At 37.0% G+C, this 57,671-nt stretch carries 60 protein-coding genes and 5 pseudogenes (1 of these 65 running past the window's edge); 52 read left to right on the forward strand and 13 right to left on the reverse strand.

Annotation, left to right across the window (positions count from 1 at the left end; translation table 11 throughout):
* A partial coding sequence (locus tag HMPREF3106_RS07715; protein WP_070445855.1) for a sigma-70 family RNA polymerase sigma factor occupies positions 1-395 on the forward strand: 395 nt, incomplete at its 5' end.
* Complete coding sequence (locus tag HMPREF3106_RS07720) at positions 392-622, forward strand: helix-turn-helix domain-containing protein (protein ID WP_070445639.1); 231 nt, start codon at positions 392-394, stop codon at positions 620-622. The genes HMPREF3106_RS07715 and HMPREF3106_RS07720, both read left to right, overlap by 4 nt.
* 224 nt (positions 623-846) lie before the next feature.
* Here the strand turns inward: HMPREF3106_RS07720 and HMPREF3106_RS09765 are convergent, their stop codons facing one another.
* The gene (locus tag HMPREF3106_RS09765) at positions 847-1,035 is read right to left on the reverse strand and encodes a hypothetical protein (protein ID WP_371327442.1); all 189 of its coding nucleotides are present in this window, start codon (positions 1,033-1,035) and stop codon (positions 847-849) included.
* A 32-nt stretch (positions 1,036-1,067) separates the two neighbouring features.
* On the opposite strand from HMPREF3106_RS09765, the gene HMPREF3106_RS07725 reads away from it, so the two are divergent.
* The 6 genes and pseudogenes from HMPREF3106_RS07725 (at position 1,068) to HMPREF3106_RS07750 (ending at position 7,066) form a co-directional block, all read left to right on the forward strand.
* Complete coding sequence (locus tag HMPREF3106_RS07725) at positions 1,068-1,214, forward strand: conjugal transfer protein (protein WP_148129428.1); 147 nt, start codon at positions 1,068-1,070, stop codon at positions 1,212-1,214.
* A gap of 62 nt (positions 1,215-1,276) precedes the next feature.
* A pseudogene (locus tag HMPREF3106_RS07730) lies at positions 1,277-3,030 on the forward strand (recombinase family protein).
* A 428-nt stretch (positions 3,031-3,458) separates the two neighbouring features.
* On the forward strand, positions 3,459-4,334 hold the full coding sequence (locus tag HMPREF3106_RS07735) for an aminoglycoside phosphotransferase family protein (protein WP_070445861.1): 876 nt from the start codon (positions 3,459-3,461) through the stop codon (positions 4,332-4,334).
* A gap of 130 nt (positions 4,335-4,464) precedes the next feature.
* Complete coding sequence (locus HMPREF3106_RS07740; protein ID WP_070445641.1) at positions 4,465-5,082, forward strand: DNA alkylation repair protein; 618 nt, start codon at positions 4,465-4,467, stop codon at positions 5,080-5,082.
* Between the two features lie 477 nt (positions 5,083-5,559).
* Positions 5,560-6,618, forward strand: a complete 1,059-nt coding sequence (locus tag HMPREF3106_RS07745; RefSeq protein WP_070445644.1) for an alpha/beta fold hydrolase — start codon at positions 5,560-5,562, stop codon at positions 6,616-6,618.
* Between the two features lie 10 nt (positions 6,619-6,628).
* Positions 6,629-7,066 (forward strand): helix-turn-helix domain-containing protein, encoded by a 438-nt coding sequence (locus tag HMPREF3106_RS07750; protein ID WP_246827570.1) that lies wholly within the window; start codon positions 6,629-6,631, stop codon positions 7,064-7,066.
* A gap of 67 nt (positions 7,067-7,133) precedes the next feature.
* Here HMPREF3106_RS07750 and HMPREF3106_RS07755 read toward each other — a convergent pair whose 3' ends face one another.
* Positions 7,134-7,298, reverse strand: coding sequence for a hypothetical protein (locus HMPREF3106_RS07755; RefSeq protein WP_049555063.1), 165 nt, complete (start codon positions 7,296-7,298; stop codon positions 7,134-7,136).
* Positions 7,299-8,132: 834 nt separating this feature from the next.
* On the opposite strand from HMPREF3106_RS07755, the gene HMPREF3106_RS07760 reads away from it, so the two are divergent.
* The 7 genes and pseudogenes from HMPREF3106_RS07760 to HMPREF3106_RS07790 all read left to right on the forward strand — a co-directional run bounded on the left by HMPREF3106_RS07760 (position 8,133) and on the right by HMPREF3106_RS07790 (position 12,020).
* Positions 8,133-8,522, forward strand: coding sequence for a bleomycin resistance protein (locus tag HMPREF3106_RS07760; RefSeq protein ID WP_070445647.1), 390 nt, complete (start codon positions 8,133-8,135; stop codon positions 8,520-8,522).
* A gap of 37 nt (positions 8,523-8,559) precedes the next feature.
* Positions 8,560-8,824: pseudogene (locus tag HMPREF3106_RS09375) on the forward strand (recombinase family protein); the annotation flags it as partial.
* A 45-nt stretch (positions 8,825-8,869) separates the two neighbouring features.
* Positions 8,870-9,268 carry a VOC family protein gene (locus HMPREF3106_RS07770; protein WP_039849244.1) on the forward strand — a complete coding sequence of 133 codons (399 nt, stop codon included), beginning with the start codon at positions 8,870-8,872 and terminating at the stop codon, positions 9,266-9,268.
* Between the two features lie 139 nt (positions 9,269-9,407).
* The gene (locus HMPREF3106_RS07775) at positions 9,408-9,950 is read left to right on the forward strand and encodes a GNAT family N-acetyltransferase (protein ID WP_070445650.1); all 543 of its coding nucleotides are present in this window, start codon (positions 9,408-9,410) and stop codon (positions 9,948-9,950) included.
* A gap of 219 nt (positions 9,951-10,169) precedes the next feature.
* Positions 10,170-10,550 (forward strand): GntR family transcriptional regulator, encoded by a 381-nt coding sequence (locus HMPREF3106_RS07780; protein ID WP_070445654.1) that lies wholly within the window; start codon positions 10,170-10,172, stop codon positions 10,548-10,550.
* Positions 10,543-11,391 carry an ABC transporter ATP-binding protein gene (locus HMPREF3106_RS07785; RefSeq protein WP_070445657.1) on the forward strand — a complete coding sequence of 283 codons (849 nt, stop codon included), beginning with the start codon at positions 10,543-10,545 and terminating at the stop codon, positions 11,389-11,391. The genes HMPREF3106_RS07780 and HMPREF3106_RS07785 overlap by 8 nt, the downstream gene beginning before the upstream one ends.
* Positions 11,391-12,020 carry an ABC-2 transporter permease gene (locus tag HMPREF3106_RS07790; RefSeq protein WP_070445660.1) on the forward strand — a complete coding sequence of 210 codons (630 nt, stop codon included), beginning with the start codon at positions 11,391-11,393 and terminating at the stop codon, positions 12,018-12,020. Before HMPREF3106_RS07785 ends, HMPREF3106_RS07790 begins: the two co-directional genes overlap by 1 nt.
* Positions 12,021-12,147: 127 nt before the next feature.
* Here HMPREF3106_RS07790 and HMPREF3106_RS07795 read toward each other — a convergent pair whose 3' ends face one another.
* Positions 12,148-12,666, reverse strand: coding sequence for a DUF4865 family protein (locus tag HMPREF3106_RS07795; protein ID WP_070445666.1), 519 nt, complete (start codon positions 12,664-12,666; stop codon positions 12,148-12,150).
* A gap of 108 nt (positions 12,667-12,774) precedes the next feature.
* Here HMPREF3106_RS07795 and HMPREF3106_RS07800 point away from each other — a divergent pair, with 108 nt between their 5' ends.
* The 6 genes from HMPREF3106_RS07800 (at position 12,775) to HMPREF3106_RS07825 (ending at position 18,791) form a co-directional block, all read left to right on the forward strand.
* Positions 12,775-13,512 carry a LysR family transcriptional regulator gene (locus HMPREF3106_RS07800; RefSeq protein ID WP_070445669.1) on the forward strand — a complete coding sequence of 246 codons (738 nt, stop codon included), beginning with the start codon at positions 12,775-12,777 and terminating at the stop codon, positions 13,510-13,512.
* Positions 13,513-13,787: 275 nt separating this feature from the next.
* Positions 13,788-14,612, forward strand: a complete 825-nt coding sequence (locus HMPREF3106_RS07805; RefSeq protein WP_070445672.1) for an ADP-ribosylglycohydrolase family protein — start codon at positions 13,788-13,790, stop codon at positions 14,610-14,612.
* 88 nt (positions 14,613-14,700) lie between these two features.
* Complete coding sequence (locus tag HMPREF3106_RS07810; RefSeq protein ID WP_070445676.1) at positions 14,701-15,318, forward strand: SAP domain-containing protein; 618 nt, start codon at positions 14,701-14,703, stop codon at positions 15,316-15,318.
* 179 nt (positions 15,319-15,497) lie between these two features.
* A complete protein-coding gene (locus tag HMPREF3106_RS07815) occupies positions 15,498-16,064 on the forward strand; it encodes a hypothetical protein (RefSeq protein ID WP_070445679.1) in 567 nt (188 codons plus the stop codon).
* Between the two features lie 56 nt (positions 16,065-16,120).
* Positions 16,121-16,645, forward strand: a complete 525-nt coding sequence (locus HMPREF3106_RS07820; protein ID WP_070445681.1) for a cysteine hydrolase family protein — start codon at positions 16,121-16,123, stop codon at positions 16,643-16,645.
* 829 nt (positions 16,646-17,474) lie between these two features.
* Positions 17,475-18,791: a DNA cytosine methyltransferase gene (locus HMPREF3106_RS07825; protein WP_070445686.1), complete on the forward strand. Its 1,317-nt coding sequence runs from the start codon at positions 17,475-17,477 to the stop codon at positions 18,789-18,791.
* A gap of 283 nt (positions 18,792-19,074) precedes the next feature.
* Here HMPREF3106_RS07825 and HMPREF3106_RS07830 read toward each other — a convergent pair whose 3' ends face one another.
* Positions 19,075-20,325 carry an MvaI/BcnI family restriction endonuclease gene (locus tag HMPREF3106_RS07830; RefSeq protein ID WP_070445689.1) on the reverse strand — a complete coding sequence of 417 codons (1,251 nt, stop codon included), beginning with the start codon at positions 20,323-20,325 and terminating at the stop codon, positions 19,075-19,077.
* A complete protein-coding gene (locus HMPREF3106_RS07835) occupies positions 20,322-20,837 on the reverse strand; it encodes an XRE family transcriptional regulator (protein ID WP_070445692.1) in 516 nt (171 codons plus the stop codon). Before HMPREF3106_RS07835 ends, HMPREF3106_RS07830 begins: the two co-directional genes overlap by 4 nt.
* 376 nt (positions 20,838-21,213) lie before the next feature.
* On the opposite strand from HMPREF3106_RS07835, the gene HMPREF3106_RS07840 reads away from it, so the two are divergent.
* From HMPREF3106_RS07840 to HMPREF3106_RS07885, 10 genes are all read left to right on the forward strand, one after another.
* Positions 21,214-21,417: a helix-turn-helix transcriptional regulator gene (locus HMPREF3106_RS07840; RefSeq protein WP_070445697.1), complete on the forward strand. Its 204-nt coding sequence runs from the start codon at positions 21,214-21,216 to the stop codon at positions 21,415-21,417.
* Complete coding sequence (locus HMPREF3106_RS07845) at positions 21,414-21,806, forward strand: phosphate acetyl/acyltransferase (protein WP_070445700.1); 393 nt, start codon at positions 21,414-21,416, stop codon at positions 21,804-21,806. Before HMPREF3106_RS07840 ends, HMPREF3106_RS07845 begins: the two co-directional genes overlap by 4 nt.
* 151 nt (positions 21,807-21,957) lie before the next feature.
* Positions 21,958-22,740, forward strand: a complete 783-nt coding sequence (locus tag HMPREF3106_RS07850) for a hypothetical protein (protein WP_070445703.1) — start codon at positions 21,958-21,960, stop codon at positions 22,738-22,740.
* A gap of 45 nt (positions 22,741-22,785) precedes the next feature.
* On the forward strand, positions 22,786-23,349 hold the full coding sequence (locus HMPREF3106_RS07855) for a hypothetical protein (RefSeq protein WP_070445710.1): 564 nt from the start codon (positions 22,786-22,788) through the stop codon (positions 23,347-23,349).
* Positions 23,350-23,498: 149 nt separating this feature from the next.
* Entirely contained in the window at positions 23,499-23,942 is a 444-nt protein-coding gene (locus HMPREF3106_RS07860) for an NUDIX hydrolase (RefSeq protein ID WP_070445713.1), read from the forward strand.
* Positions 23,943-23,955: 13 nt separating this feature from the next.
* Entirely contained in the window at positions 23,956-24,771 is an 816-nt protein-coding gene (locus tag HMPREF3106_RS07865; RefSeq protein WP_070445716.1) for an AAC(3) family N-acetyltransferase, read from the forward strand.
* Between the two features lie 236 nt (positions 24,772-25,007).
* Entirely contained in the window at positions 25,008-25,784 is a 777-nt protein-coding gene (locus tag HMPREF3106_RS07870) for a hypothetical protein (protein ID WP_246827571.1), read from the forward strand.
* 21 nt (positions 25,785-25,805) lie between these two features.
* A complete protein-coding gene (locus HMPREF3106_RS07875; protein WP_070445722.1) occupies positions 25,806-26,816 on the forward strand; it encodes a DUF6994 family protein in 1,011 nt (336 codons plus the stop codon).
* A gap of 11 nt (positions 26,817-26,827) precedes the next feature.
* Positions 26,828-27,475: a hypothetical protein gene (locus HMPREF3106_RS07880; RefSeq protein ID WP_070445727.1), complete on the forward strand. Its 648-nt coding sequence runs from the start codon at positions 26,828-26,830 to the stop codon at positions 27,473-27,475.
* Between the two features lie 3 nt (positions 27,476-27,478).
* Positions 27,479-28,987 (forward strand): hypothetical protein, encoded by a 1,509-nt coding sequence (locus tag HMPREF3106_RS07885; RefSeq protein WP_070445730.1) that lies wholly within the window; start codon positions 27,479-27,481, stop codon positions 28,985-28,987.
* Positions 28,988-29,027: 40 nt separating this feature from the next.
* Here HMPREF3106_RS07885 and HMPREF3106_RS07890 read toward each other — a convergent pair whose 3' ends face one another.
* The 3 genes from HMPREF3106_RS07890 to HMPREF3106_RS07900 are packed head-to-tail and all read right to left on the reverse strand — an operon-like array spanning position 29,028 to position 31,393.
* The gene (locus tag HMPREF3106_RS07890) at positions 29,028-29,420 is read right to left on the reverse strand and encodes a hypothetical protein (protein WP_070445733.1); all 393 of its coding nucleotides are present in this window, start codon (positions 29,418-29,420) and stop codon (positions 29,028-29,030) included.
* Positions 29,401-30,363, reverse strand: coding sequence for a phosphodiester glycosidase family protein (locus HMPREF3106_RS07895; protein WP_070445736.1), 963 nt, complete (start codon positions 30,361-30,363; stop codon positions 29,401-29,403). The genes HMPREF3106_RS07890 and HMPREF3106_RS07895 overlap by 20 nt, the downstream gene beginning before the upstream one ends.
* Positions 30,353-31,393 carry a bifunctional glycosyltransferase family 2/GtrA family protein gene (locus tag HMPREF3106_RS07900; RefSeq protein WP_070445740.1) on the reverse strand — a complete coding sequence of 347 codons (1,041 nt, stop codon included), beginning with the start codon at positions 31,391-31,393 and terminating at the stop codon, positions 30,353-30,355. The genes HMPREF3106_RS07895 and HMPREF3106_RS07900 overlap by 11 nt, the downstream gene beginning before the upstream one ends.
* Before the next feature lie 338 nt (positions 31,394-31,731).
* Between HMPREF3106_RS07900 and HMPREF3106_RS07905 the strand changes: the two genes are divergently transcribed.
* The 13 genes and pseudogenes from HMPREF3106_RS07905 to HMPREF3106_RS07965 all read left to right on the forward strand — a co-directional run bounded on the left by HMPREF3106_RS07905 (position 31,732) and on the right by HMPREF3106_RS07965 (position 43,281).
* The gene (locus HMPREF3106_RS07905; protein WP_070445743.1) at positions 31,732-35,421 is read left to right on the forward strand and encodes a hypothetical protein; all 3,690 of its coding nucleotides are present in this window, start codon (positions 31,732-31,734) and stop codon (positions 35,419-35,421) included.
* Positions 35,422-35,443: 22 nt separating this feature from the next.
* On the forward strand, positions 35,444-35,854 hold the full coding sequence (locus tag HMPREF3106_RS07910) for a GIY-YIG nuclease family protein (RefSeq protein ID WP_070445748.1): 411 nt from the start codon (positions 35,444-35,446) through the stop codon (positions 35,852-35,854).
* Positions 35,855-35,994: 140 nt separating this feature from the next.
* Entirely contained in the window at positions 35,995-36,402 is a 408-nt protein-coding gene (locus HMPREF3106_RS07915; RefSeq protein WP_070445751.1) for a hypothetical protein, read from the forward strand.
* Positions 36,403-36,671: 269 nt separating this feature from the next.
* Positions 36,672-36,893, forward strand: a pseudogene (locus tag HMPREF3106_RS07920) (divalent metal cation transporter); the annotation flags it as partial.
* Between the two features lie 287 nt (positions 36,894-37,180).
* The gene (locus HMPREF3106_RS07925; RefSeq protein ID WP_070445756.1) at positions 37,181-37,996 is read left to right on the forward strand and encodes a C39 family peptidase; all 816 of its coding nucleotides are present in this window, start codon (positions 37,181-37,183) and stop codon (positions 37,994-37,996) included.
* Between the two features lie 51 nt (positions 37,997-38,047).
* Positions 38,048-38,953 (forward strand): DUF4300 family protein, encoded by a 906-nt coding sequence (locus tag HMPREF3106_RS07930; RefSeq protein WP_070445759.1) that lies wholly within the window; start codon positions 38,048-38,050, stop codon positions 38,951-38,953.
* A gap of 56 nt (positions 38,954-39,009) precedes the next feature.
* Positions 39,010-39,330, forward strand: coding sequence for a TfoX/Sxy family protein (locus tag HMPREF3106_RS07935; RefSeq protein WP_070445761.1), 321 nt, complete (start codon positions 39,010-39,012; stop codon positions 39,328-39,330).
* A gap of 198 nt (positions 39,331-39,528) precedes the next feature.
* Positions 39,529-40,086, forward strand: coding sequence for a putative immunity protein (locus tag HMPREF3106_RS07940; protein ID WP_070445765.1), 558 nt, complete (start codon positions 39,529-39,531; stop codon positions 40,084-40,086).
* On the forward strand, positions 40,070-40,540 hold the full coding sequence (locus HMPREF3106_RS07945) for a GNAT family N-acetyltransferase (protein ID WP_005607575.1): 471 nt from the start codon (positions 40,070-40,072) through the stop codon (positions 40,538-40,540). Before HMPREF3106_RS07940 ends, HMPREF3106_RS07945 begins: the two co-directional genes overlap by 17 nt.
* A gap of 43 nt (positions 40,541-40,583) precedes the next feature.
* Entirely contained in the window at positions 40,584-41,618 is a 1,035-nt protein-coding gene (locus HMPREF3106_RS07950; protein WP_070445767.1) for a S66 family peptidase, read from the forward strand.
* Positions 41,619-41,845: 227 nt separating this feature from the next.
* Positions 41,846-42,415 (forward strand): DNA-3-methyladenine glycosylase I, encoded by a 570-nt coding sequence (locus HMPREF3106_RS07955; protein ID WP_070445770.1) that lies wholly within the window; start codon positions 41,846-41,848, stop codon positions 42,413-42,415.
* 36 nt (positions 42,416-42,451) lie between these two features.
* On the forward strand, positions 42,452-42,736 hold the full coding sequence (locus HMPREF3106_RS07960) for a rhodanese-like domain-containing protein (protein WP_070439275.1): 285 nt from the start codon (positions 42,452-42,454) through the stop codon (positions 42,734-42,736).
* A complete protein-coding gene (locus HMPREF3106_RS07965) occupies positions 42,724-43,281 on the forward strand; it encodes a GNAT family N-acetyltransferase (protein ID WP_070445777.1) in 558 nt (185 codons plus the stop codon). The genes HMPREF3106_RS07960 and HMPREF3106_RS07965 overlap by 13 nt, the downstream gene beginning before the upstream one ends.
* Before the next feature lie 56 nt (positions 43,282-43,337).
* On the opposite strand, the gene HMPREF3106_RS07970 is transcribed toward HMPREF3106_RS07965, so the two are convergent.
* The 3 genes from HMPREF3106_RS07970 to HMPREF3106_RS07980 form a co-directional block, all read right to left on the reverse strand.
* Positions 43,338-43,994: a hypothetical protein gene (locus HMPREF3106_RS07970; protein WP_070445780.1), complete on the reverse strand. Its 657-nt coding sequence runs from the start codon at positions 43,992-43,994 to the stop codon at positions 43,338-43,340.
* 36 nt (positions 43,995-44,030) lie between these two features.
* Complete coding sequence (locus HMPREF3106_RS07975) at positions 44,031-44,660, reverse strand: hypothetical protein (protein ID WP_070445783.1); 630 nt, start codon at positions 44,658-44,660, stop codon at positions 44,031-44,033.
* A gap of 153 nt (positions 44,661-44,813) precedes the next feature.
* Complete coding sequence (locus HMPREF3106_RS07980) at positions 44,814-45,467, reverse strand: hypothetical protein (RefSeq protein ID WP_005607561.1); 654 nt, start codon at positions 45,465-45,467, stop codon at positions 44,814-44,816.
* Between the two features lie 434 nt (positions 45,468-45,901).
* Between HMPREF3106_RS07980 and HMPREF3106_RS07990 the strand changes: the two genes are divergently transcribed.
* The 5 genes and pseudogenes from HMPREF3106_RS07990 to HMPREF3106_RS08000 all read left to right on the forward strand — a co-directional run bounded on the left by HMPREF3106_RS07990 (position 45,902) and on the right by HMPREF3106_RS08000 (position 53,013).
* Complete coding sequence (locus HMPREF3106_RS07990; protein ID WP_070445864.1) at positions 45,902-46,426, forward strand: NUDIX domain-containing protein; 525 nt, start codon at positions 45,902-45,904, stop codon at positions 46,424-46,426.
* Positions 46,427-46,647: 221 nt separating this feature from the next.
* Positions 46,648-46,755: pseudogene (locus tag HMPREF3106_RS09710) on the forward strand (YSIRK-type signal peptide-containing protein); the annotation flags it as partial.
* Between the two features lie 261 nt (positions 46,756-47,016).
* Positions 47,017-51,141: pseudogene (locus tag HMPREF3106_RS07995) on the forward strand (beta-N-acetylglucosaminidase domain-containing protein); the annotation flags it as partial.
* 57 nt (positions 51,142-51,198) lie between these two features.
* The gene (locus tag HMPREF3106_RS09690) at positions 51,199-51,810 is read left to right on the forward strand and encodes an LPXTG cell wall anchor domain-containing protein (protein ID WP_246827580.1); all 612 of its coding nucleotides are present in this window, start codon (positions 51,199-51,201) and stop codon (positions 51,808-51,810) included.
* Positions 51,811-52,014: 204 nt separating this feature from the next.
* Positions 52,015-53,013: a DNA/RNA non-specific endonuclease gene (locus HMPREF3106_RS08000; RefSeq protein WP_070445793.1), complete on the forward strand. Its 999-nt coding sequence runs from the start codon at positions 52,015-52,017 to the stop codon at positions 53,011-53,013.
* A gap of 38 nt (positions 53,014-53,051) precedes the next feature.
* Here HMPREF3106_RS08000 and HMPREF3106_RS08005 read toward each other — a convergent pair whose 3' ends face one another.
* Both HMPREF3106_RS08005 and HMPREF3106_RS08010 read right to left on the reverse strand, forming a co-directional pair.
* Positions 53,052-53,570: a transcription repressor NadR gene (locus HMPREF3106_RS08005; RefSeq protein ID WP_070445796.1), complete on the reverse strand. Its 519-nt coding sequence runs from the start codon at positions 53,568-53,570 to the stop codon at positions 53,052-53,054.
* 12 nt (positions 53,571-53,582) lie between these two features.
* Positions 53,583-54,104 carry a hypothetical protein gene (locus tag HMPREF3106_RS08010; protein ID WP_005607549.1) on the reverse strand — a complete coding sequence of 174 codons (522 nt, stop codon included), beginning with the start codon at positions 54,102-54,104 and terminating at the stop codon, positions 53,583-53,585.
* A gap of 314 nt (positions 54,105-54,418) precedes the next feature.
* Here HMPREF3106_RS08010 and HMPREF3106_RS08015 point away from each other — a divergent pair, with 314 nt between their 5' ends.
* The 3 genes from HMPREF3106_RS08015 to HMPREF3106_RS08025 all read left to right on the forward strand — a co-directional run.
* On the forward strand, positions 54,419-56,041 hold the full coding sequence (locus HMPREF3106_RS08015) for a malolactic enzyme (RefSeq protein ID WP_070445800.1): 1,623 nt from the start codon (positions 54,419-54,421) through the stop codon (positions 56,039-56,041).
* 132 nt (positions 56,042-56,173) lie between these two features.
* Positions 56,174-57,553, forward strand: coding sequence for a bifunctional UDP-N-acetylglucosamine diphosphorylase/glucosamine-1-phosphate N-acetyltransferase GlmU (gene glmU, locus HMPREF3106_RS08020; protein WP_005607540.1), 1,380 nt, complete (start codon positions 56,174-56,176; stop codon positions 57,551-57,553).
* Positions 57,554-57,642: 89 nt separating this feature from the next.
* Positions 57,643-57,671, forward strand: partial view of a ribose-phosphate diphosphokinase gene (locus HMPREF3106_RS08025; protein ID WP_168160709.1) — the 5' portion only. The gene runs 952 nt beyond the window's last position; only the first 29 of its 981 coding nucleotides appear in the window; the start codon lies at positions 57,643-57,645; the stop codon falls past the right edge of the window.

Genomic DNA, 57,671 nt, shown 5'->3' on the forward strand with positions numbered 1-57,671 from the left:
TAGAAAATCAGTTTGACTATATCTGTAAACGTGCGATGGAAGACGAACGTAAGAATTATATGCTTTATCTTTCAAGGATTTCAAATCGAGAAGTGTCCTTTTCGGATATTGGCGATTATATTGTCAATCAGTTTGCAACGACAGATACTTATTCATCTGATTTTCAGATTTTATCGCTCAATGGAATATCCGTTGGTGTTGAAAATGATTTGTTGAGTGAAGCATTACGTGAGTTGCCAGACAAAAAACGTGAAATTCTACTGCTGTTTTATTTTATGGATATGAGCGATTCAGAAATTGCAGACCTGCTGAAATTGAACCGTTCTACTGTCTATCGGCATAGAACCAGTGGACTAGCCTTAATCAAAAAGTTTATGGAGGAATTTGAAGAATGAAAACACAATATCCTATGATTCCCTTTCCTCTCATTGTAAAGGCAACAGACGGCGATACAGAAGCGATTAACCAGATTATACGTCATTACAGAGGGTACATAGCGAAACGTTCCTTGCATCTTATGAAAGATGAATACGGAAATCAAAGTATGGTCGTTGATGAAGTCTTACGTGGAAGAATGGAAACCAGACTGATTACAAAAATCTTGTCATTTGAAGTTAAGTGACCAACTTTCTCTTTTCGTGGAAGCGTGCCATTCCATTCTACTCTTCCCGATTTGAGAGCTTGTTATTCCATCAAAGCATATTGTTTTTTCAGTATGTTTTGATAGGCTGACAAGCCATTTGTTTTTTGAAAATTAAATAATAGCAATCGAATACGTTTCGATAAGAAAAGAGCCGACGGAATTAACCGCCATGACCTGTCTTCTAAAGATAGCAAGCGATTCAGTTAGTGATCCGAGAAGCAATCTTTAGCATGATTGCCAGCGAAGACATTCTTATCGTGATAATGATACTTCTGCATAGTCAACAGTCCGAGCGTGATAAAACCGTCGCAGGCAATGAGTGCAGTTGCATGAGAACCATGCAAGGGTGGAACTCCCGTGAGCTTTGCTAAAGCTGTTTGATTGCTTGAAATAAATTAAGAAATAAAGATAAGGAGGGAGTTTTGTGAATGATAAATTAATTCGATATAGCATACAAATTGCCATGTTAAAACAGCTCCTTTCCAGAAATTTGATTTCCGAAAAAGAATACTTATTAGCTAAACAAAGAATTATGAAAGAATATAAAATTATTTCAGACATAACCTCCTGAATTGTGTGATAATAATTTTTATATTAACACCGCTATAGGAATACAAAAAGGAGGTTATAAAAATGAAAGAAGTAGAGGTTATAAAGGCTAATAGTTCGATTTCAAAATCTAAACGTGGAAAACAAATTGAACGTTTGCGTTTGTCTGCCTATTGTAGAGTAAGCACAGACAGTGAAGACCAACTAAGTAGTTATGCTTCACAAAAAACTTATTATACTGATTTAATTCAAAAAACAGTGAGTGGATTTTTTCTGGAATTTATGCTGATGAAGCTATTACAGGAACACAAGTTACGAAGCGTGAAGATTTTCAAAGAATGATTAATGATTGTATGAATGGTGAAATAGATATGATTATTACAAAATCTATTTCCAGATTCGCTAGAAATACTTTGGACACTTTGAAGTATGTACGAATGTTAAAAGAAAAGGATATTGCTGTCTATTTTGAAGATGAGAAAATTAATACTTTAACTATGGACGGAGAATTATTACTTGTGGTACTTAGTTCAGTGGCGCAACAAGAAGTTGAAAATATATCTGCCAATGTAAAAAAAGGTTTAAAAATGAAAATGAAGCGTGGTGAGCTAGTCGGCTTTCAAGGTTGCCTTGGTTATGATTATCACCCAGAAGATAAGTCAATAACGGTCAATGAAGAAGAAGCTGAAATTGTACGATATATCTTCAAAAGGTATGTAGAAGGAGCAGGCGGTTCTGTTATTGGACAAGAACTTGAAAATCTCGGGTACAAAACTAAATATGGTAATTCAACATGGGTGCCAACAACTGTTTTAGGTATTATCAAAAATGAAAAATATAAGGGGGATTTGTTACTCGGTAAAACTTTCACTGTCGACCCTATTTCAAAACGTCGTTTAGATAATATGGGAGAAGAGGATCAGTTTTACATACGCAATCATCATGAGCCAATTATTAGTGAGGGAATCTTTGAAAAAGCACAGGAAATATTGAATTGGAGAAACAAAAATCGGGGTAAAATTGGAAATGGTGATACTAAAAGAGAAAAATTTAGTAGGAAGTATGCTTTTAGCTGTTTACTTGAATGTGGCTTCTGTAAGGGTACGTTAACTAGACGTAAATGGCATAGTGGTTCACAGTATGATAAAGTTATTTGGCAATGTGTCACTTCAACTAAAAAAGGGAAAAAACATTGCCCAGAGAGCAAAGGAATACCAGAACAAGCAATTGAAGACGCTTTTGTTGAAAGTTATCGTATTTTGTGTGATAGCAATAAAGATGTTCTTGACGAGTTTTTAAGAACAATGAATGAGACATTGAGCAGTAGTTCAGTTAATAAGCAACTTTCCAAAGTAGAAAAAGAAATTGAATCGCTGGAAAAGAAAAAGAGTAAGTTAGTTGATATGCGTTTGGAAGATGTTATTGATTCAGAAACCTATGAATCAAAATTTTCTGCTTTGACAAATAAACAAGAAGATATGCTAAACGAACGAGAAAAACTTCAAGAAACCGCAACGAATGAGAAGGATATTAAACGTCGTTTGCAGGAGTTCAAAAAAACTTTGGAGCAAAATGAAGTTTTGCATGAATTTGACCGATATGTTTTTGAAAGTATTGTTGAAAAAGTTATTGTGGGGGGATATGATGAAGATGGAAATATTGACCCTGCACAACTTGTCTTTGTATATAAAACAGGATTCAAAAATAGCTTAGATGGCAATAGGTTTAAGCCAATGAGAAAGAATGCAAGAGGAAATCGCAAGACAAATGAATTGTGTTCACAATCTAATAACGAGGTTCAGTCTTTGTCTTCCCATAGTAGTTCCGACACGTGTTGAGTGTGTGTCACTGCTTGTGCGAGCTGAGGCATCAGCGAAGTAGAAGTAAATAATCTCCCATGCCATAGGACTCGTAGAATGAGGAGGGAAACAGACGAAATGATACGGTAGTCCGAATCACTGAATGTGTAGGTTTGCTGGTGCAATCTTAATCAGTCAATAATAAAATGATATGTTTTAAAAAATTATAATTTCGAAACGTGAATAAACTTGTTTAAACTTTATGTATCTTTAGAAAGAGTGATAACTCGAAAGAACAAATTTTTTGATGGGCGGGAATCCCCAAATAAAGAAATATAGCAATGTTGAGAAAATTGACTAGTTTTCATTATCTAAATCTTAATCTAGGTAACTTAAGTGTAGACGAACTTGATAGATTACTAGTGAAGACTGCAAAATGTGATGTGAAAAGAATCGGGGAGAGCTTGATGAATTTTATTAGTAAAGTAGCCATAAATAAAGGCTGGTCAGATGATAAAAAATATTGTGTGACTGATCAAAATCATCAAAAATATTTCTTGCGTGTTTCTGATAAGGAGAAGTTAGATTCTAAAAAATTTGAATTTGATATGATGGAGAAAGTAGCTTCTCTTGGAGTTCCGATGTGTAAACCAATTAGCATTGAACTCTGCGATAACGAAGTACATTCTTTACACGAATGGATAGACGGGAAAGATGCAAGAGAAACCATTTTAACTGTTTCGAAAGAACAACAATACACTTACGGAGTAGAAGCAGGAAATATACTTCGAAAAATTCATTCACTTCCTGTTACAGAAGTTCGTGAAGATTGGGAACCTTTTTTTAATCGAAAAATTGATGACAAAATCAAAAAATACAAAGAATGTCCCGTTCAATACGAAAATGGTCAGATTTTTATTAATTATTTAAATGCAAATCGAGAATTGTTAAAAGATAGACCTCAGGTTTTCCAACATGGAGATTATCATATCGGGAATTTCATGATTGGTGAAAATCGTAAAATTTATGTCATTGACTTTGATCGATTTGATCTTGGAGATTCTTGGGAGGAGTTCAATCGTATTGTGTGGTCCGCTCAAGTCTCTCCCTCTTTTGCATCTGGTATGATAGATGGATATTTTGATGACAAGGTTCCAGATTTATTTTGGAAACTTCTTGCCATTTACATTCTAAGTAACATAGTTGGAGCTCTACCCTGGGCTCTATCTTATGGAAGCGAAGAAATAGCAGTAATGCAAAATCAAGCCAAGGAAATTTTAGAATGGTATGATGATTTGAAGCAAATCATTCCTAGTTGGTACTTGAACAAGGAGACTGAATAATATAAAGGTTGAAATATCAATTTGAAAATATGTCAAGATTATTTGCTCATATTATAACGAATTCAATTCTTTATTAATACCTATCGAGAATTATCTTGAAACTTGGAATGTTGTTTAGGAGGTAAGTTACATGAAAGAATATATTTTGAATTTAGAAAAAGAATTTTCTTTGATAGAAAATGGATTCAAAGAGGAAGAGAGAAGAGCGCTTGCTGACTATCTATCAAACGATATTGCGTATACTAAAGAATTAGCATTTTTAGCCTTTAAATCCAATGTATATCAAGTTAGAATGTATAGTGTATTTCTCTTTGGCCATTTGTCATCGTATGAAGAAATTTTGATCTTCATGAGGGATGAGGTTTCAAAAGATGAAAATTGGAGAGTTCAAGAAGTATTAGCAAAAGCATTTGATGAATTTTGTAAACAAACAGGTTATGAAAAATCTCTTCCGGTTATTGACGACTGGCTACAAAATAATAATCCAAATGTCAGAAGAGCTGTTACAGAAGATTTAAGAATATGGACGAGTAGACCATATTTCAAGGACAATCCAGATGAAGCTATTAAACGAATCGCAACATTAAAAGAAGATTCCAGTGAATATGTTAGAAAATCAGTTGGTAATGCTTTGAGGGATATTAGCAAAAAATTTCCAAAGTTGATTAAAGAAGAACTTGATAGTTGGGATATTAAGAGTAAAGAGATTCAACAAGTTTACAAGTTAGCAAGTAAGTTTATTAAGTGACAATTATCAGCTACAAAGTAGAAAAAAGGGAACTATAAAATATTTTTATTCTAAAGTTTAATTTTAAACAACAACTCTATCACTTTCGTTCTATAATATAGAAGTTCGCTAGCACCACACGTTGAGGCGGTAGTCTTGATGTTAAGGATCAGGGACTAAGGTGTGTAAAAGCCTTTGAAATCAGACACTTTCCGGGATTCGATCATCTCGGAATGGTCGAGCGGGAGACTTGTCCATGGTAACTTGTCCAAAGCCGATTTATGGCCAAAATGTGATAGGGTTGGGTTGCCGAAATAGATTTCAGGGGTTTATTGAGTGTTCAGGATAGATGTCGGAAAATGATAGAAGACACATGAATGTATGCTGATATGCAACCAAAGATGACAAAAATCATATAAATATGTCACGTTTGGTTGGTGGAAACAACGCACTCCCTCGGGTAAAATTAGTATAGAAACTACTGAAAGTGGGTGCGAAATGGAAGCTGTAAAAATCGTTTTAATAATTATCCTGATCATTGTCGCCATATCTGGTATAGCATTCGGGATATATTGGTATCGAAACATTCATTGGTATGACAAATATGAGAAGGCGTTGAAGGAAGTTCATGCTGCTGAAAAACAGATCACATTACCGACCGGCAGTATCATCAATTACGGAGAGGTTGAGAATGACAAACCTCCGCTTCTCCTGATCCACGGACAGATGAGCATTTGGGAAGACTATGCGCTTGTCATGCCCGAGCTCAGTAGGAACTGGCATATTTACGCCGTCGATGTATACGGACACGGTGAATCATCACATGATGAAAGCCTCTATTATCTTGATGTGAACGGCGACGATCTGATTTGGTTTATCAACAATGTCATTGGGAAGCCTACAGTTGTTTCAGGGCATTCTAACGGAGCGATTACGGCGGCATATGTTGCGGCATACGGCGGTGAGAACATTGCTGGCGTGGTGCTTGAAGATCCTCCGGTATTTTCGACGGAGGGAGAAGGCTGGGATGACAGCTTTGCCTATAAGGACACGTTTAAGTCTTTGCATGAATACAATAAGTCAGACAAGACGGAGTGCTGGGAAGCTTATTACCTCCGTCACTGTTACTGGGGACAGCTGTTTATGAAAAACGCGATGCCCGGTATTGCAAATTATGCCCAGGGGTATCATGACAAGCATCCTGATAAAGCCGTAAAGATCGGATTCCTTCCTTCTTCCATATGGTCTGTGTTTGAATATGCAAGAGAGTATGATTTTGCATATGGGGAACGGTTTTACGACTTGAGCTGGAATCATGGTTTAAAGCATGAAGATATTCTGTCGGATATTGAAGTTCCTTGTGTGTACATCCATGCAAAAGAACAGGTGGCTTATGACGGAACTTACCTGTGCGCCGCATCGCGTGAACAGGCAGAGCGTGCCGTTTCATACATCGGAGAAAATTGCAGTCTTGTGGAGACAGATACAAGTGATCATGTAATACATACCGTTCATAGCGATTTTTATATCCAGTCAGTTAATTCATTACAGAAATGAGGAATTTGGTTTGCTGAAAGAGAATCTGATTATGCTGCGAAAATTAAAAGGCTTTTCACAGGAGGAAATAGCAGAGAAAATAGATATTTCCCGTCAGGCATATGGAAAATGGGAGAGCGGTGAGACAATACCGGATATAGAGAAGTGCGCCATTCTGGCTGACGTCTATGGGGTCACCATTGACAGTCTGATCCGGGAACATCGTGTAGAGAATACGCCTTTAGCACCGACACCTGCCGGTAAGCATATATTCGGGGCAGTCGCAATAAGCGAACGTGGCCAGATCGTGATCCCTAAAGAAGCGCGGGAATTGTTCGGGCTGACCGGCGGATGCAAGCTGGTGATTCTTGGAGATGAGAATGAAGGGTTAGCATTGATTAGGGCCGACAAATTTGAGAAAAAGATAAAAGACTTCCTTGCAAATGCTGGGATGGATACCGACAAGTGAAAAAAATATAGATTACAAATGAAAGAGAGCAAGCGACCTTACGGTTAATCCCAAGGGAAGCTTGCTCTTATTCTGTAATATCTACGCTTACACCGGATTTGAATTCGACCGTAAAGTGGTCGGTGAAAACGGTGACCTTTTCGATGAGCCATCTAACAAGCTCCTCGTCGAAGTCTGTGACCTCGGTTGCATGCTGGCCGATGAAGTCCTGCAGTTCTTTGATCCGCTTCATGGATTCCTCGTGGCTGTGTCTGTCGACGGCAGCTTTTTCTTTCTGCTCCCTTAGCCGGAAGATTTCGTCCTCGACAAGAATATATCCTTGATAAAAACGGAGAAAAGATAAAACTTAAAAGTGGAAACTATAAATCAAGAAAAGTAAATCTCAATGATTGGAACGAGCCTGACAAGGCAATCAAGCGTGGAGAGAAACCAAGTGTAATTGCACAGATTAAAAAGTAGCAAGAGCAACAGAAAAAATACGAAAAGAAAAAAGAGAGAACAAAAGATAATTATAGGAATTCAAAAAGGGAAGATGTTTTAACTTTATTAGGGGACTTTCAAGCACCGTGGGAAGCTGATATAGAAAAAATACCTAAAAATGATATAATGTTAAGATAGATAAATAAATTTTAAAGCAGTCCAGTAAATTATTTTTGAATAAATTATATAATGCACATGAATGAGGGGACTGATGTGAAGAAGAAACTAAAACCGTTAGTTGATTATATCATTTTAATTTTATATTCAAGATGACGAAATTAAAGAAATTTACTCTAATGCTATGGATATCGGATATAATACTCCAGAGATAAATGGTACGACCAAAATGAAGCACCATATGCGTTGTTTTATAGAGGAAATGATGGAATATATACATATTTCTCGTTGGGTCAAAGCCAGTTTTTTTGTATTATACCGGTAACAAAAAATATACTTGAGGAGTATTCAAATAAAGATGTTAAGTTATTTGAAGTTAAAAAGTAAATGACTACAAGCGTTAAAATATTGTGATGGAATGCTACTAAACTATAAGAATAGATAAATCTAAATTTGTTGAGGAGAGAATATGGATTTTAATAGGATGATTCCTGAATTATCAGTTTTTGATATTGGTCGGACTAAAAAATTTTATAGTGAATTAGGATTTAAAATTGAATATGAACGTGCTGAAGATAAATTTGTTTTCATATCTTTTCAAGATAGTCAGTTTATGTTTGAACAAATTCACGATGATGGTTGGAATATAGGTGAACTAGTATATCCATTAGGAAGAGGAATAAATTTTTCAATAGCTGTCGATAATATTGAAGAACTTTATCAATTAGTGAAGAATTTGAATATAGAATTATACAGAGAACTAACTAGAAACATATATCAAGTTAATGGAATAGAAGAAACGCAAATAGAGTTTTTAATACAAGATCCAAACGGGTATTTGTTAAGATTTACAAATTAACAAATATCAATTTAGCGAGAAATGATCATTTGAATTTATAGAGAATTATCAAAAAGAGCTAAGAAAGAGTCATTCTACAAAGTTTAAGCTCATTGAAGAATTAGAAGGTCAGTTATCAGTTAATAGAAGCTTTGATAGCTGAAATTCAAATTTATGAAGAGAAGCAGCCTAATGGACAGTGGCTAAAGTCAATTACTTTCAAGTTTCCTATCATAGACGAAGATTTGAATATAGATTTGGACAATAATGAGCAAGTTGAGTGTATAGCGTTGCTTGTGCGAGATGAGGCAACAGCGAAGTAAAAATTGAGTATATTGATATTTCCAGCACCAGATGGAGGGGAAACGATGCATCATATTGAGATTTATGTAAGTAATTTAGAGAACACCAAGGAATTCTATTCTTGGATACTGAGCGTTTTAGGTTTTGAGTTGTTCCAAGTATGGAAAGACGGATTTTCCTATAAAAAGGACGAATTTTATATTGTTTTTGTACAGACAAAAGAAAAGTATCTTAATAACAAATACAATAGATGTAATATTGGCTTAAATCACCTTGCTTTCCGTTGTCAAACTAAGGATAAAATCGATCAAATTCGGAAGAATCTTATTCAGAGAAATATAGTTTTGCTTTATGATGATAAATATCCATATGCCGGTGGTGCTGAACATTATGCAGTCTATTTTGAAGATCCGGATAGGATTAAAATAGAAATTTGCTTGGATGAACTTAAAAATTTTCAGTAATGATCATCAATGCTAAATTTTAGTTTGTAGAGGTAAACCCTTTTAACGATAACCTTATGCTATCGTTAAAAAGAGTTAAATCGTGAAAATCCTCCATCGTAAGCAATTTTACAAACAGCTGGAATTTAAGGAGAGAAAAATGGTTTTAGAAGCGGAAAGATTGATTCTTCGTCCATGGGAAGAAAAAGATGCCCATGATTTATTTCAATATGCCAGTAATCCAGAGGTTGGTCCGATTACAGGTTGGCCAGTACATACTAGTGTTGAAAACAGTAGGGAGATAATAAAAAGTGTTCTTTCAGCACCTGAGACATACGCCATCGTTTTAAAAGAAACCATGCAGCCAGTGGGTAGCATAGGATTGATGATTGGCTCTGCAAGTGATAAAGGGATTCCTGATACGGAGGCGGAGATTGGTTACTGGATAGGAGTTCCGTATTGGGGTCAGGGTTTTATCCCAGAAGCAGTTCGTGAGATGATGAGACATGGATTTGATGACTTGAATCTGGAAAAATTGTGGTGTGGTTATTTTGACGGCAACACAAAGTCACAGAGAGTTCAGGAAAAATGTGGGTTCCGTTATCATCATACAAAAGAGAACGTTCCGTGTGCATTGGAAGGTGTTCTTCGTACAGAACATATAACTTGTTTATCAAAGTCAGAATGGATTTCATTTAAGTAAATCGAAGTGTGTCGAGGTGCTACCTGTGAATTAAAGTGATTTAGAAAAGCCTTGTTCTCAAGGCTTTTTGTTATATAAAAAATAGCAAATGAAAAGTGTCTTTTAAAAATATAATATAGTTTCTATTCATTATTAAATATTGAACTAACATAACTGTTATAGTATAATAAGAACAGATAGAACAGAAGTAACAGTTGAATAGTTAGGAGGATATAGAGGGTGAATATACAGATTAATAATTCAAGCGATGATCCGATTTATTTACAGATAAAAAATCAAATAAAGGCTCAGATTATTTCTGGAGAATTAAAGGTTGGCGAGCAGTTGCCATCAATCCGATTTTTAGCAAAAGAACTTCGGGTGAGTATGATAACTGCTAAAAGAGCTTTTGATGAACTGGAACTTGAGGGTTTCATTAATTCAGTTCAAGGTAAAGGTAACTTCGTTGCGACTCAAAATAAGGAGCTTATTCGTGAAGAATATTTGAAACGAATCGAATCAAAGTTGCAAGATATTGTTGAGCTTTCAGAAATTGCAGGTGTATCCAATGATGAGTTGGTAGAGATGTTTAGTAGTTATATGGAGGGAAATTATGAGTAATTATGCTATTGAAATCAAAAACTTGGTTAAAAAATTTGACAGTTTTACATTAGGTCCGATAGATTTGTCTATTCCTAAAGGAACTATCGTCGGATACATTGGTCAAAATGGTGCAGGAAAAAGTACAACCATAAAGTTGTTGTTAGGAATACTTAAGAAAGATTCAGGAGAAATTAAAATTTTAGGTTATGATAATCCTAACAGTATTGAACTGAAAGATAAAATCGGAGTAGTGTTTGATGAGTTGTTAGTTCCAGAAGAGTTGACACTTGTTGATTTGGAAAAATTTTGTTCAAGGATTTATTCAAAGTGGGACAGAGAATTTTTTTATCAATTAAAAAGGAAATTTAATCTATCTGAAAAACAGGCTATTAAAAGTTATTCTCGTGGAATGAGAATGAAATTATCTATGGCAGTAGCTTTATCTCATAATGCAGAGATTCTTATATTGGATGAAGCTACTAGTGGTTTGGATCCGATAGTAAGGGAAGAAATTTTAGATTTTCTGCTTGAATTTATGCAAGATGAAAATCACACAATTCTAATCTCTTCACATATTTTATCGGATTTAGAGAAGGTGGCAGACTATATCGCTTTTATCAATGATGGTAAACTTCTTTTTGTTGAACCAAAGGATGAACTCAAAGAAAACTATGGTATCTGTACTTTATCTAATGAAGAAGTTGAAAATCTTGATGAGAAAGCCATAATTGGAAGAAGGATACATTCATTTGGACAAGAGCTGCTTGTTAAAAGAAATCTTGTTCCAGATGGGATAAGATTACAAAAACCGTCTATCGAAGATATTATGCTTTATTTTGTGAAAGGAGATAAAATATAATGACTGCATTGATATTAAAAGATATAGCTACTTTAAAAAAGACGCTGCTATTGACGATTACTATTTGTATTGCACTCGCTGTGTATGGGATATATGAAAATGTGATTTTTATGATTCCGCTTATATGTGTAATGATACCGTTAATTTTAACTGCTATCGCTTTTGGCTATGATACGAAATCGAAGTTTGAACAATTCGCCTTTTCGATGCCTATTAAAAAGAGCAGCTTTGTATTAAGTAAATTGTTTTTTGCGTTTGTATTTGGGTTAGTTGGTTCAGTATGTTTATTTGTTCTATTTATAGTTAAAAATGAGATGTCGATAGATAACATCGTATTTATCTCACTGATTACATTAGTTGCAAGTGTTTTAATGTCAGCGATTCAACTACCGTTTATCCTAAAATACGGTGCTGAAAAGGGCAGGCTGATCATGGTGATAACCTACTTTGCAATATTTGCTCTATCTACTTTTTTAAAAGAAAAATCAGATTTACTTGCGAATATGGTGGAGCTTTTCAGTAAGTATTCAATGGTAATGATTTTTATTGGAATAATCTTGGTAGGACTTGTTATTATAGGGATTGCCATAAAAATATCTATTTCAATTATGGATAAAAAAGAATATTAGAGAAAATTAGGATGGATTACAAAAGAATTTAGGCGGTAAGGAAGATCACAGTTATATTATCGCTATAGAAAAAGAGCAATGAAAAATTTTTCATCGCTCTTTTTCTTCATTACTACTCATATTTTTGTTATTTTGAAATATGAAGAATTTCAAAAGTCGGTAGGTGTTTATCAGGTTTATTGGTATAAAATGTAAAGATACATTTTTTCCATTTATCGGGATTAAAAACTACAATTTTACCACTTTCATCATTTTGCAATTGCTCATAAATAGTAAAACTCTTTAAAGTTTCAGAAGCTTTTATATCAACGACTTCTAATGTGACATACTTGGACGAATCAAAATGATCCGACAATTCGACTGATGTGGTTACTCCAATTTCAATATTTTGCCAACCAAAGGAAGTTAAAATGTTATCAAAATAACCATCAAATATAAATTTGGTCATTCCATTAGTTTCTTTCCAAATATATAGTGGACAATAACTATTAAATAGTTGACCTTCAGATTTTTCAGAGATTAAATAGACTTTTAAAAATAAATCTTCAAAACCATCCATCAAGTGCCCTGTCTTTTGGACACGTTGTCTAATGATATTCATATCATAATCAGCTGGTAATTTTATAGTGTATTGCATTGCTTGCATGGAAGTACCTCTTTTCTAATTTATTAATTATAGTAAATATGATTTCTGTAATTTTGAATAATACTTAATTATGATATAATTATCATAAAAAATGATAAGGTGTTTTAGATGAATTTTAATGATATGAAAATCTTTGTGACAATCTATGAATCAAAATCCATAAATAAAAGTTCAAAGATTTTACAATATGCACAATCAAATTTAAGCGCTAGATTAAAAGTGATTGAAACTGAACTGGGATGCAAGCTATTTCTTAGAAATTATAATGGATTAGTTCCAACTGAAAAAGGAGACTTGTTTTATCAATTTTGTAAGGAAACTTCCAATAATTTGGAGAATTTAAAAGAGAGGATTTCAAAAGCAAAAGTAAGAGTTTTAATTTCAGAATTATTATTAAATCATGATATTAATAATTTGCATACAATTGATTTAGGTATAAGTGATATCACTATCAAAAAAACTTCAGAAATACCAAGTGTCGCTCAGCAAGAAGATTTTGATAAGATTTTTTGTTTTCAAAAGATTAAAAATCTTAAAAATTATGATGAAATTCTAGGAAACATTGAAGCAATGTATTTTTGCTCAAGCAATCAATTGGTTGACAAGGAGACACCTTTTTTAATTAATAAAGATGAAAATTGTCCTTTAAGAAAAAGAACCGTAAGAGAGTTCGCTCATTTAAAAGAGTTTGTAGAAATTGATTCATTTGAAAATATTATTACCTTAGTTGAAAAAGGACAAGGAATTGCCTTGTTACCCACATGGTTGAAAAATAGATCGAACATAAAACCTTATACTCAAGATTTTGTTAACATTCCTTTTTATCAGTATGAAAAGAAAGTTTAAAATAACTATTTTATATAGATAAGGCAAAGGTACCCAATAACCAAACTAAGGATTTTCCATGAGTTTATTTGAATAAAAAGGTTTATGATATATATTCTTATGTTAAATTAAGAAATAATCGGTAACTCTCTATTTTTTGGGGCTGTTCTAGTTAAGGGATATAGTTCCGAGGGTTCATAGATATAGAGTATAAGAAGGAGGAATGTCATAGGAGCTTGAAATGTCTATATACATTTTTTGACAAAAATAGTTAATTTTGTAAAAGGAGGATATTTATGTTAGGAGCAATTGTTGGAGATGTTGTTGGGTCTGTTTATGAATGGAATAATATCAAAACAAAAGAGTTTCCATTTTTTAGAGAAGACTGTTTTTTCACAGATGATACGGTAATGACCTGTGCTGTTGCGGAAGCAATCATGAATGGTGGACAGAAGGATGACTTCATTGATGCCATGAAGAAGTACGGCAGAATGTATCCAAACGCGGATTACGGAGCTCGTTTCAATCGTTGGCTTATGACCGACAACCGTGAGCCTTACAATAGTTTTGGAAACGGGTCGGCGATGCGCGTTTCTCCGTGTGCTTGGGTGATGGAGGCTGCAACAGACGAGTTGCCGTCCGAGGGAAAACGTCTGGCGCAACTTTCTGCGGAGGTGACGCATAACCATCCAGAAGGAATCAAAGGCGCAATGGCAACAGCGGATGCTATTTATATGTGCCGTTATTTCTGCGGTAGTGATGGTAGCGAGAACCCTGCGGAAATCAAAAGACGTGTTAAGGAACATATCGAGAGAGAGTATGGATATGACCTTTCTAAAACGTTAGATGAAATTCGTCCTACGTATCGTTTCAATGAAACGTGTCAGGATACCGTTCCTCAGGCGATTATTGCGTTCCTTGAAAGTACAGATTTTGAAGATGCGATTCGAAATGCGATTTCTCTTGGTGGGGACAGTGACACTCTTGCTGCAATCACAGGAAGTATCGCCGAGGCAGCTTATGGGATTCCGGATTGGATTCAGGATAAGGTTTATACCTATTTAGATGAGCCACTAAAAGATGTACTTAGACGATGGGAAGAATTCGTTGTAATCAAATAACCGTATATATAGGTGTATGTCCACACGTTGACGGGGCATACGAATTGATGTTACCGTCGTTGTAGATTTGAAGGCTGGAGGTGATGGTTTGGCGGAAAACAGACCTAGTTTTGAAGAGATAAAATCATTTGAAGAATTTAACCAATACTATTGGTATCGAGAGGAACTTTCCCAAATTTGTAAGTCTCTTGGTTTAGAGTACAGAGGTACGAAGAAAGAATTAGTTTATATAATTGAACAATATTTTCAAGGAAATAAAGTAGAGAAATCTGTGAGGAAAGGTCTCAAAACTCAATCCGAAGTAATCACTTTAGAGACTCCGCTCCTGAACTGTGGGTTTTCTTTTAACCAGAAGTTTAGAGATTATTTTTCAGCAGTAACAGGGGTTAGTCCGTTTAAATTCAATGCGGATATGGCAACTGCTTGGCGAAAAGTAAAAAGGGATAATGATTTAAACTTTACGATTCAAGATATGATTAAAATTTATTATGGAGAGTCAGATTATGCCAAATATGATCATTCGGCTTGTCAGTGGAATCAATTTTTAAAAGACTTTTGTGCAGATGAATGTAGCCATCAGTATGCGAACAAGTTAACCGTTGCAGCGATCCTTTGGAGGGAAGTTCGAGATTCAAAAAATGAAAAAGTTTATTCCAAACAGCTTCTGAAAGAACATAGCCACAAAATAGAGGAGTATCGTAAATAAGCAACTACTCTTTCTTCTATCTGAGTCGTTGTTGCGAAAGCCTCTACGTACCTTTAAAAGGATTATAGAGAGGGCCGTCATGCAGACAGGTTTATTAGATGTACATTGTGAGTGCTTGTTTCGTGTGATTGACGGTATCGTAATAATGTTTAGAATGAAAAAGTTTAGGAGGGTTATTGATGGTTATATTGGAATTGTATCAAGGTGATTATAAAAAGGATTTGGTCGCGTTTGATTCTTTAGAAGAAGGAAGAGCTTTTGTGGCTCAAATCCCTGGATATACTTTAGAAAAAGTAGATGAGTTTGAAATGGAATCTTTTAATCCTGTACACTTACCGGATTATATGGAGATTGTCTATAATGGAAACATTGTACCCTTGTCTAAATGGATGTTCGACCCTGAGGAAATTGTAGTTATTGTTTGGAAGGAAATTTCAAATCTGTCTGTTAAAAACAATAGAATAATCGAAGGATACTCACTAATCGATGCATTTGTTGTTAATAACGATGAAGTGAAAGCCTATGTCGAAGCCAGAGAAGCAAACTTCCGCAAGGCAAAAGACTTCTTAGAAAGTAAAGGATATGAAGTCGACAGAAGCTTTTTCGGAAGTGAAGACGGCGAAGCGATTCTCTACAGAAAACGCGGCGCCGAAGATTGGCACTTCTTATGCCACTTAGACCCGCTGTTTGTGGAGGTTGAAGATGTAGAGGGACATGTGAAAGAAGAGCTTCAATCGTACAACTAAAGGGTGCTGCGAAAGTATGACGTATTTGTCCGATTAAAATTAAAGGAGCACCATAAGTGAAAGCATTAATTGTTTTAGATTGCCAAAAAGGAATCTTAGCTAGAGGGGATTTTGACCTGCTTAGAGAGAATATTTTGAAGTTACAAAAGATGTTTAAAGCGAGCGGGGATCTCATTATTCATACGCGTCATATTGATGCGAATAAGGAGAGTATTATTTACAATGGTGATGAACGAGGAGCACTCGATGAAGAGCTTTCTGCGAATGCGGATTTTATTGTAGAAAAAGACTCGCCAAATATTTTTCAGAGCGAAGAGTTGAAGGCGATTCTTGCGAACCATCCGGTAGATGAAGTGGTGATTACGGGACTGAACGCGGAATATTGCTGCTTATTTTCTGCCATTATCGCGTCAGACAGAGGCTATAAGGTGACTTACATTGAAGATGCAACGGGCAGTGTCAATGATGGCGACACTTATGAAATGCCAGGACTCGACCTTGTTGACCTCGTTGGCTGTGTCTTGGATTGGTCGGGGCAAGTCGAGGTCCTATACTTCGATGAGTTCAAAGAGAGAGGGTAACAGTCGATTTGTGATCGGTAAGGGAACTATAAAATAAATTGAAATCAGAAGCAGGCGAAGTAACATTTGCCTGCTTTTTCGTGTGAATGAGCAAATGTCCCTTAAAATTTGAGTATCCCTTAAAAACGGATGTGATTTAAAGGGTAAGATAAAGCATTGATATTTTATTTCTAAAGCAAACTGTATTCTCATCCAAAGGCTTCGATTCTTATGGTTATTATCGATAAGTATTATGAAGGTAAATATTAGTGTTCGGTTGAAAAATCAACAAACAATCTTCAACAAGAAATTGAAGCGGGAAAGGATTTTAGGGCTCAATGTTCAGTTGTTTTAAAGTAAAAATAATGTCAATTATTTTAAGCAAGAGCTTCTATTGATTTGTTATAGCAGCCATCAATATCAATAGTGTGTGATATTTTATGTAGTAATGGCAAAAAATCTTCTTTCTTGAAAAGTTACTTTAGTTTATTAAACAATATTAAACTAGTTATACAAAATATTTAATATGAAATTAAGTCGTATATGCAAGAAAGGAACGTTTTAATAGTTAGTAAGAGGGATTTGATAAAAGACATTAGATAAATACAAAATCTATCTTTTTGTTTTAGAATTGAACATTTTGTAACATTTAAAACGTATATATTTATATGAAGGAGAAAATTTATTTCTTTTGTAGCTTTTTATGAAAATATTTAAAAATGACAACGACTATTTTTGAGTGATTTCCTGGACAATTTAAGGCTACTATGATATTATACTTTTATGGTTACTGAGTATTTATGATTCTATGTGCTACTTTAAAGTTAAAATAATTTTAGGAGGTGAAATGATGCCGTATGCAGTTGATTTATTTTGTGGAGCGGGAGGTTGTTCTGAAGGGTTAATTCAAGCTGGATTCCATATATTATTTAGTTCCGATATAAGTGATATGGTTGAAGTTACATATAAAAATAGACATAAGCAGTTAGGGCTAATTCAAGGGAAAAATACTTGGTTTGAGAGGGCAGATATTAAAGAATTGACTGGTAATAGAATTAAAAAGTGTATTAGTGAATTGGATATCTTTAAAAGAAAAAGGATACCAGATATAGATCTTGTGATAGGCGGACCAAGTTGTCAGGGGTTTAGCCGTGCTGGTCGTAGAGATAAGTCAGACCCACGAAATATGCTCTTTGGCGAGTATGTGCGGATTATTAATGATATCAGACCTAAATATATTATTCTCGAGAATGTAGAAGGTTTCATGGACATGCAGTTTGTGGGGTATAAAGGATTAACAGGCATCGAATATCCTGATGGAAGTGTTACTCCAGATTTGCTTCGCAGTGAACTGAATGAAATTGGATATAAAACACTAGAACCTAAGATCCTTAATTCAGCGGATTATGGTGTTCCGCAACGAAGAAATAGGGTGATTTTTATTGGCTATAGAGAGGGATTAAAAGCCCCCGAGTATCCAGTACCAACTCACAGACCTGAGGACTATGTAACTTTGCAAGAGGCAATCGGAGACCTTATTGTAGATGAAAAGAAGCGAAATAGTGTTGGAAAAAAACTTACGATGTATCAAAAAGAAAGTCGTGCAGGAAGAACTCCAGCAATGAATGGAAAGCCCATTCCCTCTGAAGTGGCCACAAACACAGAATTATCCAAGATATCTCCAGTAGTTAAAGAAAGGTTTAGCCTTTTTATGGAAGGTGAAACTGGTTCAAATTTGAAAAGAAGAATACTAGAAGAAGGCATCGATCTTTCTGACAAACCTGCACTAGTTGAATTATGTTCAACGAAATTTTCTATGAGTAGTAAAGATGTTGTTAGGATATTCAAAGACGCTAAGGCTACTATAGAACAGGTGGAGGTGTTGTTAACTAAAAAAAATATTCGACAAAGATTAGATTCAAATCAGACATCAGCTACGGTAGTTACAATTGCAGACGACTACATTAGTCCATGGGAACCTAGAACGTTTTCTGTAAGGGAGATGGCTAGATGTCAATCTTTTGATGATTCATTTGAATTTCTTGGTAAGAGAACAACGGGTGGTCTGAAGCGAAGAGTAGAAGTCCCGCAATATACACAAGTTGGAAATGCGGTTCCACCGCTTCTTGCTAGAGCGGTAGCCCTTGAAATAATAAAAATATTATAAGAGAAAACGGATTGTTCGTGGTGAACAATCCGCTTTTTCATAAATGAAGCTATAATTCGTATATAAAATTATATGATTTCAGAATTATCAGCTGCGAAGAAATAGAGATTATTTATTTTCGAGTTATGTTTTTTTGGGGGGAGATTGATTCTTAGGAACGGATTGAGTTTATTTATGAACTGAAAATAACAAATAGTCAATTTATAAGAGTATTTTGCAACAATTATTAATATCTACTTTTATCAAGTAGTTTAATAAATTATATGTTATTTTTAAATAGGGATTAAAAATCTACTATTTCAAATGTATCGAATAAATCTGATTTTGCATTTGGTTTAATACGCCATGCATTTCCATGATTCTTTCCAGAATAACGGCCTGTTTTTGTTGTGTAACCTCGCCAGTCATATGTAATAATTCCTGTTTTTATAAAGGTCAGGAAAGTTGTAAATTGAGGAGTTCTTGAAAATTCGATTTCAGTATATTTAAATTGCACCATATTTTGAACCACTCGACTTTTAGCTTTCACCCAAAGTGTTGAAGGATGTTTCATATATAACTGTTGACGTAAATTATCAAAAGACCAGTATGCTGCGATTTCACGTACTCCAGTTTGAGGATTTCTCCATATAATATTTACCTGCTGGTCCTCATCGTTTACATGAAGATAAAAACCTTGATTGTTTTGGGGAGCCTCAATTGACCCAATAGTAATATAGAGACTGCGGCAATCTGGATGAGAATCTGATTCGTATCCATAGAACCTTGTGAAAGCGGAAACTCGATTACGATCAATAGGTTCTAAGTCTGCAACCCTTGTTTCTTCAAATTGAGGTCGTAGGGTGAAAAGCGTGTCAAGAGTTCGACTTCCGTTCTTAGCCTTAACTTCAATTAATCCATTATAATCGGCATTAATTCGGTTATTTGTATTTATACCGAGTAGATTTTCTAAAGTATCACCAACATCCTTAGGAGCAAGGGGTCCATAACCTTTAGAGTTGTTGAAATAACCTCCATGAACAATATCGTATAAACTAGGCTTAATTTGATTAAAAAGATTACTAATTGGATCTAAACCGATTGTATGGAATAGATCTTCTTCACTAGGAATGTTGTGAGTTAAATTAATTATGTAAATCAAAGGCTCACCATTCATCTGGCGAAAGATAGAAATATAAAGGAGATCACCTTCATTCACTTCGCCTACTTTCATTCTGCTTTTAATTCTTTCAATTGAAAAGCGCCTATCTCCACGAGTGTTAGCTACTCGATAAAATTTCAAGCGTACATTCTCTGCTTTACCATTTTGGATGAAAAGTGCATTATACGATACTCCATGTAATCCACCATAACCTAAATAATCATAATCTATAAGACCCCAACTAGACAAAAGCTCTCGAAGAATTCCATTAGCATCGATATTATTTTTATCAATCATGGTATAAGTCATACGAATTAATGCATAATCTTCATTTCTAAAGCGACGAATCATTCTGATTACATTAGATTCGTCTGAATACGGTGTAAATATCATCTGTCGTCCTCCTGAATAGAATTACGAGAAAATAAACTATGCATTTCTACACCAACGGTGTATGACATAGCGTAAAGGGTTTTTATCGTCGGATTAAGAGCTTTTCTGTTTGTAATTCTACTTATCGTTGCGGTTTGTATATTAGTTGCGCTGTAAACTTCTATTTGCTTTAGCTGCTTTCGTTTCATGATCCTTTGAAAGTTTTCGATAAAAACAAGCAAAAAATCATCTTCTGTATAATTGCTCTCTAATCCAATATTTTTGCTGGTTGAAGTATTTAAGTAATTTGGAAAGAATAAAGTTGGAAATGGTGTGTTCAACTTACGAGCGAGATTGAGAACTGTTAAATACTCAAGGTTCTGTTCTCCATATTCTAAAGCGGATAAACAGCCACGGTCATAATCAATAGAAGACGCAAGTTTTGAAATACTAATTCCTTTTGTTTCACGCGCATTTCGTATGTTTGTCCCTAAAATTAAAAAGATATTTTTTGGATTGAATTCTTTATCCATCGTATCCCCTCCTATATTTATTATAGACAAACATCCCCTTTAGTTATTGATTTATAACCACCAAAATATAGTAGAGATATTCAAGGTTTATAAATAATCTTGATAGTTAAAATTATGGACCTTCTAAGGTTGCATAGTTACTTTTGAAAGACTAGAAATGTAGTTTGTTAATATAACTTGTAATTGAAGAATACTAAACTTGGGTTAGAAATTAAGAGATGTATAGAGAATATTTAGTTATCACTTAGAAACTGATGTGATTTAAGGGATAATGATAAAGTATTGATGTTTTGTATGTAAAGTAAACTTGACATTTTGCTGGAAAATAATTATATTATATGTAAAGTAAACTTTCCATCTAGAGAGGTGATTAAATGTGAAGAATAAACTAGAAGAAATTCGAAAAGCAAAGGGAATCACGCAAGAAGAGCTCGCGAATGCCCTTGAAGTTTCAAGGCAAACAGTGGGGTCTTTAGAAAACGGAAGATACAATCCGTCCATCATCTTGGCATTTAAAATTGCGCGGTTCTTTGATGTGTCCATTGAAGAGGTATTTATTTTCGAGGAGGATGAAAAATGAAGAGTAATAAAATTTGGTATTTAGGATATTCAATCAGCTTGTTTAGTTTAATTCTATTGCTTACGCTCGATTTAAATGAAGCTCTCAGAGTGTGTTTAATTATGGTTTTTGCTATTAGTTTAGCTGTTTCACATGTTCAAATCATGCACCGTAGACTATTGGAGACGGATCATGACTATAAAATTAGTATGAATGATGAACGGAATGAAAAAATCAGAGACAAAGTAAATGCAACGATGGCATCTGTACTCATGCTTTTAATGGGAATGATTGCAGTTGTATGTATTTCATTACATGCATATGTACCAGCAGCACTGTTAGCTATTTCCCTTGGATGTTCTCCAATCCTAATGATTATGATTAATAAATATTACGAGGGAAAATACTAATTCTGGATGTGGAAGCTATTCATTCAGATTTTCGAAGTCATTGAAGCAAAATGGTGAACGTGAGATAATAGATTCAGATCGTATTTTGGAAATGATATTGCCGTACTTGAAACCGAAACACTTGTCGATAAGAGAGTTTGGAGGAGGAACAATGGATTATCAAGCATTACGAAAAAAATACACACTTTATACTAGAGGCTCAGGAATTTTAGCAATAATTCTGATTATTTGTTTCGCAGTGGTCATAAGAGATACACTTCTTCAAACAGTGGGAGTCCTAGTGATTTTCGCGGGATTAATTCTAGGAATCCAACTAATCAATAAATGGTATCTAGGGATTGTAGCGAAATTACTCCATGTGGATTTGGATTTAGCATCGTGGAAACAATATATCGAATTCAATAAAACGGCCAAAAGAGCGGCCCTTCAGATAGATGCAAAAACGACAGAAGTCTCTTACGCCTACATGACAGGAGATTTTGAAACAGCGGTTCAGAAGGCCAAAGAAGCCTTGGAATTGGACGGTCTTAAACCACAATTTAAGGATATTTTGGAAAGCTATCTGATTCGTTCGGTCGTTTTGAGCCAGCCGGAGTTGAGCCGAGAAGAACTGGATGCACTGCTTAACGAGCTGACGATTACAGAACCGATATTGGCCAAGAAAACCGAACAAGTAAGTGTGGCTCTCTATGACTTAACCATCGCGCATGAGAGTAACGACTACTTCGAAACTTTGACGAATGAATTCAAGTATCCACAGTTAGAAATTATCTACTACCAAGCCTTGAATGCTAAAATTAAAGGTGATACAGCTCGCGCAAACGAGTTACTAAGAAAGATCGTTCATGAAGATGAAGAGTTGTATGTGGTAAGAATGGCAAAGGTTCTATTGAATGGGACACTTGAAAGATACAAGAAGTATCATTACAAATGATTTTGTAATAAGATAAATAAGTTTTTTGATTCATGGAGATAGAGAATGAAAATTAAAAAATTGGATAGAATAATGGGATTATTTTTTGCGATTTCAACAGTAGTATTGATTTATATATTTTTTACAAATCGAGATTTTTTTACATGGGCTTTTTCAAGACACCAAAATATTCTCAGTTGGTATATCAGACCATTGTTTATAATCCCAATTATTATTGGTGCTTATAAACAATCTTTTTCGATTTTGTTTATGTCGATTTTTGGCTTATTCACAAGTATGTTTTGGTTTCCAAAACCAGAAGTGGTGGATGAACAGGTTCATTTATTCTTAGAGTTTGAAAAGAACTATTTGACGAGTGGTTGGACAACTGAGAAAATAGTCGTTTGTACATTGATTTTATTATTCTTTATTTTTATGATTTATACTACTTGGAATCGAAAATGGGGACAATTATTATGGATTGTAATCGCTGGAGCTGTATTAAAGGTCATCCATAGTATCCTATCTAGCGGAGAAAATGGGATGGCGCTCATTAAACCAGCAGCTACTGGGTTAGTGATTTGTATAGTGATCATCGTCTTTATTAAGAATAAAAAAGAGAAAAAATAGTCGTTTTAACCAAAGAAAGTGTGAAAGTTCATATAGACGAATAGAGTACACCTTATCAGTAGGATAAGGTGTTATTTTTATGCTGAATTCGAAAGCATAAGAATTGTGCTATAATGGTTGTATTCATTTTTCAGAAAGAAGTGATGAACATGGATTTTAGAGTAATAGGAGATACTTATAGATATGGCGTTAGAGTATCGGCCATTGTAGTGAGGGAGGACAAGTTGCTCACTTATAAAGTAGAAGACCAGAATCACTTAGTGGGTGGGGCGATATTAGTCGGCGAAGCAAGCCGGAAAGCTGTAGCCAGAGAAGTGAAAGAGGAACTAGGTGTCGATTGTGAAGTCGAAGAGTTGATGTTCGTTGTGGAGAATCGATTTGATTATAAAGGCGAACTCCATCATATGATTGAATTTCATTATAAAGTGACTCTTCTAGGGGAGGTTCCATCTCATACATTGGATGAAGGAAAATATGAATGTGAATGGATAGACCTTCAAAGATTAAGTGAGCATGATATACGACCTCAATATTTAATAAAAGAATTACCCCTTTGGAAAGCTGGAATAAAACAGATTGATATAAGTTTATAATGGAGAACAGAAGATGTATAAATATATGAATGATTCAATAGAAAAGGGTCTTACTCCAGTAACGAGTAAAGATTTAGAACAAAAATTCATAGATTTGGGAATCAAGCAAGGTGATATTGTATTGGCACATGTTTCATTGTCGTCTATGGGATATGTGATTGGGGGCTCAGAGAGTCTTTATAATGCTTTGAGCAGTGTTGTTGGTGAAGAAGGGACAATTGTTGTACCTTCTCAGACTGTTGAAATCTCAGACCCTGTGAATTGGCACTATCCTCCAGTTCCTGTAGAGTGGCATGATAGCATTAGAGAGGATTTGCCACCTTATAACAAGAAATTGTCGTTTTCTAAATCAATGGGTAGCTTTAGTAATTTTATTGGAATTTTACCTCAAGCTATTAGAGGAGAACATCCTATGTACTCCTTTACTGCAATCGGTCATAGAGCGGCTGAAATTGCTCCAAATGAAGGGTTTGATTTTCCTTTTGGAGAACAATCGCCACTTGGGAAGATGTATGCGTTAAAGGCTAAAATATTAATGATTGGAACAAACTTTGAGACCAACACCTCTTTACACTTAGCTGAAAATAGATTAAAACGAGAAGTGTTGATAGAGAGAAGTAAAATTTCGACGACCAATGGAGATGAATGGATTGAATTTAAAAATGTAGATTTAGATATTTATGATGATTATTTAGAAATCCAGAAAGAATTTATGAAGACTCATCATGTTGGAAAAGAAACTCTGAACGGCGCAGAATTACTCTTAATCGATATGGTAGAATGCGTCGACTTTACAAGAAACTATTATATTGAAAGAAATCTAAAATAATCAGCGTAAGTATCGATATGCTATTTCTAAAACAAACCGGGGTCCTGTCAAAGGATTCCGGTATTTTTGTTTCCGATAAGTATTATGAGGAGAACTATTAGAGTTAGCTAAAAAAGGTAGTAAATAATCTTCCATAAACCATTGAAGCAACAATGGGAACGTGAGATAATGGGCTAAGACAGTCATTTTGATTGAAGATATAAATAAATTTGTAACCGCAATCATAGGCAGGCGGGTTGCTACTTCGGAGGAACGATATGGACTATCAATCAGTACGAAAAAAATATACGCTCTATACGAGATGCGCGGGGATTTTCGCAATTGTTCTCATTCTTTGCGTTCCGCTAGTAGTAAGTGAATTTTCGATACAAACGGGGAGCATTCTTGTGATTATCGCCGGATTAGTCCTTACCATCTATTTGATTAATAAATGGTATTTAACCACCGTGGAAAAATTGTTGCATGTGGATTTGGATTTAGCATCGTGGAGACAATATATAGAGATGAATAAAGAGGGAAAAAGAGCGGTCCTCCGATCAGGCGCCGCAACGTCGGAAGTTGCCTTGGCGTACATGACAGGGGACTTCGAGACGGCGATTCGAAAGGCCGAAGAAATCTTGAATCGAGACGGACTTCAACCGCAATTCCGAAATGTCTTGCAAATCTACCGGATTCGTTCAGTCGTGTTGAGCCAGCCGGAGTTGAGCCGTGAAGAGCTGGATGCGATGATAGGTGAGCTGACGATAACAGACCCTACGATGGCCGAGAAGACGCAAAAGATAAGTGTGGCTCTCTATGACTTAACGATTGCGAACGAGAGCAACGACTACTTCGAAACCTTAACAAACGAATACAAGTACCCACAGCTAGAAATCATCTATTACAAGGCGTTGAACGCTGCGATTAAAGGTGATAAAGATCGGGCAACAGAGCTGCTCAGACAGCTTGCAGGTGAAGATGAGAAATTGTATGTCGTGAGGATGGGGAAGGACGTATTAAATACAGGCAATTAATTTTTAAGTGGAGGTTTATTTATGACCGAGGGAATTAACGAACTTTATACTTATTGTGCATTGAATGAAGATAGGGAAAATATTGTTGCTAAAATTAGTGAAACTGTGGGTTGGAAGGAAGCTTATGTAGAAAGATTTACGACGTCATATGTTTCCGAATTACAAAAACCAAATTCGGTAAGAGCATTATATTGTGATCCGGACACTACTTATAAACAAGGTCTTAACCATCATTTTTTTGAGCAATTAGTTAATTTTTTAAATGTACAAGAAACAAAGTTTAGAGAACAATCAAGATTAAAAGGATTTTACAAATATATATTTGAAGAAGGAAAAGGGATTAAAGTTATTGAGGTCAGAAAGAATAAAACAAAAGAACTGTTTTATCTAAGATCGGACCAGTTAGGATTTTCTGCCCCAACTAACTTAAAAGCTCATCCTTATGATTTGTATATTAAGAAGAGTGAGAAACCAAAATGTGCAGTAGACCAGGTTGCCGATTGGATTATTTCTTCAAGAACTTTAGGGGGCTCTTTTCTTTGGCCGTTTTCATTTTATGAAACCTACAATATGAGAAGAGGTGGAACTATAAATTCTAATCGAAGTCATTATATACAGGATCGAGTGGATTTAACTTTGTGGGAAATTTATTATTGGTATAACAAAAACAAGAAATCGACAATAATGACAAGGGTTAGAGATGAGAAAGCAAGAGAAGATTTGAAGAAGTGGTTATCTCACTTTAAAGATTTTGAAACTTATATAGAATTTTTCTGCTTTGAGGCATTTGTAAGTAAAGAAAAATCAATAAAAAGTGCTAACCTTAGACCGATTAATATTTTAAGTAGTAAGGTTGAGGAACCTAAATGGGGTGAGAAAGGAGAAAATCCTAAAATTGAAATAACCTTAGACCTCGAATTTAATACTATTGCAGATATGTTAAAGGAACTAAACGATAAGATACTTAATCGTTCGAAAAACATGGAACAAATTATTGCTAGCAAGTGTAACAAAAATAGTAAAAGAAAATAGGAGGCATAAATATGCTAGGGGAAAAAACAACAAAATTGATTATTGTATGTGATGAGAAGACGTCGGAGTATGCAAACTATTTACGTCAGTTGGTGAGCATGAAAGATGATACATCTGACGAAATTATTGGAGTTAAGGACGGAACGGTTGAAGTCGCAGTGTGGCTTGAAAAGGACTATGTTGCTAATATGGCGACGATTTCTTCAAAAGAGCATATTCTTTTTATTGGTGAGAATAAAGTAAGTAAGAAAGAAACTCCGTCTATGTCAGTTAAGTTCGATAAGTTCGGAATGAAGTACGGTTGGTTAGGCAAACGTGCGATGATGATGGTATCGGACATTATCAAGGATAAAGAAACCTACGAACAATTTATTGAACTATGTCAAGGGTATGAGCACAAAATCGAAGCAATGTCACTAGAACGAGTTCGTAAGTATGAGGAAAAGGATGAAAACGAAAAAGGAGTCGTTGCTCTTATGAAAAATAAAGCAGCTACTTTGGCACAATTAGTGATAAATCCTATAGGAACTGCAGGGATATTCGGTGCTGTTGCAGGGATTAATATGCTGAAGGATCGTAAGAAATTAAGAGACCAACAGTATCGAGCGTTAACATCAATTTTATATACTGACGGATTGACAGAGTTTCTGGAGGGATAAGCTATGGAAGGCTTTAGAGAAGGCTATGATTTCTTTCAAAGCCATGCTGGTAATTTTGTAGGAGTATCTGAAGGTTTACGTTATGTTAATTCTGTTGAAAATGAAATTAGAGAGTTAGTCAAAAATCTAAATCAGTTTTCCTCAAACAAGGCAGATGTGTCTACACTTAAAGGTGATGTTGCAGAATTTTGGCATGCTGGCACATTTAATATCAACGCTGCAGTTAAAGGTTCTAATCATAGAGTAGAGGTTGAACGCAGTCATGAACTTGGGTCAGTAGATATAAGGGGTAAGAATTTCGAATCAGATTTTGGTCTTAAATACTATAAAAATGGTGCAGAGAGTGCCAAACAGCAAGCAAAAAGTATTTTTGAAAAATTTAGTGAATACAAATCGAAAGGTGGGAAAAAAGATTTAGATGGCTATCTTCAAGAGAGAGGCTATCCTGCTGACACAGTTTTAAGCGACCCTTTATATGCAGGTCAATATCGAGTAATACCTGCAGACCAATTGAAAGCTGCTACAGAATGGCTTGAAAGAAGAATAAGAGAAGAATCTGTAAAAAGGCCCGAAGAAGTTCGTCGTTACCAAGAGACACTTAATATGTTAAGGTCTAAAGTATCCGATAATAAAGGGAATGAATCAATCGAGTTGACGGAGACAGAGGCTAGAAAACTTGCACAACTTGCAAAAGAAGGAGATGTTACTTCTGAAAAGTTGCACCTTACAACGGAAGAGTTGATTCGATTTAAGGATATTCTCAGACAGTCTTGTAAAGCGGGGATGAGCGCTGCCGTTATAACAATGGTTTTAAAAACGAGTCCTGAAATCTTAAAAGCTATTCGTTATTTAATAGAGAATGGAAAAATTGATGAAGAACAGTTTAAAACGATTGGGTTCAAAGCGCTGACTAGTTCTAGCGAGGGGTTTATTAGAGGAACGGTTTCCGCTGCTATTACAGGAAGTTGCAAAGCAGGTTTATGTGGAAGTGCATTAAAATCTCTTGATCCTAGTGTTATTGGGGCAGCAACAGTTTTGGTAATGAACTCCATGAAGAATTCCTATAAAGTAGCTATTGGTGAAATGAGCAGAACTCAAATGGTAAATGAACTAATAAAGGAAATGTTTGTTAGTACGTGTGCTTTAAGTATGGGGGCCGCTGGACAGTCGTTTATACAGATTCCTTTACTTGGATATATGATGGGGAGTTTTGTAGGTTCTTTAGCAGGTTCAATCTTTTATGATGCAGCATACTCTCCAGTTATCTCGTTTTGTGTTGATTCTGGATTTACAATGTTTGGCTTAGTAGAACAAAATTATGAATTGCCTGAAGATGTTCTGAAAGAAATTGGAATTGAAGTATTTGAATATGAAAAATTTGATTATTCAAGTGTGGAGGCAGAAACATTCCAATTTGCTACATTCACTCCAGAAAGAGTTGAAGAAAAAAGAATTGATATGGTTTTCTTACGAAGAGGCGTAATAGGAATTAATTGCATAGGATATGTTTAACAACAACAAACCGGAGCCCCTTACAGGGCTCCGGCCTTTTTTATTTAACAACTGTCTTCTTGTAGTACATCTCTAACCCAAGCGCTGCAACGAGCAGCACCGCACCGACGGGTAAGTAGAGAGTCGGGTAGACGGAGCTGGTTCCGTAGATGTCGAAGACTCCTTTGAGGAAGCTGCCGAAGATGAAGGTGAGGACACCCATCTTGTAGGCTGCTTGTGCGTCTTCTGACTCCAGGAAGGTTTTTCTGGTCATTTTTGCTACGAGATTTGGCATGACTCCAAGTACGAGCGGGATCATAAAGAGCAAGTACATGAATGGGGAGTAGACTTGGTGGCTGAAGAATTCATACACCGTTCCGACGACGAGTGTCACCACCGTTGCTACTGTGTAGAATGTCAGTCCCGTTTTCTTTTTATAAGTAGACAATGTCACTCACCTCTCTTTCTTCGATATTTCGACCGTTTGTTGTCGGTTTGTTGATGATTTGTCCGTTAAAATACATGGTTGATGACCCGCCACCGTCTAAGTTATAGGCGGTAGTGACGTTCAATTCTTTCATAAATTCAGCTAATTGTTTTAACGATAAGCCTTTACTTTCGCTGGTTCGTCCGTCTGACACCACGAATACATACGTGTTGTCGTCGATAATTCCGATAGCAGTACGTGGGTTGCTCGCCATGGCTTTCCCAACTTCGTCTGAACTATCGACGGCTATTTGTTCGTTTTCAATTAACGCTGGGCCAAATGACAAGACTTGCATCGCGCCGTTGTTCACTAACTGTTGGGCTGTGATGTCGCCTTCTTTGATGATGCCGAAGCTTCCATCCTTGTAGATAACTAAGTCTTCTTGGTCGGCATTCTGGCTCTGGCTTCGTAACAGTTGTCCGTTACGAACGACGTATCCAGCATCTCTAGCGCCGTAGTAGTCTCCGTTAATCGCAAGGATCGCGTTCACGCTTTTAGCAGTCGTTGACGTCTTCGCGGTTACGTTTCGACCGTACGTTTCGTCGGCCAAGGCAGTCTTAATCGAGGCGTTCCCTTTGATTTTCACCGTTGCGACGTGGATTTGCGTGTTGTTTCGCTCGTACGTCTCAATCGAGATGGATTTCGTGTCGTCCTCGTAGGCCGTTGCCGTGCTCACGGTTGGCGTTGTAGAGGTAGTTGAACCACTAGAGTTACTAGACGTTCCCGTGCTGCTTGCGCTATTTCCTGTAGATGTGTTTGTTGCCGCTGCCGTTTCATTACTGAACTTTGCGAGGCTCTTAGAGATGAAAAGCGTATCAGCTATGATCATCCCTGAAGCCCCGATGAGGACTGCCGTATAAGCGGTCGTTAAGAGTTTTCTCAGTGATTTTCCTTTTTTGTTATTTGACATAATGCACACCTTTCTCTTGCCTGAAAATGACTTTCTTCTGTACAAACCAGTTAAAGAAGAACATCCCGATTTCGGTCATGATTTTGCCGATGAAGGGTCCGATACCCAGTCCGTAGCTGAGGCCCATGAGGATGAGCGTGTTCAGCGTTAATGAGAAGCTGGCGAGTAAAATATAGCCGCCGAGTTCTTTTAGAAACGGTTTGTCGCTGGCGAAGACGAACTTCTTATTCACGAAGAAGTTGAATCCTGCACTAATCATCCTTGCGACCACGTTAGCCGTCACGAGTGGTACGCCGATAAAAATCTGGAAGGCGTAGAGGGTATAGTCTAGAAAAAACGAGAGAATGGACGATAGGGCGAATTGGAAAATCTCTTTGTAAATTCTGAATGAATCACGAAGAGGATTAAAGTGTGACCTCTCATTTTTGTTCTCATAAATCGTTTGGATGTCTAGCTCGCAGAAAGGGCGTTTTTCTTTCGCCCACACCATCAACACATTCATTTCGTATTCAAAACGTGATCCTGAAATCTCTAGCATTTTGTCTAAATGCGTGCTTGAGAATCCACGAAGACCGGTTTGTGTATCGCTAAGTTTCGTCCCGCTGGTCATCTCGAAAATCTTTAAGGTAATTTTGTTGCCAAGGCGGCTTCTAAGTGGAACGTGGGAAGCGTCGAAGTTTCGAACTCCGAGTACGAGGCTGTCTTGTTCAAGAGTAGCTCGGTTGGCGATGCGCACGATGTCTTCGGGGCTATGCTGTCCGTCAGAGTCCGCGGTTACGATGGCTACTTCCTTGTCTGCGTTTGTTTCTTTAATGTATTGATAAGCCGTTTTGAGCGCTTCCCCTTTTCCTTTGTTTTCCGGATGCGTTAAAACAGTCGCTCCTGTGAGTTGGTTGAAGATAGGAAGATAGTTCTCCCCACTGCCATCATCCACTACGACGACCTCTAAGTTTTTGGCGATGAGTTGCTGCGTTAAAGGAATTAATTTTTCCTCTGGTTCATATGCTGGAATAATGACGATTGTTTTCATGGTTGTCACTGCTCGCCTGGTTGGGGAGCTTCTCCTTTCCGTTTGGTTAACTATACTTTGCACGACGAACCTAAAACCTACTTAAAAGAGGTGGAAAAAATTAAAAAAGCTCGGTAAGATAGAGAAAAGTAGAATTTGAAAATGGAACAAATAAGATATACGTTAAGGAGTGAAAGTGTTATACAAAGCTACTGGTGATGTTTTTTAGAGCAGATGATTTATGTTATGAACGTTTGACATGGTTCAGTGTATTACTCAGAAATAAAAGTGGAATAAAGAATATAATACCGGTGCTTAACACCTAGAGTATTAATTAACAAAGCTAATGGGGGAAGAAAATGGAAGAAATTTTGTTAGGAGAAGTAGTAGGAACTTTAATTTCAACAGCTAAAAACCTTTTTGAAGATAAAAAAAAGCGTTCTGAGTGGAGAAGGTTGATGAAAGAAACTGGAGGATATATTAAAACTTTCGAAAATGATAATAGCTCTTTTTTTAAAGATTTAGAATTAGTTTTATCAGAAGAAAATTTAAAGAAAATTTCAGAGGATACTTCAGTCAATAATGGATACGAATTAAAAGACAAGTTACATCAATCGTTTATGAAAGTAATGAATGATTATGAAATACCTCGAGAAATAGCGGAAAGCTATATTTCTAAAATAATTTCAATATTGTTAGATAATTTAGAACGGATAGATCCTGATAAATATAAAGAAGTGTATTTTCAAGATTGGAGAATGGAAGAAGGAGAAAGATTTTCTGAATTAAGTAATAAACTTGATAGACTAATGAGTGAAGTAAGCCAATCTAATTTGGATAAAATCAGAATTAATTATGCAGGAGAATTAGACGTAGAATTGAGGAGAAGTACTAATAATCCTTCAATTGGCATATCTTTTTTTAAAATCGATGATGAAGAGTTTCAAAAAGAATTTAGTCTTAGAAGATTAGACGAAATTATTTATGTTAGAGGAACAAGTAAAGAAGAAACTATTTATTGTATAATAAATGAATTATGGAGAATAAAGGATGGTCGTACTATTTATATAGTCAGAGATGTTGAATCGTGGAATAGAATTATCACTCATCAATGTCAGAATAATATCTATATACCTTGGTTTTATGCAGATGAAATTATTGCAATCCCAAATAACACTACAATTTTTGTTAGTAATGATGATTATCCATCTCCACAAAAAGATGCATTATATCTAAGGCCAAGAACAAGAGAAACTTTATCTGAATGTTTAAAAGAAGCAGGAATGTCATATGAAGAGATTTATGGTTTCTTAATTGATACTCATGGTTTATACATTCAAATGAAAAAGCAAATGTTTAAAGGAAAATGTTTAAGAACTCCAGTATGGGTGGAAAAACTTAGTGAACAAGCAAAAAAAACATGTCTACTTATTGGTAGTTGGGATGAGATTGAGGGAGACCAACTGATTATTGAAACTTTATATGGTGATACCTATAGTAAATTCTTAGAGGAAATATCTTCTTTTGTAAAAGGAGAGGATTCCTTCCTTTATAAGGTAAAACTCCATGGTAAGACGAGTTATTATTTATCTAGCGTGCAAAATGTTTGGACTTATCTCAATGTAGATGTTGACGAACAAATATGGAAGTCTTTTATCGGTGTTGCTTATGATATTATTAATGAATCGGAGAAAATGATGTCTTATCAGAATGTTGAAAAAATTATTGCGCAACTAAAAGGAGAACGATTATTTTGGTCGGAAACAATACGTAAGGGTATTTTAAAGACATTGCTTGTTAAAAGTACTCTTCAAAATGATATTGAAGCGAAAAACAATATTGAAAAACTAATTAGTAAGATACTAGATAATATTAATACAGAAGAACAATGGAAATATATTTCCCAATTGTGGCCTTATTTATGTGAAATATCTCCTCAAAAGATTCTAGATAAACTTGAAGAAAGCGTTAATGATGAAAATTCAGAACTACTGAAATTGTTCAGGCTTAAGCAAAATGGTTTATTCACAAAGCATTTTTATAAAAATTTTCTGTTGGGTTTGGAAATTTTCTTTTCGCAAAAAGATTATTTTTGGTCCGCATATAGAATTTTATTGAAATTGGATTCATATAATTTTCAATATAATTCAATTTCAACAGAAGACATAATAGAAAAAATACTATGCTCGAGAATGAATTACTCAGTTCTGCAATCTCCGGAAGATAAAATAAAGGGAGCGGAAGTAGCTTTTAATTTAAATAATCCTAACATTTGGAAATACTTAGCGACAGAAATTGACGATTCAACAATTCGTTATGTTTCGCCTCTGGAGTATCCAAAATATAGGTTTCATGAAACCATGACTATAGTTAATGAAGAGGATCTATTAAAAACGCAAATAGGCTATTTTAACTTATTAATTGAGAATATGGATTCTTCATTAGAACATTGCTTGAGAATGATAGAAATTTCTACGACAAAGACAGATGAAATTCGGAATTCTATCATAACAAATGTTTTAAACTATCTAGAGCATATGACTAGTGAAGAGGTGATGATTCTTAAGAATAAACTTCGAGAAATTATATTTGAGCATAGATATTATTCTTCTAGTTGGAGAGTGGATGAAGAAATACTTGAGGCATATGAGGAGTTACTTAATAAAATTTCTATTGAAATTCCAGAATATGATTATAGTTATTTATTTGTGAGAGTTAGGAATGTACCACTTCTTAAACCTATTTCTGTAGAAGAAGAGAATTCATATGAATTAAATGAGCAGAAAAAACAAGAGCTAATAATAGAAATGGTGAAGGAATTTAATAAAAACGGATACGATATATTACGATTAGCTCAGGTATGTGCGAAACAGAGCAATTCCACATTAGGAAAGTTTCTTGCAAAATATTGGAATCAAGGTAAATGGGATTTTTCTGTATTTAAAAGACTGTTGAAGTCCCAGCAATCAGGTGTTATGGCCATAGATTATCTAAATAATTTACAGAGCTACGATAAGGTTTGTTTCGATTGTATTATTGATTTCATGTTAAAAGAAAGGTATTCAGAAGAGGTTATTGCTAAAGTTTATGCGGTTGAAACGAGTGTAACAACAACAATACCTCTAGTTTCGGAGGCCTCAGAGTCTATCAAAAAAGAATATTGGAAAAACCGCATTTGTTTAAATTCGATTAATAAAGAATGGGCAATAAAAGAATGTAAAAAATACTCAACAATATCAGTTTACTTAGATTTACTTTATCGTATTCATCGTGAGAATCCTTTGTCTCCGGATTTGATTTTCGAATATATGACGGATATAGAATATATGCCTTTTGAGGATGAGAGAACGATGGTGAGTTATTATCTTGAAAAATTTATTAATATCCTACAAGATGCTTTCTATGACGATAGAGAAAAAAGCGTTAGAATTAGAAATATAGAATTTTACTTTATGAAATTATTAGGTTGGGAAAGTATGAGATGTTTCCAAAGGGAAATCAAAAATGAGCCAGATCTTTTTGGGTATATAATAGCAAAAAGCTTTAAAAAGGACAACGACGCAGAAGAACAACTCGAGAATATAGATGAATGGCAAGAAATTTATAATAGTGTTCATTTCTGTCCCGCAGAACAGAATGGATATGTAAATCAAGAGAAACTAGAGCGATGGATTAAAAAATATATTTTGATCCTAAAGAAAAATGGTCAAGAAAAACTTCTGTCAAAAACTTTAGGAAGAATATTTGCTTTTTCTCCAACTGGAGAGGATGGTCACTATCCTTGTGAATCTATTCGAGAAATGATAGAAAAATATGGAGACAACGAGCTGAGTAGAGCTTTTCAGCAAGAGGTTTATTACAGTAGGAACTGCTATACTCCTTCTGCAGGAAAAAAAGAACTCAAGATAAGTGAAGGGTATGTCGAAAATGCCCAATATTTAGATAAAGAATATCCTAAAACTGCGAGAATCTTTTATGAGTTAAGTGAATGGTATAAAATGGACGCAAGTATGCAAAGAATCGAAGCGGAGACGGATTTTAAAGAATAAAGAAAATATAAGGTGAATAAATATGCAAGTTATGATTGACAATTCTGTTTATTTGTATAAAAGAGGAGTATACGGATTGTTTGTAATTAGAAATGGTGTGAAAAATTGTGTATATGTAGGTAGGAGTGAACAAATTAAAAAAAGGATAGAAACTCATAAAACTAAAATAGAAAAAGGGAGACATTTAAAATCATTGTTAGATGCTTTTATAGATGATGAAGCAATTATTTTTGCTACGGTATTAGAGGAGGTACCCTATTGCTTTGATAATTATAGCAAAGATGCTCAGAGACTTGCTAGTGCTGAAAATTATTGGATAGATAAATTTCAATCTATGAATCAATGTTTAGAGCAAATTCCAGAAGGGAAAAGACCATCACTAAAGGAATGGGAAAAAATGAAAAAGTTAAATCTGAGTAATGAGTTACTCTAATGAAAAAGGTTCGGATAGTTTAGAAAGTAACAATATAGTTCAAAATTATCTTATAGTAACGGTTTTAACTGAACCATCGATTTATTGGATTATTTTCAGGAAAAGTAAATTTTTACTTTATAGTAAAAGGAGGAACAAAGATGGCAATGATAGAAATTGGATCGGAAGTGGGGCTTCCGCTCATATTCCAGATGAGTTTAGGCTTCATAGCGACATGTGTGCTTGTCATTTTCGTTCGCCGATGGACAGCCGTAAAACAAAGTGGAGGACCGTTTACTGCACCGTTTCATATCGCAAAGGGGACGTTTTACATTCACGTGGCATTCTGTTTCAAAAAGCGTCGTATTCCTCTTGAGTCGATTCGCCAGATTTCGATTGATTTCATGCGTGGTCGAAAGGGAGGCGACAGCCGTTATGTCGTCAGAATTGAACAAAAGGACGGCACAACGACGATGTTCTTCATGGGAAAAAACCAAGCCAATGATGCGTTGCTGGAGGAGTTACCTCAAGCCGTGAAGCGGTATCCAATTAAAGTTAATAAAAAATAATGAACAACAAAAAACAGTATCTACTGTAATATCTCACATTGCGCGGTGATCGTAGAGTGTTATAATAGGCACTGTTTTTTTATATACTAACTTATATGAAATGGGCTTTTTGAGAAAATTTTCATACAATGAAATAATTTACATAAAAAGGAGGAAATTATGTCTACACATAAAAAAGTATCACTTTCAGAAGTGAATTAATCTATAGAAACTCCTAATAATAATCATTCTGGCATAACTTAAAAGCTTTCTTAGGACCAGGGACATTCCTCTTTGGGGCGCAAGAAAAAACATTGGACCAACTCTTGGCCTATTCACAAGTATTCTTATCAATGGCGTTACCATTTTCCATTTTCCCGTTGATTTACTTCACTTCAAAGAAATCACTCATGGGAGAATTTACAAACGCCAAATGGAATACTTTCCTTGGATATGGGGTTGCGGTTATCCTTACCATCCTAAACTTCAAGTTAATTATTGATTTATTCTAGAGTTGAACGGGCATCTTCGGGTGCTCGTTTTTTTGTTTGGTCGGATTTCACAATAGAGCTTACTCAAGTACATAGATGTAGGTGAAAATTTTCATGCGAAAACTCCTAATCTTCACAGAAGTTTGGTTGTATTTTTCAAGAGAATAGGATAGATTATAGTTGAGAAGGTTGGAACCGCATTCAAAAGTCGATGCGGTTTCTATGTGGAAGATGTAGAGGAGAGAATGTTGGTCCAAAGCAAAGTGATATAGTTGTCATCCTTAAGAAGAGAGAATGGAGGTATTAGGATGAAAAAGAGTCTTATTTTGCTGCTATGTATGAATGTGTTACTATTATCGTCTTGCAAGTCACATAACGAACAAAACAAGACAACGACCACGGATACTTCAATAGAAACCTCAACTACAAAGCAAGTGACAGAGCAATCGCAAACGAGTGAAACAACAACTGCCACGCCAGTGACTACGCAAGAAACAACAACGAGCGTCACTACGCAAGAAACACAAAACAAAACCACAACCGAGGCTGTGCCTCCAACGTCGCAACGTCGTAAGAAGATTTTGGCTGTCACTCCACAAATTCAGGAAGAATGGTATTTCTGTGCGCCTGCTACAGTAAGTATGATCCTTTCCACTCAGGGGAAATTCGTTTCTCAGCGACAACTGGCACAGGAGATGGGGACTTATGTACCTTTTGGAACGCATAATAAAGATGCCATTCGTGTGTTGAATCAGCATTTATTTGGCTATTCGGTGCCTAAGGAAGGACAGGCCGGATATCGCCTAGCCGTTGTTACGAATGCAAGTCCAAACTCCGAGGAGCTGAGAGTATTCAAGGAGCGCGTTCGCAAAAATATTGATGATGGCTATCCAATGTATTATACTTTTACCCTTTCCAAAATTTATCCTGGAAAAAATGGGGAGCATAATGTGATTGGTATTGGCTATGAGTTGACCCCAGACGGGAAAGATATTTCTGCCATTTATTATTTAGACTCCATGACACATGAACAAGATCCTGTCTATGGCGGTTTAAAAAAGGTAACGCCAGAAGAGCTGCTGGAAGCAATGGCGGCTTGCGAGGAACCTAATTATGCTTGGTAAGAGAATGATGAATTAAAAATAGGATTAGAAGGAAAGTGAGAGGAAACATTAATGAAAAATTTTTCTAGAACCATAAAAATAGGTTTATGTGCGGCAACGCTAGTGACGTTAGCTGGATGTGCACAAACATTCACAAAATCCGAATCAAAGAGTGTGGCGGAAACAACTGCTCCATCGACAACTGTCGTAAGCACGAAGGAAGAAACGCCGCAATGGGTGGCTTCGTATACGAATATGTCGAATCAGAGCAGTATTGATGAAGTGAAGGCGTTACTCTCTGCTTACATCGATAAAGAGAGTGTAGAATCGTTCTTAAAATTGGTGAATGAGTACAATGAAATTGTCGGCGAGACGGGTCTGCAAGGAGATTTTGCGTCTTTCACCAAGACAGAGTATGACGTAGAGAAAATCAGTAATCTCTGGAATGCGAAGATGGGTGATTTTGTCGGAACGAACTGCCGCATTAATACTTATGCATTATTGAAAAATAGCATTGAGATTCCTCCGATTGAAAAAGATGATACGCTCCTATTCATTGATAATGACGCCATTGACAAAGGAAAATTATATAATTCTGAGGATAAGAACGCCTTAAATCGATTATTCTCGAGAGTAAAAACAGAAGCGACAACCGATGTGAAAGTGCATGCTGCCAAAATGGAGCAATTCCTCTCTCAATTTAAATTTAATGAAAATGCACGAATGCTTTCCGTAGTGATTCATGATAATCTGGATGGCGAGTCTCTCTTTATTGGCCATGTCGGTGTATTAGTGCCAACGAGTGACGGCTTCCTTTTCGTTGAGAAGTTGACGTTTGAGGAGCCATATCAGGCGATTAAATTTGCTTCCAAAGAAGATGTTTACAAGTATCTTTCAACGAAATACCAAGATTATACCGGAGAAGGCTTAGCGAAACCATTCATTATGGATAACAACAAATTGGTAGAGATGAAGTAGAAAAGATGTATTCATCTTAGTCATGCAATCTGGAAGTAGCGGGAGAAGGTGAAAAGATGGCTTCTAGCAAGGAATATTTAGCCTATATTTTAGAACAATTATCAGGATTAGAGGATATCCGCTATCGAGCAATGATGGGGGAATATATTTTGTATTATCGGGAAAAGGTTGTCGGCGGCATTTATGATGATCGATTCCTAATCAAAAATGTGACAGCTGCCAGAGAAAGCATGCCGGACGCTTCATTGGAACGTCCATATGAAGGGGCAAAAGAAATGATTTTGGTGGAAAATGTAGAGGATAAGGAGTTCTTAACGAATTTGTTTAAAGCTATCTATGATGAACTGCCGGCTCCCAAACCCAAGAAAAAGAAATGATGGCGGGAGGAGGTTGCCAAGTGGTGGACGATTAGCAGGCAGTCCTCTGAATCCATAAAGTAGCTATAACACCGGTAGTAGTTTCAAAGTGCTACAGGTGTTTTTGATGTGCTGGAAAAATAGTTGAATGGGAATATAACCTTCCTCAGTTATTTGGTATAATAACAGTACAGTTTAAAGAGATTTGAGGCGAAATAAATGAAGCCGGAAGAGTATTCTTGGAATGAGTGGGAGCGAAATCGTTATATCAATGGGGACGTGAAGGTCCCCTCTGATTATAAAATTAAAATCACCGATATCCCGGAGAAGAGGGTGGAGTTAGAAACAATCCTTGAACAATTACCGCATAAAGAGGTCGCTCGTTGCGCTGTTGAAAATGCCCGTAATTTTATAGAGGATATTGAAAGCTTTGCTGATAAGGAATCTATTCTAGAGAAAACTTTGAACGTATTTCAACAGCGACTCGAGGGCAAGAAAAGCGCGTATCAGCTTCGTCAAGCAGGTTTTTTAGCAAACACGTTATCAAAGCGATCGACGACGGATATTAGCAAGTTTGCTGCCAGAGTGTATGCGCAAGCTATAGCATCTGCTCATATGAGAGGGCATGCGATGGTTTCTTCTGATTATGCAATTAAAGTCATCCAACTAAAGGATTCAAAGGATTTAGACCGAGTAAGAGTGGAAAGAGAACGACAAATCGCATTAGCGCGAGACTTTTTAAAGAAAGTAGGAACTAAAGATGAACATGAGTATTAGAGAAATTATAGATAAAAAGGAAAAAGAATCGATTTCAAAAGAAGTTTTATATGATCTTCCAGAATGGTTTGGAATGCCAGAAAGCACGCAGGAATATGTCGATGATGCGATGGACAAACCGTTTCTAGCCTGTTTTGTAGAGGATAAACTCGCTGGATATGTCGTGTTGAATGCTACGAGTGAGGATTGTGCAGATATTTTTGTGATGGGAGTCAAAAAGGAATTTCACCGCAAAGGAATCGGCCAAAAATTAAATGAGGCGTATGAACAACTAGCCAGGAAATTAGGGTACACTTATTCCCAAGTGAAGACTGTGAAAATGGGGCATTACGAACAGTATGATCGTACGAATCTTTTTTATAAGGCGATGGGGTATAAGGAATTAGAATGCTTCCCAACATTATGGGATGAATGGAATCCATGTCAAATCTATATTAAATATTTAGGGGAATGAAGTTGAAGATTACAACAGAAAATAGGACACAGAGGAGAATTCGATGAAAGTAAAGAAGATTGGTATCGTCAGTTTGTCTAGCGGCATTTTAGGGGAGAGTTTCATTCAACATGAACTCAATCTTGGGAAAAAACGATTAGAAGAATATGGGATAGAAGTTGTATTTTTACCTCATGCATTAAAAGGGCTAGAATTTATAAAGCAACATCCCGAATGTAGAGCGCAAGACTTACTAACCTCTTTTCAAGATGATTCGATAGATATGATTTTATGTGCCATTGGTGGAGATGATACGTACAGATTGCTGCCTTATTTATTTGAACAAGACGCGCTTAAAAAGGTTGCCAAGCAAAAGATCTTTCTAGGTTTCTCAGATACGACCATCAATCATTTGATGTTACATAAGGTGGGCGTTCGCAGTTTCTATGGGCAAGCGTTTTTGCCAGATGTGTGTGAACTTTCGAAGGAAATGCTTTCGTATACAAAATCGTATTTTGAGGAATTGCTGACAACGGGAAGAATTAAAGAAATTCGCCCAAGTGACATTTGGTATCAGGAGAGAGAAGATTTTAGTGAAAAGGGACTAGGGGTTTCGATGCCAAGTTTTCCAAATCACGGGTTTGAGTTGCTTTCAGGGGCTGCTCAGTTTACAGGGCAAATCCTAGGAGGGTGTTTGGAATCCATGGCAGAATGTCTCGAAAATTCAAGATATGAGGATACGGTTCGCCTCGTGCAGCAGTATCAACTATTTCCTACTTTAGAAGAATGGAAAGGAAAAATTTTGCTTCTAGAGACGAGTGAAGAACAACCGACTCCTGAACACTTCCAAAAAATGATTCAAACACTAGAACGATACGGTCTTTTTGATGTGGTGTCTGGTGTGCTTGTTGGAAAACCACAAAATGAAACTTACTATGATGAGTATAAAGAGATTCTTCTGGAAGAATTAGGGGAGAAGCAGCTACCCATTGTCTACAATATCAATGTTGGGCATGCGACACCTCGTTGTATTATTCCTTTTGGGATTGAAGCTCAAGTGAATGTGGACGACCAAGTGATTCGTTTTATCTATGAATAATAAAATTACAGAAGTGAGAATAATGAAGCAGACTCAAATGTGGAAGGGGAGTCTGCTTTCATTTTTCTAAAACAATGACGGCATCTTCCAAGATGTATTTACTGACAAATGGGAATAGAAATGCCATAATGAGATGAATTCTAATAAATTTGGGGTATTGGATAAAATCGCTACTGTATAGGGAATCCGAACCCGAGGACTAAAACTCTTATGTAAAAGGAGTAAATATGGAAACAAAAAGATGTGATTGGGCTAACCATAGTCTACTTGAACAAAAATACCATGATGAAAAGTGGGGAATCCCTATCTTTGATGATAAGGAATTATTTAAGATGCTTTGTTTAGAAGGGATGCAAGCAGGCCTTAGTTGGTCTACGATCCTTCAAAAAATGGAAGGGTTGTGTAAAGCTTTTGATAACTTTGATCCAGACATTGTGGTGAACTATGATGAAGACAAGGAAGCTGAGCTCCTTCAAAATAAAGAAATCATCCGAAATCGATTGAAAGTAAAATCTGTTGCGAACAACGCTAAAGCTTACTTTAAGATATGTGAAGAGTTTGGGTCATTTAGCGACTATTTATGGGGATTTGTCAATCATACGCCAATCATCAATTCTTGGAAATCCATAACAGAAGTCCCCGCAAAAACGGAGCTTTCGGACGAAATCAGTAAAGATTTGAAGAAAAGAGGCTTTAAATTTATTGGCTCTACTATTATTTATGCTTTTATGCAATCGGTAGGGATGGTAAATGACCACCTTCTGGAATGTGAGTTTAGAAGGGTAGAGAAGAATTAAAATTTATTTTGAATAGGAGAAAGGTGAAGGAGAAACATGAAAAAAATCGCAGCAAAAGAGTTTAAAGAATTATACCAAACAAGTGAAATCGCGGTGTTAGATGTACGAGAAAAGGGAGAATTTCAAGACGGACATATTCCAACAGCAAAGAACTATCCTCTAAGTACGTTGGAAAAAGAGTATGAAACATTAAATCCGGAGCAAAAATACTACGTCATCTGCCAAGGTGGGATGCGTTCAGCAAGGGCTTGTCAATTTTTGGAAGAAAAAGGCTTTGACGTGACGAATGTTGAAGGTGGCATGAATCAGTGGCAAGCTTAAAGAAAACGACCGAAGTTCAACTAGAGCCATTTAACAAAAACTTTCTGCAAGAGATTTGGAAGATTGGTTTTTCTACGGATCAACCAGAGTGGACGAAGTTGAACGCACCGTATTTTAATGATTATCGCAAGTTTGACGATGCGAAAAGTTTTGAAGAAAGCTCGATTGCAGATTTTTTAATGAGCGACGATTGCAGATGTGTTGTCTCTGGAGGTCTGCCTGTAGGGATGGTTTCAAAATCATGGGTGGATGAAGCTACTCGCTGGCTAGAAATTGGGATTGTGATTTATGACAATCAGTTGTGGGGCGAGGGAATTGCAACAAACGCGCTGACGAAGTGGGTGGATGCTATTTTCCAAGAAATCGATGCGCTCGAACATATTGGAATGACGACTTGGAGTGGGAACAGTGCGATGATGGTCGTTGCTGAGAAATTAGGGTTCCTAAAAGAAGGTCAAATCCGTAAAGTCCGTTACTATCAAGGACAGTATTATGACAGCGTAAAATATGGAATTTTACGCGAAGAGTGGACTACAAGAGCATAACAATAAAGAAAGAGACTGATTACGCGAATCAGTCTCTTTTAATATGCAAGTAGTGATTATTTTCCAGGAGTTTTTGGATCTAAGCCAAATGATTGTTCTAAAATTGGTCTTAAGCTATTAATCATATCGGCTGTACCTTCTATTGCAAGCGCGTATACTTTCTCGCCTTTTTGAACGACCCATTCGTACATGTATTTACCATCAGAGAATGCAATTTTCATTAAGTAGGCATCCTCTCCAGCAAATTTAGCTCTTGAGCCTTGTAGACTAGTCTGTTGTTTGTCATTTTGCCAGTGATCATACAAACGATTCGCAATTAACTCTGCGCCAAAGGTTTCTCCGTTAGCAAGTTTGACAGAGTCTTTAGTGTACGAGTTCATTGATAATACATTGTATTTATCTGGTGAAGAAAACTGGAATTGAGAACCAGTATTTTTATCTTGGTATGCGACCCAATCTTTAGGAACATTGACATAACCAGATGCTTCACGGCCAACGCGTTGAGTATCCGAAAGTGAAACTTCTTTAGTAGTAGAAGAAGCACCAGCAGTTGTTGTTGGAGCAGTTGTAGTAGGTGTAGCCGTAGTTTCTTTAGCGACTTCAGTAGTTGGTGTTGCAACAGTATCTATTGCTTTCTTTTCGTTGTTCCCGCAAGCCGCTACCAATAATGAGGATAGAAGCGTTATAGAACCTAATAAAATTTTGTTTTTCATAATAATTAATCTCCTTCATTTAGTTCAGATTTTTGATTATTGTCCGGGAGTTTTCGCCTCTAAGCTCCATGTCTGTTCGATCACAGGTCTTAAAGCATTAAGCATATCCTCAGAACCTTCGACTTCGATAGCGTATATTATCTCACCTTTTTGGAAAAACCAACAGAGGTAGTATTTACCGTCTGTAAATAGGACTTTAAGTAAGAAAGCCTCCTCGCCAGCGAATTTGGCTTTTACACCTTTTATTTGGTCGACCTCTTTTGAGTTTTTTAACTTAGCGTATGTACGATTTGCCATTAACTCAGCACCGAATGTTTCACCGCTTCCAAGTTCTACTTTATCTTTAGTGAAATTGTATAGTGCCACAGCATTATATTGATCTGGTGAAACATATTGTACTTTAGTTTCGCTATTCTTGGTCCAGTCTTTAGGAATATTGAGATAACCAGTATCTGCATTCCCGATTCGTTGAGTGTCTGCAAGTGAGATTTCTTTTACGTCAGAAGAAGACTGAGCAGTTGTTGTAGTCGTTACAGTTGCCGTTGTATTTGCTTGGGTTGTTGGCGCTGAGGTTGTCTCCGTTGCATTCTTTTCGCCGTTCCCGCAAGCCGCTACCATTAACGCAGATAGAAGCGTTACGGAACCTAATAAAATTTTGTTTTTCAAGATAGTTGTTCTCCTCAACAGGTTTATTATATTTGTATTATATCACGGTACGGGTTGAATTTAAATAAAAAACATTTTACAAAGGATGAGGATAGATAGGAGATAACAAAAGAGACTAATCGCGTGGACTAGTCTCTTTTAGGTTGTTAGTGATTATTTTCCAGGATTCTTAGGATCTAGACCCCAAGTTTGTTCGATAAGTGAAATCATCGTTACAATCGTCTTTTTGTCTCCTTCAAAAGAAGCCGTATAGACTTTATCCCCTTTTTCAAAAATCCAAGTAAAGTAGTATTTTCCATCTTTCATTAAGAGTTGTAAGAGGTAAGCATCCATTCCGGATACTTTTGTTTTAGTACCTTGGATTTTATCAACATTTTGTTGACCACTCCAGTTAGCTGCTAGACGATTGGCAATCATCTCTGCTCCCCAAGTTTCTCCTTCACCAGGTTTTGCTTGATCTTGAGTGAATCCATTTAATGTAATAATGTTGTACCCATCGAGTGCTGAGTACTGGAATTGTGGGCCACCATTCACATCTTTAAAGTTGACCCAATCTTTAGGAACATTGACGTATCCAGCGTCGTCTCGTCCAACACGTTGAGTGTCGTTGAGTGAGATTTCTTTTTCTTCTGAAGAAGCTCCCGTTGTTGTCGGCGCTTGAGTGGTTGCTTGCGTGGTTGTTTCTTTAACAGCTTCCGTTGTTTGTACGGTCGTCGTTTCTTTTGTTTCTTTAGTAGAGTTACCGCATGCTGCAAACACAAGTGCAGAAAGAACAGTAACAGAGCCTAATAAAATTTTGTTTTTCATTGTTACACTCCTAAAATATGAATTTATAGCGTTAGTGTACCATTTTTTAAGATTTTTTAAAAGTTTAGTCATTAGTTTATTTGCTTTGATAAAAGTTAGCCCTAACCATTAGAGAGGAAATAAGATAACAGCTTATTTCAATAGATGGTATAATAGAACTACGATTAATGATGAGGTGAGACTTATGCACCTGTTAAAAATTATCCTATTTGTTATCGGGATAACCTTTTGCCTTTTTGGATATCTCATCGTGTTCAAAAGGCAGTATGGGCTCATCAATGATTTCAAAGCACGGAAGAAGGCGGGGAGCCAAAAGGATACAGATGCATTTCGTATTGGGCAAGTTGAGTTAATCCTAGGGATTGGATTGCTTGTACTATTTGTGTTATTAATGATATTTACGTAGAGGAATACTATAGAAAGTGAGTTTGGCAGTGAAGGAATTAGCATTAACATTAGAAGATACGCAGTGGGAGAAGACGACGATTACGCATGATCGAAAAATTGTGCGAGCCATTGTGATAGATGAAGAGGGATATTTTTACTTCGTGCGAGTACACCGCGACGATATCTTTGGGACTAGCGTTTTTATTGAAACAGCTGGCGGAGGTGTAGAAGAAGGAGAATCAACAGAAGAAGCCATCCACCGGGAACTAAAGGAAGAACTGGGGGTCAAGGTAGAGGTCCTTTGTAAAATTGGTCTAGTTAGCGACTACTATAATCAGATTCATCGTCATAATGTAAATCATTACTATCTTTGCCAGATCACGTCTTTCGGAGAAACCGATATGACTCCAGAAGAACAAGAGGAATTTCAATTATCAACATTAAAGATGACTTATGAAGAGGCCGTTTCTGAGTATCAAAAGTTTGCTTCTAAACCATGGGGAGTCCTTCTTGCAAACCGCGAATTACCCGTTCTTGAATGGGCGAAAAAGTGGTTAATTAGCGTAAAATAAAATGAAAAGAAGAAAAAGTAATCATAGAAGGGGAAGCCTATTCATGGTTACTTTTTTTATCGAATATTTTCTTAATAAAATCACAAATTCAACTTGTAACTACCAGTTGGTTTTGCTATATTAAAGGTGCATAAAAATCGGTAAACAATAAGGTTAGGGATTGTTTTAGGTTTTGTTGCAAACGCTTACTAAAAATAAAACGAAAGGAAGTCGAAAATCTTATGGGTAAGAGATTTTTTGATAAAAAATGTAAGTACAGTATTCGCAAATTTTCAGTAGGAGTCGCTTCAGTAATGATTGGGGCTACTTTTTTTGCATCTCCGGTTGCTTTAGCAGCAGAGGTCGAAGGGGAACCAAGCACAGAAAATGGGGCTATTAGTGAGGCGCCTTCCTTAAACCAATTGCCGGATGAAGTATTAAAGGCGATTGAAAAAGCAGAAAAAGAGGGGCAAGCAAACAAAGCTGAAGAGGAAGCTTCCGCTACTCCAAAAGAAGGAGCAGCCACATCTGAGACTGGGAAAACTCAACCCTCAAAAGAAGAAACAGCTAAGCCAACTGAAGCAGAAGCGACAACTGTTGCAAAGCAGGCTAAACCAACGGAAGAAGTAACTGCTACAGAAGCTCCAACGACAACGACGCCTAATACAGCAACAGAAGCAACAACGAAGCCACGTGAAGTAAATGGAACGGTGGAGAAAGCCGACCAATTTACAGCAGCTAAGCCAGCGACGAAAGAGGAAATTGACGCTGCGAAAAAAGAAGTGACGAAAAAGGAATATACCGTATTCCCAACACCACAAAAGGTCACTTATGGAGAAGGGGTAACTGCACTAGAAGGGAAAGTAAATCTGGTATTTAGCGATAGTCTAGATATCTATACACGTAACCGTGCAAAAGAAATTTTACAAGCGAATCAAGTTTCTTATACAACAAGTGCAAAAGAAGCAGAAGGCTCTACGAATATTTTCCTAGGGGTTCATGGGGAATCTTCACTAGCTGAAAAAGAAGTTAAAGATGTTTCGAAAGATTTATACAATAAAATTGACGCCTATGTTTTACAAGTCAAAAACAATAAAATATCCATTGTCGGAAAAGACACAGACGCGGTGTTCTTTGGCCTTACAACCTTGAAACATATGCTCAAAGATTCACCAACTCCTGTTCTTCGTGATGTGACGGTAGAAGACTATGCAGAAGTGAAAAATCGTGGGTTTATTGAAGGATATTATGGCAATCCTTGGACGAAGGAAAACCGGGAAGATTTAATGAAATATGGTGGCGACTTAAAATTAACGCAATACTACTTCGCACCAAAAGACGATCCATATCACAACAAAAAGTGGCGCGACTTATACCCAGAGGAAAAACTAGGAGAAATTCGGGACTTAGCTCGTGTCGGAAATGAAACGAAGACACGCTATGTATGGACAATCCATCCATTCATGCATAACAAAATGCGCTTTGAAAACGACGAGAAATATAAAGAAGATCTTTCTGTCATCAAAAATAAATTTACACAATTACTCGATGCAGGGGTTCGTGAATTTGGGGTGCTTGCCGATGATGCGGCTTGGCCAGTCGGTGGATACAATAGCTATATCCGTTTAATGCGTGATTTGACAGATTGGTTAACGGAAAAACAAAAAACATATAGCGGTCTTCGTAAAGATATGATTTTTGTACCTGCTTGGTATATGGGACAAGGGACAGAAGATGAACTTCGCACACTTAACGAACATCTTCCAGAAACAGTCCATTTAACGTTGACAGGGGGGAAAGTATGGGGAGCTGTGGATCAAACTTTCTTAACGAACTTGAAACGGAATTTGACAGAAGGTGGAAAGAAATATCGTCCAATTCACTTCTGGATTAACTGGCCATGTAATGACAATACAAAACAACACTTAATTCTTGGTGGCGGAGAAAAATTCTTGCATCCAAATGTTGATTTGTCGCTTTCGAATGGAATTATGCTGAATCCAATGCAACAATCGGAAGCTTCCAAAGTAGCTCTGTTTGACATGGCTCAATACGGCTGGAAGCAATGGAGAAGTGCACAAGAAGCAGAACAAATTAATGACACCGCCTTTAATTATGTGGTCAATGGTCATTTTAAAGACAGTGAAGTTTCCAAAGCCTTCCGCGAACTTGGAAAACATATGCGAAACCAAAACAGACCTCCTCACGTTACAAAATTAGAAGAGTCAGTAGAGCTTGCACCTAAATTGACCGCCTTTTATAACAAATTGAAGGCAGGTCAAAACTTAGATGCAGAAAGAAAAGAATTAAAAGAAATCTTTGCCCAATTGAAAGCTGACGCAATTCTTCTAAAAGAAAAAGGGGATAAGAAACTCATTCACCAAATTCACTATTGGTTGGACAATACAGTAGACCAAATGAATGCGCTCGAAGCCCTCTTAACAGCAACAGAAGGACTTGCAGAAAAGAATGATGCGAAAGTTTGGGATAACTACTACGCAGGATTGAAGCATTATGACCAATCCATTAGTTATGCATTCTTCTATGTAGATCACTATGAACGTGCTGAATTTGGAGTTCAACATATTCGTCCGTTTATTAATAATCTAAAAGAATATTTAGCAACGCATATTCAGACGATGCTTCGCCCAGATAAACTGGTAACTACATTTATTACAAACCGTGCGGGTGCTGAAGGCGGACTAGCTGAAGTCACAGACGGAGACTACGATACACATGTAATCGTGAAGACGACAACCGTAATTGAACGAGATGACTATGTGGGATTACGTTTCAACAAAGCGATTAAGATTCATACGCTCGGATTTGCCACCGGAACCAAGACGGCCGATAACTACACATTCGGTAATGCCGTTGTTGAATATCAAAATGAGCAAGGGGATTGGGTAGCGCTCACGACTCCTGCCTATACAGGTAGAGAGCGTACCCTTGAATTCAATAATCTGGATATTACTGCACAAGCCGTTCGAATGCGTGCAACTGCTAAAAAGGATAATGCTTGGCTTGCCATGCGCGAAATTGCCGTCAATAGACCACTAGAAACGGGTAGCAAGAAGGTAAAAGCAAATATCACTTTAAGTTCTAATCTAGTGTATAAATATGGAACTAGTGTCGTTCAAATGCAAGATGGAAATGAGACAACAGAATCTATGATGGCACATGCAAACCAAACCAATGTCACCCCAGAAAATGCTTGGGTACAAATGGATTTAGGGGCTGCTAAAGCTATTAAACGAGTACACCTTGTTCAAGGAGAACGCGACAAATTAGCAGCGGGTGTCATCGAATATTCGACAGACGGAACTAATTGGACGACGCTTCAAACATTAGCTGGAGAAAGAACGAGTGATATTATCAAAGAATTTACAGCGCAATTTGTGCGTGTTCGCAATACTCAAACCTTGAATAAATGGTGGAGAATCGCGGACTTCACGGTAGATGTTTTCACTCCAAATACAGACTTGACAGTTACAAGTGTGGATAGCTTGAAGGAAACGCCAGTCGCTGATAGCCGTGGACGTTATGAAATGACATTACCTCAAGGAACCAATATTCCAGCAAATGGATATCTTGGAATGAAATTAGACCGCCTACATGAAGCTTCTTCGATTACTCTGGAAGATGCAGGAGAAACAGGATTAACACTAGAGTACTCTGCTAATGAAGTCGAATGGTATCGTGCAGACGAATTGCCAGAACATACCTTCGTTCGTTATGTTCGTCTCGTGAATAAGACGGATAAAGACCAAGCGCTTCCTTCTGGTAAGTTAATTGTGAAGACAAAAGAAGTGGAATCAACAGAACTTCAATCAACCACAATGGGCATCCACCAATATTATGGGGCGAATGATGTTCGTCGCATTCACAATATAGGTCAATTATTTGATGGAGATTACAACAATTTCGTTGAGTTTTCTGATTACCAACGTAAAAATGGTGAAATCGTGATGAAACTCGGTACCACTCGTCAAGTGAAGAAGATTCGTGCATACATTCAAGATGCGGAACGGAATTATTTACGAGATGGTAAGATCCAAGTCAGTGAAGACGGTAAGAACTGGACCGATGTGGTTACAGTTGGTGACGGGGTTGAAAATGAAATTCGTGACAACTCTCTAACGGATGGTTGGACACATGATGCGGCTAAACCTGGAAATCGTTATATTGAAGGGGTTCTAGATAAACCAGTTACCGCTAAGTTTATGCGTGTGCTCTTTACAGCGGATTATAATGCACGTTTCTTAGGCTTTAGCGAAATCGAAATCAATGATGGTGAGTTTATCAATCCTGAAAATAATCCTACGGTGACAGGAAGTGGAACAGAAGACAAAGATAACTTGAAGAAACATTTAACGGATGGAAATGTATTAACTAGTTATGCGACAACAGAGAATAAGGGAGAACTGGTTTACCACTTATCAGAAGAAACGGCTGTAAATCATGTTCGTTTAATTGCAGATGTCCCAGAAGGAACCACTGTAAAAGTCAAAGTGCGTACATTGAATGAAGCAGGAGAATCTGTGTGGAAAGAACTGGGTAAAGTAAAATCTAGCTTCCAAACATTTGCACTTCCAGGAGAAAATCCACGAATTCTTGATGTGAAAGTTTCTTGGGAAGGTGGCCCTGCAGAGTTCTACGAATTATCAACCTTTACTAAAGAAGTCACTCCAGATGAAATTCAACAGCCTGAACCAGACAAACCAGTAACGCCACTAACGCCAATTGATTCAACGGTTGCTAAACGAGAGTTGAAAGACGAGGCTACAGGTGTGATGATTTCGGGGTCAACTACCGCCTTAGAACCAGTGAAAGACTTAGCAGTTCAAAAAGTTCTTGATCAAACATTGGATGGCAAAAAATATGATGCGTATGATATTCGTTTAGGAGGAAAGGCAGGTGGCTTTGTTCAGCCAAATGGAACAGTTGCTGTGACGGTTCCAGTGAAAGCTGATGCGGAAGTAGAAACGATTTACTACATTACTCCTGAAAAACGATTGGAAGCTTTAACGTTTACTCAAAAAGATGGAAAAGTAACCTTTAATACGACTCACTTCAGTATTTACGCAGTTGTGTATAAAGGATCCGTGGCTGTAGCGAACCCAACAGCACCGACAACACCAACGGCACCGACGAGTCCAACATCGCCAGTAACGCCGGGGACTCCTACAACTACTTCTACACCTCCAGCTGTAGCTTTCGGAGAACCAGGTAGAACGACTCCAGCAGGTGAAAAGCCAGTTGCTAAACCTGAAACCGTCAATGGAGCTGTTGCAAATCAGCTTCCAGCTACTGGAACAAGCGATGCAAACACTTCTCTCTTTGTCGCAAGTTTAGCGCTTGCCCTTGGAACATTGTTCTATAAAAAAGGAAAAGAAGAAGCGTAATCCCAAAAAGTAAGACAGTAAGAGAAAAGACCTAGCTTTTTAGCTAGGTCTTTTCATTTAGATTCAGAAGACATCTTTGCAAGGTGTATTTTATAATGGAATAACTCAAAAATAAGTCAAAACCACTATTGTAAAGAAGCTGAGGGAGGTCTATACTGAAACTGATTAGGGAGTTTTTAATAAAGTATATTAGGGGGAATTAGGGTGAAAATTCGTTCGAATTGGAAATTGGGGTTATTGATTCTGGCTGGTGTTTCTTTAGCAGCATGTGGGGGGCATAAAGAAGAGGCGAAGTCAACGACAGAGACGGTAGTGAAAGTGACGACAGTTGAAGCAACGACAGTGACGCCTGCTAAATTACCAGATTCTTTGCTTCCTTTTAAGAAAGAGAAACAATTGGTATTGGGAGAATTGGATAAACTGGAGCGTTCTACGTCAGCGCATATTCAACTGAATATTAAAGATAAGCCAAAAGCTAAGAGAGAACCAAAAATCAGTGTGGATCCAGTTGGATGGCATAATTATAAAATGCCTATTGATGATTCAGGGAGTGGGAAAGAAGCATGGTTGATGAATCGCGGTCATTTAGTTGGATATCAGTTCAGTGGACTAGATAACGAGTTACGTAATTTAACACCGATGACAGCCTTATTAAATACGGGAAGCCTGTCAGACACGGATTCCGCAAATCAAACTGCAATGTTGTTCTATGAGAATAATCTTGCGGATTGGATTAATGCGCATCCGAATGATTGGTTAGATTATAAAGTAACGCCAATCTATCAAGGGGACGAATTGATTCCACGTCAAGTTGAGTTGCAGTATGCGGGAATAAAAAGTGATGGAACTTTGATGAAGATTTCTTTTGGGACAAAACAAGAGGAAACAGATGATGATGGTGTAACTCATGTAATTCTGGAGAATACATCACCAAATGCAAAACTTGACTATGCGACGGGGAATGCGGAACCATTATTTGCTAAGAAGAAAGTTGAAACTACTGTTGCTCAGACAGAAGTAGTGAAAGAAACAACGACCGTTCAAAAAGAAGAGAAAATAGTTTATGTGGCAAAAAAGGGAAAATCAAGCGTTTATTGGTATCACAAAGGAAACATGCCTCCAAATACAAACTGGGATAATGTTGTGGAGATGACCGAGGCTCAAGCGAAAAGCCAAGGAAAACGTCATAGCTCTAGGGAATAAGAAAGGCCCACCGCTTAATTTAAGTGGTGGGCCATTTTTTAATCTTCCTTTACTAAATACCCTAGTTTATCGAGGGCATCTTCGATATAGTCGAGGTCTTGTTGGTTTTCAGCCTCAACTAGATGATAATGTATGCCGTCTGTTAAGGATGACAGAGGGCGAAAGTCTTCTTGATGGATTTGTTCCAAGAAGTGTTGGACGTCACGGCGACAGGTCAGTTTCACAAGAGTCTGAATTTCTCCGTAGACTGGATGGTCGATTTGAATATTTTGGACGCGGCCTCCATTATCGACAATCGCTAACAGTTCGGCTTCAATAGCCTCGGTATCGTGTTTGACTTTGAAGAGACGATGAACATACGGCGAGCTCTCTTGTTCCTTGTAGACATATCCACGATTGGTCGAGAGAATCGTTGCCCCATCAGCACGAAGAAGCGCGATGTCTTGAACGATAATTTGTCGGGTAACATGGAAATGTTCCGCTAAGCTTTGACCATTGAGTGGCTTTGGCGCGTTTTTCAGCAGTTTTAGTAATTCAGCTTTTCGTTCTTTTGGCATAGTAGACCTCTTTTAACGTCTTTTTTGTAAAACTTTATACACCACTAGTGCTAATTCATAGTCTACCATACTGTGAATCACTGTACCAAATCCGACTAAGACAAAGAGGACGTAAAACATGCTTTGAAGATCTGTCCCTGAAACGGAGTAGAAGAGCACACAAGCTAATACTTCACCGACTGCGTGAATAAGCGCAAGGACGAAGTTGAAAATCCATGATGCTTTTCGGTTTTCAAGCGTCTTAGGATGCTTTTGTAAGAAAAAGGCCCCAAGTGTCGCAAAGAGAATATGTGACAACGCACGGAAGACAATCACGAGCGGATAAGCACCAGAGATAAAGAACCCGTATGAGGATCCAAGAACGACGAAGATGGCCATCCAAGGATTTATAAACATTGCAATAAAAATCGCAACGTGGCTTCCAAGGGTATATGAAGCTGGCGGAATCACCAATTTCAGTGGCATCGCGATAGGAATAAAAATCGCAATCGCGGTTAATAGTGCGGTAAGTGTCATAAAACGAACATTTTTCATCAGAATAAAACTCTCCCTTTATTTACTGTATATACAGTAGTATAGTTCTGTGTATACAATAAATCAATAGGAAAATTCAATTTTTCGCTCATAATTCGCTTGATTTGATAAAAAGTACCATTACAAAAGGAAAGTTATACACGTTACGTTAGAGAGGAAAGAGAGAGCTCTTTTCTCTTTTTTTGTGTCTTTAAAGTTAAATCTTTTCTTATTGGAGGGCTTTGACTCGTAATTGTTCAAAATAGGAGTAGTATAGGAATTAAGTTGTAGGCACTATATTTTTCTACGAACGAAGGACATGAGGAGGAATCAATATGCGTGGACACGACATTTTAAACAACCCTTTCAAAAATAAAGGGACAGCATTTACACAAGAAGAACGTCAAGAATTAGGATTGGTCGGATTATTACCACCGTACGTTCAAACTTTAGAAGAACAAGCGGCGCAAACCTATGCACATATGCACCAAAAAGCAAGTGACCTTGAAAAACGTCTTTTCTTAATGGAAATCTTCAACACAAACCGTACTTTATTCTACTATTTATTCTCACAACACTTAGAGGAGTTCAACCCAATCGTTTATGATCCAACGATTGCGGACACGATTGAAAACTACAGCGAACTCTTTGTAGATCCACAATATGCAGCTTACTTAGACATCAATCATCCAGAAAATATTGAAGCAACCTTGAAGAATGCGGCAGGCGACCGTGAAAATCGTTTAATCGTTGTGACAGATGCCGAAGGAATTCTTGGGATTGGTGACTGGGGTACAAACGGGGTGGATATTTCTGTTGGTAAATTAATGGTATACACAGGAGCAGCTGGAATCGACCCAGCAAGTGTTCTTCCATTAGTGATTGATGCCGGAACAAACCGTCAAAGTTTATTAGAGGATCCAAATTATTTAGGAAATCGTCATGAACGTGTTCGTGGGGACCGCTATTATGACTTTATTGACCAATTCGTTGAAACAGCAGAACGTCTCTTCCCTAAATTATATATACACTGGGAAGACTTCGGACGTGGCAATGCGGCTAATATCTTAAATAAATACAAAACTCAAATTCCAACCTTCAACGATGATATTCAAGGAACAGGCATCGTGACACTTGGCGGGATTTTTGCCGCAATGGATATTGCTGGTGAAAAACTAACAGACCAAGTGTACTTATGCTACGGTGGTGGAACTGCAGGAGCAGGTATTGCTTCTCGTGTCCTTCGTGAAATGGTCGTTGACGGCCTTAGCGAAGAAGAAGCTTATAAACGTTTCTTTATGGTCGATAAACAAGGGTTGTTATTCGATGATATGGATGACTTAACCCCTGAACAACGCCCATTTGCGAAAAAACGGAGTGATTTTGCCAATGCAGATCAATTAACCGATTTATTAGAAGTGGTAAAAACTGTTAAACCTACTATCCTAGTGGGAACTTCTACTCAACCAGGTACATTTACAAAAGAACTAGTGGAAGCAATGTGCGAAAACACAGAACGTCCTGTGATTTTCCCATTATCAAACCCTACAAAATTAGCAGAGGCTACTGCCAAAGACCTCATCGAATGGTCAAACGGGAAAGCTTTCGTTGCGACAGGAATTCCTTCAGACGACATTGAGTATAACGGTATTAACTATGTTATCGGACAAGCGAACAATGCGTTAATCTACCCAGGCCTTGGATTAGGAATGCTTGCTTCAGAAGCGAGTCTATTAACAGATGAAATGATTGGGGCTGCAGCGCATGCTTTAAGCGGTATTGTGGATATTACAAAACCAGGCGCACCTGTGTTACCTCCATTCAAATATGTGGCAGAAGTGTCATTGAAAGTGGCAACAGCAGTCGCTAAAAAAGCACAGGAACAAGGTCTAGCACGCGCAGTTGAACAAGATATGGAAAAAGCGGTTCGTGACTTCAGATGGACACCAAAATATTAATTCGTAAAACATCCTACGCTCTAGCAATCTAGCTAGGGCGTTTTTGATGGAGAACTTCCAGTGATTTCTTGAAAAAAACAGCGTGGTACTATACTATTAGAAGGTAGAAATTCAAAGAGCAAGGAGCTTATTATGAAACAAAAATTCGGAATTATTTTAGCTGCGGGTAAAGGAACTCGTATGAAATCTTCCCTTTACAAAGTAATGCATCCCGTTTGCGGAAAACCAATGGTAGAGCATGTTGTCGACCAAGTTGAAAAAACAGGAGCTACTGAAATCGTTGCGATTGTTGGACATGGTGCTGAAATGGTGCAAAACCACCTTGGAGACCGTGTTTCTTATGCCGTCCAAGCAGAACAATTAGGAACAGGACATGCTGTTTTGCAAGCAGAATCTCTCTTACAAGGAAAAGAAGGCACAACGATTGTCATCTGTGGAGATACTCCATTATTAACAAGCGAAACTCTTTCAGCGTTAATGGAGGAGCATGAACGCACAGGGGCTAAGGCAACGATCCTTACAGCGATTGCCCAAGATCCAACAGGATACGGCCGCGTAATTCGCGATAAAGACGGTTCTGTTCTTAAAAATATAGAACAAAAAGATGCAACTCCTGAAGAACAACAAGTGAAAGAAATCAATACAGGGACTTACTGCTTTGATAACGTAGCTCTTTTCAGCGCTCTACACGAAGTTGGAAACGACAACGCTCAAGGTGAATACTACTTACCAGATGTATTAGAAATCTTGAAGAAACGTGGAGAAGTCGTTTCTGCGTACCCAATGAAAGATTTCGACGAAGGAATGGGCGTCAACGACCGTGTAGCTCTTTCAAAAGCGGAGAAATACATGCGCCTTCGTATCAACGAAGAACATATGCGTAATGGGGTTACTTTAATTGATCCGGAAGCAACTTATATCGAATCAACCGTTCAAATCGGTGCGGACACTGTGATTGAACCAGGTGTTGTCTTAAAAGGGAAAACAGTCATCGGATCAAACTGTTTCATCGGAGCACACAGCGTGGTTCGTGATAGCATTCTTGAAGACGGCGTTCGTCTGGTAGCAGCGAACATCGAAGAATCTCATATGAAAGTTGACAGCAATGCAGGTCCATTTGCACACTTACGTCCAAATTCTGTATTAGGCGAACGTGTTCATGTGGGGAATTTTGTGGAAGTGAAGAACTCAACGCTTGGTGCAGATACGAAAGTAGGGCACTTAACGTATGTCGGAGATGCAGACCTTGGAAAAGACATCAATGTAGGTTGTGGAACAGTGTTTGTAAATTACGACGGAAAAAATAAACACCGTGCAACAATTGGAGACCATGTATTCATTGGATGTAATGCGAATATCGTAGCTCCTGTAACAGTTGGAGATGACGTGTTCATTGCTGCGGGTTCAACCATTACCCAAGATGTTCCAAATGGAGCATTAGCCATTGCTCGTAGTCGTCAAGTGAACAAAGAGGATTACGCTTCAAAATTACCGTCAGGAAAAAAAGATTAAAAAATTTTTTGAAAAAGTTTATCAAAATTATTCAAATATTAGGCAAAAAACTGTATTATAGAACTATAAAATAAACTTCGGGGGTTATCATTGTGGAACATTATTCCGATCCTAATTT

This window comes from Granulicatella sp. HMSC31F03 (assembly GCF_001807725.1).
Classification (GTDB): domain Bacteria; phylum Bacillota; class Bacilli; order Lactobacillales; family Aerococcaceae; genus Granulicatella; species Granulicatella adiacens.

Excerpts from the sequence above, each read along its gene's own strand:
- HMPREF3106_RS07925 (WP_070445756.1), top strand. The coding sequence starts at position 37,181 with ATGAAAAAGAGTCTTATTTTGCTGCTATGTATGAATGTGTTACTATTA.
- HMPREF3106_RS07945 (WP_005607575.1), top strand. The coding sequence starts at position 40,070 with ATGAACATGAGTATTAGAGAAATTATAGATAAAAAGGAAAAAGAATCG.
- HMPREF3106_RS07770 (WP_039849244.1), top strand. The coding sequence starts at position 8,870 with ATGCATCATATTGAGATTTATGTAAGTAATTTAGAGAACACCAAGGAA.
- HMPREF3106_RS07905 (WP_070445743.1), top strand. The coding sequence starts at position 31,732 with ATGGAAGAAATTTTGTTAGGAGAAGTAGTAGGAACTTTAATTTCAACA.
- HMPREF3106_RS07720 (WP_070445639.1), top strand. The coding sequence starts at position 392 with ATGAAAACACAATATCCTATGATTCCCTTTCCTCTCATTGTAAAGGCA.
- HMPREF3106_RS07970 (WP_070445780.1), bottom strand. The coding sequence starts at position 43,994 with ATGAAAAACAAAATTTTATTAGGTTCTATAACGCTTCTATCCTCATTA.
- HMPREF3106_RS07935 (WP_070445761.1), top strand. The coding sequence starts at position 39,010 with ATGGCTTCTAGCAAGGAATATTTAGCCTATATTTTAGAACAATTATCA.
- HMPREF3106_RS07930 (WP_070445759.1), top strand. The coding sequence starts at position 38,048 with ATGAAAAATTTTTCTAGAACCATAAAAATAGGTTTATGTGCGGCAACG.
- HMPREF3106_RS07875 (WP_070445722.1), top strand. The coding sequence starts at position 25,806 with ATGACCGAGGGAATTAACGAACTTTATACTTATTGTGCATTGAATGAA.
- HMPREF3106_RS07900 (WP_070445740.1), bottom strand. The coding sequence starts at position 31,393 with ATGAAAACAATCGTCATTATTCCAGCATATGAACCAGAGGAAAAATTA.
- HMPREF3106_RS07855 (WP_070445710.1), top strand. The coding sequence starts at position 22,786 with ATGAAAATTAAAAAATTGGATAGAATAATGGGATTATTTTTTGCGATT.
- HMPREF3106_RS07755 (WP_049555063.1), bottom strand. The coding sequence starts at position 7,298 with ATGAAGCGGATCAAAGAACTGCAGGACTTCATCGGCCAGCATGCAACC.
- HMPREF3106_RS07955 (WP_070445770.1), top strand. The coding sequence starts at position 41,846 with ATGGAAACAAAAAGATGTGATTGGGCTAACCATAGTCTACTTGAACAA.
- HMPREF3106_RS07860 (WP_070445713.1), top strand. The coding sequence starts at position 23,499 with ATGGATTTTAGAGTAATAGGAGATACTTATAGATATGGCGTTAGAGTA.
- HMPREF3106_RS07940 (WP_070445765.1), top strand. The coding sequence starts at position 39,529 with ATGAAGCCGGAAGAGTATTCTTGGAATGAGTGGGAGCGAAATCGTTAT.
- HMPREF3106_RS08015 (WP_070445800.1), top strand. The coding sequence starts at position 54,419 with ATGCGTGGACACGACATTTTAAACAACCCTTTCAAAAATAAAGGGACA.
- HMPREF3106_RS07790 (WP_070445660.1), top strand. The coding sequence starts at position 11,391 with ATGACTGCATTGATATTAAAAGATATAGCTACTTTAAAAAAGACGCTG.
- HMPREF3106_RS07775 (WP_070445650.1), top strand. The coding sequence starts at position 9,408 with ATGGTTTTAGAAGCGGAAAGATTGATTCTTCGTCCATGGGAAGAAAAA.
- HMPREF3106_RS07960 (WP_070439275.1), top strand. The coding sequence starts at position 42,452 with ATGAAAAAAATCGCAGCAAAAGAGTTTAAAGAATTATACCAAACAAGT.
- HMPREF3106_RS07850 (WP_070445703.1), top strand. The coding sequence starts at position 21,958 with ATGGATTATCAAGCATTACGAAAAAAATACACACTTTATACTAGAGGC.
- HMPREF3106_RS07825 (WP_070445686.1), top strand. The coding sequence starts at position 17,475 with ATGCCGTATGCAGTTGATTTATTTTGTGGAGCGGGAGGTTGTTCTGAA.
- HMPREF3106_RS07800 (WP_070445669.1), top strand. The coding sequence starts at position 12,775 with ATGAATTTTAATGATATGAAAATCTTTGTGACAATCTATGAATCAAAA.
- HMPREF3106_RS07745 (WP_070445644.1), top strand. The coding sequence starts at position 5,560 with ATGGAAGCTGTAAAAATCGTTTTAATAATTATCCTGATCATTGTCGCC.
- HMPREF3106_RS07885 (WP_070445730.1), top strand. The coding sequence starts at position 27,479 with ATGGAAGGCTTTAGAGAAGGCTATGATTTCTTTCAAAGCCATGCTGGT.
- HMPREF3106_RS07950 (WP_070445767.1), top strand. The coding sequence starts at position 40,584 with ATGAAAGTAAAGAAGATTGGTATCGTCAGTTTGTCTAGCGGCATTTTA.
- HMPREF3106_RS07880 (WP_070445727.1), top strand. The coding sequence starts at position 26,828 with ATGCTAGGGGAAAAAACAACAAAATTGATTATTGTATGTGATGAGAAG.
- HMPREF3106_RS09690 (WP_246827580.1), top strand. The coding sequence starts at position 51,199 with ATGATTTCGGGGTCAACTACCGCCTTAGAACCAGTGAAAGACTTAGCA.
- HMPREF3106_RS07865 (WP_070445716.1), top strand. The coding sequence starts at position 23,956 with ATGTATAAATATATGAATGATTCAATAGAAAAGGGTCTTACTCCAGTA.
- HMPREF3106_RS07845 (WP_070445700.1), top strand. The coding sequence starts at position 21,414 with ATGAAGAGTAATAAAATTTGGTATTTAGGATATTCAATCAGCTTGTTT.
- HMPREF3106_RS07835 (WP_070445692.1), bottom strand. The coding sequence starts at position 20,837 with ATGGATAAAGAATTCAATCCAAAAAATATCTTTTTAATTTTAGGGACA.
- HMPREF3106_RS07785 (WP_070445657.1), top strand. The coding sequence starts at position 10,543 with ATGAGTAATTATGCTATTGAAATCAAAAACTTGGTTAAAAAATTTGAC.
- HMPREF3106_RS07760 (WP_070445647.1), top strand. The coding sequence starts at position 8,133 with ATGGATTTTAATAGGATGATTCCTGAATTATCAGTTTTTGATATTGGT.
- HMPREF3106_RS08005 (WP_070445796.1), bottom strand. The coding sequence starts at position 53,570 with ATGCCAAAAGAACGAAAAGCTGAATTACTAAAACTGCTGAAAAACGCG.
- HMPREF3106_RS07895 (WP_070445736.1), bottom strand. The coding sequence starts at position 30,363 with ATGTCAAATAACAAAAAAGGAAAATCACTGAGAAAACTCTTAACGACC.
- HMPREF3106_RS07735 (WP_070445861.1), top strand. The coding sequence starts at position 3,459 with ATGAATTTTATTAGTAAAGTAGCCATAAATAAAGGCTGGTCAGATGAT.
- HMPREF3106_RS07815 (WP_070445679.1), top strand. The coding sequence starts at position 15,498 with ATGGTTATATTGGAATTGTATCAAGGTGATTATAAAAAGGATTTGGTC.
- HMPREF3106_RS07805 (WP_070445672.1), top strand. The coding sequence starts at position 13,788 with ATGTTAGGAGCAATTGTTGGAGATGTTGTTGGGTCTGTTTATGAATGG.
- HMPREF3106_RS07980 (WP_005607561.1), bottom strand. The coding sequence starts at position 45,467 with ATGAAAAACAAAATTTTATTAGGCTCTGTTACTGTTCTTTCTGCACTT.
- HMPREF3106_RS08010 (WP_005607549.1), bottom strand. The coding sequence starts at position 54,104 with ATGAAAAATGTTCGTTTTATGACACTTACCGCACTATTAACCGCGATT.
- glmU (WP_005607540.1), top strand. The coding sequence starts at position 56,174 with ATGAAACAAAAATTCGGAATTATTTTAGCTGCGGGTAAAGGAACTCGT.
- HMPREF3106_RS07740 (WP_070445641.1), top strand. The coding sequence starts at position 4,465 with ATGAAAGAATATATTTTGAATTTAGAAAAAGAATTTTCTTTGATAGAA.
- HMPREF3106_RS07830 (WP_070445689.1), bottom strand. The coding sequence starts at position 20,325 with ATGATATTTACACCGTATTCAGACGAATCTAATGTAATCAGAATGATT.
- HMPREF3106_RS07915 (WP_070445751.1), top strand. The coding sequence starts at position 35,995 with ATGGCAATGATAGAAATTGGATCGGAAGTGGGGCTTCCGCTCATATTC.
- HMPREF3106_RS07795 (WP_070445666.1), bottom strand. The coding sequence starts at position 12,666 with ATGCAAGCAATGCAATACACTATAAAATTACCAGCTGATTATGATATG.
- HMPREF3106_RS07910 (WP_070445748.1), top strand. The coding sequence starts at position 35,444 with ATGCAAGTTATGATTGACAATTCTGTTTATTTGTATAAAAGAGGAGTA.